A 57,671-nucleotide genomic window follows, 5' to 3' on the forward strand; every position below is an offset into this window, starting at 1 on the left:
AAAATATTGAAAATGAACTTAATGATCTTTTACTTTTAGATGAACCTGTAGAGGAAGCACAGAGTGATAACTCACAGGGATTATTAAGTGAAAACGAGCAAAAATTATCGAAGGAAAGCTTACAACTGCCATTAATTGAGCAAGTAGTATATTCGGACAATAATATTAGTTCAGATATAGAAGCTCAACAGCTCGCTCCTGAGCAGGAAATAAATGAGATTGATAATACAATCACTAGTGAAGATTATTTGTTAGAAACAGCAAGTTCTGACTTTGAAAGTAGTGATATTAATATCCAAGAAATCCAAGGTTCAAGCTTACAACAAGAGCAATTATTATCAAGTATTCAAGCAGCACAACAAATTAATACGAATGTAAAAAATACCAGTGATAACGCAGAAGAGAATGACGCTATAAACGCTAAAGCTACAGTAACGCAACAATTTGTTAAGAGTAATGAAACAAATAAAGTTAACTCGTTGGCTTTAGCAGACAAAGCTGATCAAGTATTAACAAATAAAGCTAACCAAAATAATTCAATTGAAAAGAATAACATTTTAGAAAACGATAATGCGAACAATAATTTGGCTTTAGCAGACAAAGCTGAACAAATATTAACAGATAAAGCTAACCAAAATAATTCAATTGAAAAGAATAATATTTTAGAAAACGATAATACGAACAATAATACTGACGACCTTAAGTTGTTAACTGCAGATGAAAACGACAATAACGTGATACAAATGTTGAAGTCTGAAAAAAGTGAAGGATTACCTAACACCTTAAAAGTCGATACTTCTATTACTCAAGCTGTAGTTGATGTTAATGGTGCAAAACCGATTCAAACGAACTTTATGCAAACAGATAAATTAGTCGCTGTAAATCAACAAGCACAAGCAAATAATAATTTATTAGACCAACCTTTAGATATCCAATCGAAACAGGCTGCATCAGCAATGGGTGAACGAGTCATGATGATGATTTCACAGGGTAAGCAAGAGGTTCAAATTCGCTTAGACCCGGCTGAATTAGGCTCTATGTTTGTTAAAGTACAAATTCAACAAGATCAAGTACAACTTAATATTCAAACTCAAGCGGCAATGAGTAAAGATATTATTGAACAAAATATGCCTCGTTTACGTGAACAACTAGCTCAACAGGGGATTCAACTTGGCGAAGCAAATGTAGAGCAACAACCTCAGCAATCTCAACAACATCAACAACATCAACAAAATAGTAACGGTAAAATAAATACTATGTCAGGGCTAGGCCCTAATAATTTAGAGACCGTTGAAGACAATCAAACTGCAATGTGGATGCCTTCACAAATAGCTTCTAAAGATCAAGGAATTGATTATTATGCGTAAATTTTTAATAGTTACTGGCTAACGGCAAAATAACAATTAAAATCAGTGTATTATTCAAATAAATACGCCGCGAGTTAATCATAAGGTAATGAAGGAGGTAAATTTAAATGCCTGAAGAAAATGAATCATTAGACGGAACCAACCCCAAACCAGCGGGTAAAAAGAAGTTGATTATTATAATTGTGGCTGCAGTACTTATTCTTTCCATTATTGGTGCCGCTGTTTTCTTTATTTTTTTTAGTGGTGACGATGCAAGTGCAGATGAAAATGCGATGCAAACAAATGAAGAGATTGTGGCAGATGCTCCGGCTATGTCAGCGAACTACGTTCCTATGCCAAGACCTTTAGTTTTTAATGTGTTAGAAGGTAATCGTGATAGAACTGCTCAAATTAAAGTGCAGTTAATGGTCATTGATAAAAGTAGTGAAGCCTTAGTCCGAAAACATATTCCTTTATTAGAAAGTACGCTCGTTAGCATTTTTGGAGAGGCTTCTGCCGAACAATTACGTAGTCCACAGGGTAAAAATGAATTACGAGAAACGGCACTTGAAGCACTTAATAAAGCAACAACTATGGTTGAAAATCGTGCACTTATCCATACGGTATTATTCACCGGTTTTGTATTACAGTAATCGATAAGGGTTAAGCATGGATTTATTATCTCAAGATGAAATTGACGCGCTATTGCATGGTGTTGATGACGTTGATGAGGAGATGATTGAAAATAATGAAATGAGTTCGGGCGATTCTCATGCGCATTTCGATTTTTCATCACAAGACCGTATTGTACGTGGACGTATGCCAACTTTAGAGTTGGTGAATGAACGTTTCGCTCGTCATTTACGGATTAGTTTATTTAATATGTTACGTCATACTGCTGAGGTTTCGATCAATGGCGTTCAAATGCTTAAATTTGGAGAGTACGTCCATACTTTGTTTGTTCCCACTAGTCTTAACATGGTACGTTTCCGCCCATTAAAAGGCACTGCGCTGATTACCATGGAAGCACGCTTAGTTTTTATTCTTGTTGAGAATTTCTTTGGTGGGGATGGCCGCTATCACTCTAAAATCGAAGGTAGAGAATTCACGCCTACAGAGCGACGTATTATTCAAATGTTATTAAAAATAGTCTTTGAAGATTACCATAATGCTTGGGCTCCAGTAATGGATGCTGAATTTGAGTATTTAGATTCTGAAGTAAATCCTGCAATGGCTAACATTGTCAGTCCAACAGAAGTTATTGTAGTTAATTCTTTTCATATTGAACTTGATGGTGGTGGTGGCGATTTCCATATCGCAATGCCGTATTCAATGCTAGAACCTATTCGAGAGTTATTAGATGCGGGTGTTCAAAGCGATAAAGAAGATACAGATCAACGTTGGTCTCAAGCGCTTGAAGACGAAATTATGGATGTAGAAGTTGAAATTGAAGCTCGCTTAGTTGAAAAACAAATGAAGCTACGAGATATGATGGACTTTAAAGCGGGCGATATCATCCCTATTGATCTACCTGATAGTTTATTAGTTTCAGTAGAGGGCTTACCTTCGTTTAGAGCAACACTAGGTAAAACCAGTGATAACTATGCATTAAAAATAACTGAAAAAATTAAACGCCCTGAAATGCAAAAAACACAAATTCATTTAGAAGATTTAAAAGAAACAACCAAGTAGTTGCTATTATTAAATGACTAGTTATTCAAATGACTCGTTATCTAAATTATTAGTTATCCAAATAGATAGGAATTAAAGTATGAGCACAGAACAAGATATGGCGGATGATTGGGCCGCAGCATTAGAAGAATCAGGAGATGCAGATTCAAGTGCTAAAACAATTGATCTTGATGAATTAAAAGATACTGCAAAACCAATGAGTGAAGAAGAGTTATCTCGCTTAGACAGCATCTTAGATATCCCCGTTACCATTTCTATGGAAGTGGGGCGTAGTAAAATTAATATTCGTAACTTATTGCAGCTTAACCAAGGCTCTGTTGTTGAATTAGAGCGAATTGCTGGCGAGCCTTTAGATGTATTAGTTAATGGCACGTTGATTGCTCACGGTGAAGTCGTGGTTGTAAATGATAAATTTGGTATTCGTTTAACTGATGTTATTAGTCAAACTGAACGTATTAAAAAATTAAAATGAGTCAAATAATAGCTAAGTTAATGAAGCTGCTGTTTATCAGCACACTAAGCCTACCTGTGATGGCGCTAGAAGAAACAAGCAAACGGCCTGAGCTAGAAATTGGTACCATGCTTGGCTCTTTAATATTGGTACTTGCTTGTATTTTCTTATTTGCATTTTTAATGAAAAAAAGTAATTTATTGCGTCATGCTGGTCATAAAAATCCAATAAAGATCATTGCAACGCAGCCACTAACCAATAAAAGTAGAGTTCAAATTATTGAAGTGCATGGTAAACAGTATTTATTAGGTGTAAGTGAGCAGTCGGTTAATTTACTCGATCGATTAGAAACGCCTATCATCGATAACGAATCTGCCATGGAAGTTCAAAGTGCACCTTCATTCACAGCTGCTTTTGCTAGTGTATTATCGAAAGCAGGGAAGAAAAAATGATGAATAAACTGCTCCTTTTATTATGTACAGGCTTATTCCTTTTTGCCTCTAATGCGATTGCAGAACCTAGCGCTTTATCAGCAGTTACTGTTACAACCAATGCTTCTGGTGATCAAGAATACAGTGTGACGCTACAAGTACTTGCGTTTATGACTGCGCTGAGTTTCTTGCCTGCGATGTTGATTTTAATGACTTCTTTCACACGTATTGTGATTGTTATGTCAATTTTACGACAAGCACTTGGCCTACAAAGTTCTCCTTCAAATCAAGTGATTAATGGTATCGCTTTATTTCTTACTTTTTTTATTATGGCCCCCGTATTTGACCGTGTTAATGAAACGGCATTACAGCCGTATTTGAATGAAGAGATGACCATCGTTCAAGCACTTGAGCAGGGCAAAAAGCCGATGATGAAATTTATGTTGTCGCAAACACGTTTAAAAGACTTAGAAACCTTCATGGAAATTGCTGATATCCAAGTGGATACGCCTGAAGAAGTGCCTATTACTGTGTTAATACCTGCTTTTGTAACGAGTGAATTAAAAACTGCTTTTCAAATTGGTTTCATGCTATTTATCCCTTTCCTTATTATTGATTTAGTTGTCGCAAGTATTTTAATGGCGATGGGTATGATGATGTTATCGCCAATGATTATTTCATTACCTTTTAAACTCATGTTATTTGTATTAGTCGATGGCTGGAACTTAGTAATGGGCAGTTTAGCTAATAGTTTCGGGTTATAAGGGGACTTATGGAACCGGAAGTTTTTGTAAATATTTTTAGACAAGCTTTATGGCTAGTGATGATTCTAGTCTCAGCGGTTATTATTCCTAGTTTATTAATTGGACTAGTCGTCGCTGTATTTCAAGCGGCAACTTCTATTAATGAACAAACATTGAGCTTTTTACCGCGTTTAATCATGACTTTATTTGCATTAGCTTTCGGAGCCCATTGGGGATTTGGTAAGTTAATGGAATTTTTTATAGCCATGATTAGTCAAATCCCACAAGTGGTGGGGTGATGTTTTTTTCGGCTGATCTTATATTAGATTTTATTGCCAGTTATTTATGGGCATTCAGTCGTATTGCGGCGATGTTAATGGTTATGGTCGCGGTTGGTTCCAATACAGTACCTACTCGCATCCGTTTATTTTATGCGTTAAGTGTCACCCTTCTTGCTTTACCTTCGTTACCGCCAGCCCCTGATAATATAGAGCTGTTTTCACTCGGAAGCTTCATCGTAGTGATGCAGCAAATATTGATTGGTGTCGCGATTGGTACTATTTCAGTTTTTGTGGTGCAAACATTTGTAATCGCAGGTCAAATCATTGCAATGCAAACCAGTTTAGGCTTTGCTTCTATGGCAGATCCTATGAGTGGTCAAACATCACCTGTTGTAGGTCAATTCTATGTATTGTTAGTGACTTTATTGTTTTTAGGTGTAGATGGGCATTTATTAATGATAGAAATGATTATTAATAGCTTTGAAACGTTACCGATTTCTGAAAGTGGTTTACTTGCTTTAGATTATTATAAAGTGGCTGGTTGGTTTTCAATTATGTTTCATGCTGCTCTGGCATTTTCTATCGCTTCAATGGTCGCTATGTTATTGGTTAATTTATCTTTTGGAATCATGACCAAAGCAGCTCCTCAGTTGAATATTTTCAGCTTAGGTTTTTCAATTAGCATGGTATTTGGTTTATTTGTTCTATGGATTACGTTATTAAATGTGCCATTCCATTTTGAAAACCAGTGGATTAAAGGAATTACTACTATGTGTGAAGTACTCAACAACCCTTGTGTAAAACCATAATAGCGATGATTTCTGCTAACGCGACATTAAAAGGTTAATCGATGGCTGAAAATGAAAACGGTAGTGAAAAGACTGAGGAAGCCACACCCGACAAGCTACGTAAATCTAAAGATAAGGGGCAGGTTGCAAGATCTAAAGAATTAGCAACCGCTTCAGTTTTAATTGCAGCTGCACTTTCTATTTTTATATTTGGTGATAGGTTAGCTTACGAATTATCTATCATGATGAAACGTGCCTTTACATTTGAGCGTGCTGATATATTTTCCCCTGAACAGATGTGGCACGCCTTAGTGGATGGCTTTAGTGGATTAGGCATGCCAATGTTCTTCATTCTATTGATGTTGTTTATTATTTCAATACTAGGGAGTTCATTATTAGGAGGCATGATTTTTAGTACTAAAGCAATGATGCCTAAGTTCAGTCGCATGAGCCCTAAAGCCGGTTTTAAGCGAATGTTTGGGATGCAAGCCTGGGTTGAGTTATTAAAGTCTATTTTAAAAGTTGCAGTTGTTATTTGTGGTGCTTGGGCCATTTTAGCGGCGACTTTTGAACACATATTACATTTATCTGTTAGTCAATTGCCAGGGAGTGCATTTGAGGCATTAGATATGTTGAGATGGATGTTTCTTTTATTGTGTTTATCATTATTAATTATTGTGGCCGTGGATGTGCCTTACCAGATCTATAAGCATAGTGATGAATTGAAAATGACAAAACAAGAAGTTAAAGATGAATATCGTAACTCTGAAGGGAAACCCGAAGTTAAGCAGCGTATCCGTCAATTACAATATGAGATGTCACAACGAACTATGATGCAGGATGTTCCAGATGCTGATGTTATCGTGACAAATCCAACTCATTATTCGGTTGCATTAAAATATGATAAAGAAGGCGATAGGCCTCCATATGTTGTTGCTAAAGGTGTCGATTTTATGGCGCTTAAAATTCGTGAAGTTGGCCGTGAGAATGAAATCCCTGTGATGCAGTCACCACAACTGTGCCGTGCGGTTTATCACACTACTGAAATAGGCGAAGATGTTCCTGAAGAACTATTTATCGCAATTGCAAAAATATTAGCTTACATCTATCAATTAGAACAATTTAGGAAAGGTAAGTCAGGGCGGCCTAAAGCCTTACCAACAGAAATACCTGTCCCTGAAGGGTTTATTTATCCTAACTAAGGTATTTTCATTTACTGTGTAGTATTGTTGATGTTTAAACACTAAAATATAAGTAGAAAATTCAACTAATATGTTTGATTAATAAGGATTAATTGAATAAGTATCAAAAGTATTAACGGATAATTTTATTTTTTACTATTATTTAGCTTTTATTACTTTGTGGTTAGTAATTGATTGCAATTATCTTTATATTAATAAGTTAAACTAATTAGATATGGATTAGAAAAATATAATTATCGCTAAATAAACGTTATCACATTCATTTTTAGGTGACTCTATCAACAGTATTTTAACATCGCTATGGTCTAAACGCTCCGTTGTACTCGGTGGTTTAGGCACCCCAATTATAGTGTTAGCTGCATTAGGTATGGTTATTTTACCTATGCCGACCCTGCTACTGGATATTTTATTCACATTTAATATTGCACTTGCATTAGTTGTGTTACTTGTCTCTATTTATACTAAGCGTCCATTAGACTTTGCCGCTTTCCCTACCGTTCTTTTAATTGCTACATTATTACGTCTTGCTTTAAACGTAGCATCAACTCGAGTGGTTCTATTGGAAGGCCATGAGGGCGGTGATGCTGCTGGTAACGTTATCGAAGCATTTGGTTCGGTGGTGATTGGTGGTAACTTAGCTGTTGGTTTAATTGTATTTATCATCTTAATGATTATTAACTTTGTAGTTATCACAAAAGGTGCTGGACGTATTTCAGAAGTGAGTGCGCGTTTTACCTTAGATGCAATGCCAGGTAAACAAATGGCGATTGATGCCGATTTGAATGCAGGCTTAATTAATCAAGAAGAAGCCCGCTTACGTCGACAAGAAGTGACCATGGAAGCCGATTTTTACGGGTCAATGGATGGTGCGAGTAAATTTGTTAAAGGTGATGCGATTGCTGGAATCATGATCCTATTCATTAATATCATCGGTGGTTTTGTTATTGGTATGGTGCAATACGATTTACCTTTTTCACAGGCTGCTGAAATTTATACCTTATTAACGATTGGTGATGGTTTAGTTGCACAAATTCCTTCGTTATTATTATCTATTGCTGCTGCAATCACTGTGACGCGTGAAAATACCTCAGCAGATATGGGTAGTCGCATGCTTGGACAAATGTTCTATGACCCTAAAGCATTAATGATCACCGCAGGTATTTTATTAGTCATGGGGATTGTTCCTGGCATGCCACATCTTGCCTTTTTAACGTTAGGTGGAATCGCTGCTGGTGGTGCTTATTGGCAGTTATATCGTTTAAAAAACAAAGAAGAAACGGCATTAGCGATTAAAGAAAATGGCGGTATTACAAATGAAGGTCCTGCTGAAGTCAAAGAATTAGGTTGGGACGATGTTCGTAGTGTTGACACTATTGGATTAGAAGTGGGATATCGATTAATTCCGCTAGTGGATAAAGCGCAGGGGGGGCAATTATTAGATCGCATTAAAGGGGTGCGTAAAAAGCTCTCTCAACAAATGGGTTTTTTAATTCCGCCTGTTCATATTCGTGACAATTTAGATCTGGCACCGAATAATTATTCTATCTCTTTGATGGGGGTTACCTGTGGTCATGCTGATATCTATCATGATAAAGACATGGCTATCAATCCAGGACAAGTTTTTGGTCCTATTGATGGTGTTACGGGTATCGATCCTGCGTTTGGGCTAGAAGCGGTATGGATCGAAGAAGCTCAACGAGAGCAAGCACAAGCATTAGGTTACACCGTTGTTGATACAGCAACAGTGGTTGCAACACATCTCAGCCAAATACTAAGTAATCATGCTGCGCAGTTATTAGGGCATGAAGAAGCTCAAAATCTATTAGATATGTTGGCTAAAAAACATCCAAAGCTGGTCGAAGGTTTAATTCCCGAAATCTTGTCGCTGAGTACCGTAGTGAAAGTACTGCAAAGCTTATTAAATGAAAATGTTGCTATTAGAGATATTCGTTCAATTGTACAAACACTAGTCGATTACGGTCCGCGTAGTCAAGATGCCGAAGTTTTGACGGCAGCATGCCGAATTTCATTAAAACGTATGATCGTTCAAGAAATTATTGGTAATGAGCCTGAGATACCTGTTATTACGCTATCTTCAGAGTTGGAGCAGATATTGCATAAGTCTATACAGGCTGGTGGAGCAGACGGTGCAGGTATCGAACCTGGACTAGCTGAGCGAATTCAGAACTCATTGATCGAAGCATCACAACAACAAGAGTTGTTAGGTCAGCCAGCAGTCTTATTAACATCAGGTGTATTACGCGGTACCTTAGCTCGATTTGTTAAAAATACAATACCGAGTTTACACATACTGTCTTATCAAGAAATACCAGATGATAAACAGATTAAAATAATTAGCTCAATAGGGCAATAACGGTTGTAATGAATGAAAATTAAGCGATTTTTTGCAAAAGACATGCGTACAGCAATGGTTGAAGTTAAAGAGGTGTTAGGCCCAGATGCTGTGATCATGTCTAATAAAAAAGTAGTGGGTGGCATTGAGATTGTTGCGGCAGTTGATTATCAATCAAAACCAACGACTGAACCAAAATCAGATAAATCAGATGCACTGTCTCAGCTTAAGGAAGACAGTGTGCAGTTGTCTTCAAAAAGTACTGAAAAAACACCAAAAATAAAATTGCCCAATAGTATTCGCAGTAATCGTAAAGAAAGTGGTGAAGATTTCGCTAAATCATTGAATTCATTTTTTGGTAAAGTTAATGCCCACCAAAATAAAAAACCTGTTTTAAAAAAACGTGAAGAGTTGCCTGCTTTTTCATTTCAAGAGCAAGCTGAAAAGGGGCCAAAACCTTTTGCATCTTCACAACCAGCGACATTAGCTGAGCAGCAAAGTTGGAATAATGGTCCAGATCGTCGTACTTCAACATTAAAAAGTGCTTCACAAGCAAATCGTAGTAGTGAAAATAAAGATATTGCTAAAATCAGTGAGGAAGTTGCCTCTTTACGTAAGTTATTAGAACATCAAGTTTCAGGCTTAATGTGGCAAGAAATGGAGCGTAAAGAACCCGTTCGAGCAATGATTATTAAATGGTTAAACAGTGCTGGATTTTCAGATGAAATTGCCGATAACTTAGCAAGTTATGTTCCTGAAGATGCTTCATCAAGCGAGGTGCAGCAATACATACAAGCTTTATTGCAAGATAAAATATCCATTGGTAATAATGAAATCCTGCTAAAAGGTGGAGCAATAGCATTATTAGGACCAACCGGAGTAGGCAAAACAACCACAATTGCTAAATTGGCTGCACAATTTGCTATTAAATATGGCCCCGAGCAAGTTGCTTTAATTACTACTGATACTTACCGTATAGGCGCGCATGAGCAATTAGCAACTTATGGAAAAATAATGGGTTGTGCTGTACGAGTTGCTAAGGATGCTGACGAATTATCACAAATCCTATATCAGTTCAGAGAAAAGCGATTAGTCTTAATTGATACCGCTGGTATGGGACAACGAGATGTTCGTCTGTCTGAGCAGTTAGAGACATTAATGAGTAGTAGTGGAGTCAATATTAGAAGTTATTTAGTAGTTCCTTCTACTGCGCAGCGTAGGGTGGTTGAAGAAGCATTACAGCATTTTAAACGTATTCGGTTATCGGGTTGTATTTTAACTAAAATTGATGAAAGTATCGGTTTAGGCGAAGTATTAAGTGTCACCATGAAACATGCATTACCGATTAGTTATATTACGACAGGGCAACGTGTACCTGAAGATATTGAAATTGCTAAAGTAGAAAACTTAATCAGTAGTACTTTAGCAATGATGGATAGCCAAGAACAAGAAGATAAACATCAATGGTATAGCAGTACTGACGATTAATATCGATGTTATAGTATACATACTATAGTAGTAGTTTAATTAATTCAAAAAATGAGTAAGTAAGATGATGGCAGATCAAGCAAGTGGTTTAAGAAAAATGACCAATCACCAAGTTAAAGTGATTGCAGTCACTGGCGGTAAAGGCGGTGTTGGTAAAACTAATGTTACCCTTAATATGGCTGTCTCACTTGCTAAAATGGGTAAACGAGTGATGGTGCTTGATGCTGATTTAGGGCTTGCTAATGTAGATGTGTTATTAGGCATTCGTGTTATTAAAAATTTATCACATGTTTTATCTGGTGAATGTACTTTGGATGAGGTTATCGTTCATGGCCCAGAGGGCGTTATGATCATTCCTGCAACATCAGGTACTCAATCAATGGTTGAATTAACCGATGTTGAACATGCAGGTTTAATTCAAGCTTTTAGCTCATTACAAACACCCATTGATATTTTATTAATTGATACCGCTGCTGGTATTTCAAATATGGTAGTCAGCTTCGCTCAAGCGGCACAGGATGTATTAATGGTGGTGTGTGATGAGCCTACATCAATTACTGATGCTTATGCTTTAATCAAAATACTTAGTAAACAAAATGGCGTTTATCGCTTTAAAATCGTCGCTAATATGGTGCGTAGTTTACGTGAAGGGCAAGATCTATTTACAAAGTTAACACGTGTAACGGATCGTTTTTTAGACGTTTCTTTAGAGCTTGTCGCCTGTATTCCTTTTGATGGTAATGTTCGCCAAGCAGTGAGAAAACAAAAAACAGTAGTGGATGCGTTCCCAAAAACACCTGCTTCACTTGCCTTTAAAGCATTAGCTAACCGTGCTTGTGATTGGCCTATTCCACATCAACCTGGTGGCCATCTAGAGTTCTTTATTGAAAAGCTATTACTCAATGATAATGACGAAAATATTAAAGAGCTTTTATAAGTGTTGATAAAGAGGGGAACTCTATAAGTGATTAAAGCGCAGGGATATCAAACTGATACATCAGAGCTGATAACACGGCACTTAGAACTAGTACATAAAATAGCTTATCATTTGATGGCTAGGTTACCTGCTAGTGTATTAGCAGATGATTTAGTGCAATCAGGCATGATTGGTTTATTAGAAGCAGCTCGTAATTTTGATGCTTCTAAAGGCGCTAGCTTTGAAACGTTTGCAGGTATTCGAATACGTGGTGCAATGTTAGATGAAATGCGCAAAGGTGATTGGGTTCCACGTTCGGTACATAAAAATAGTAGAACGATTGCTAGTGCAATTGATGCAGTCGAAAAACAAAGTGGAGAGGATGCAAAGGAGATTGATGTTGCTAATTATCTTCAAATTTCACTTACTGAATATCAAAAAATGCTTCAAGACGTTAATTGCGGCAAACTTATCGCCTATGAAGACCTACCAAATCCAGATGATATGTTTGCGCAATCAAGTAAAACATTTGATAGTACTTTTGATGATGTTGCAGATAATCAGTTTACCCAACAATTAGCACGAATGATTGAACAGTTACCACAAAGAGAAGCTTTAGTTTTATCACTTTATTACGACGAAGAGATGAACTTAAAGGAGATTGGTCTAATTTTAGAAGTAAGTGAATCACGTGTTAGCCAAATTCTCAGTCAAGCTATTCACAAGCTGAAATCTAAAATTAATTCTGATAGAATATAACCAATAAGAGGTAATAATTTGTGGTAGCTCACAATATTGTTAATAATCTAAAGAATAATGTAAAAGAATAATGCGTTTTTGCAGTTTTTACCTATATATAACATAGATATAAAATAGGCCGACTTTTTTGCCTTAAGGGAATGTTTTGAATAAAAATATGAAAATATTAATTGTTGATGATTTCTCAACAATGAGAAGAATAATTAAGAACTTATTAAGGGATTTAGGCTTCACTAATACATTTGAAGCTGATGATGGCCATACTGCATTGCCGTTGTTACAAAACGGTGACTTTGAGTTCGTGGTTACCGACTGGAATATGCCGATAATGGAAGGGATTGATCTATTAAAAGAGATTAGAAAAGATCCTAAATTAAAGCATTTACCAGTATTAATGGTAACAGCCGAAGCAAAACGAGAACAGATCGTTGAAGCAGCTCAATGTGGTGTTAATGGTTATATTATTAAACCTTTTACAGCAGGGACATTGAAAGAAAAATTAGACAAAATATTTGAGCGTTTAGCTTAATTTAAGGAGTACAGTATGGCTAATAAAGTTACGCCACACCTCTCACTTTCTCAAGCTAAAGCGCTAGTGGCTCATTTAGAAGCCGAGCAAATTAATGAAGCTAATAAGATTGTAGAGAGCGTTGATTTTTCTGTATCAAAGGAACATCTTCTCTTTGGCCAAGTCGGTGAATTAACACGTGAATTGCATGAGGCTTTATTAAGCTTTAATAATGATACCCGTTTAATGGACCTCGCTGGGCATGATTTACCCGATGCTAAAAATCGCTTAAATTATGTTATTGAAATGACAGATAAAGCCGCTAATACCACGATGGATGCTGTAGATCATTGCTTACCTATTGCTGATAAGTTAATTCATGATTTAGACGAAGTTATGCCGAGCTGGGAAAGCTTGATGACTCGCAACTTAGAACTTGGTGAATTTAAAGTATTGTGTCACTCCATTGATGAGTTTTTTACTTACTCTAAAGGCAGTTCGGTGCAGTTACGCGACAAATTAACTGAAATATTAATGGCTCAAGAGTTTCAAGACATAACTGGGCAAATTATCAATAGAGTTATTGCCTTAGTGCAAGAAATTGAATCTAAACTAGTTGTTATATTGACTGTTTGCAGTAAGCAAACAGAGTTAGATGCTTCTGTTGTAAAAGAAGAGAAAAAAGAACAAAAAAGTACTGTTGCAGAAGGTCCAATCATAGATGCGGAATCCCGTTTAGATGTAGTTAATGGACAAGATGAAGTGGATGATTTGCTTTCGAGCTTAGGATTTTAAAGGGAACCTGGAATGACATTTGAAATAGATGATGAAATCTTGCAGGACTTTTTAGTCGAAGCGGGAGAAATTTTAGAATTATTATCTGAACAACTTGTAGAGTTAGAAAATAATCCTAATGATTCCGAATTACTAAATGCAATTTTTAGAGGCTTTCATACCGTTAAAGGCGGTGGAGGTTTTTTATCCCTAAATGAACTTGTTGAAACATGTCATGGTGCTGAGAATGTCTTTGATGGTTTACGTCAAGGAGCTCGGCTCGTTGACTCTGAACTCATGGATACTATTTTAGCGACATTAGATATTATTAATGAACAATTTTCAGCTGTTCAAAATGGTGAGCAAGGTGTCAAAGCACCTGATCATATTTTAGATGCATTACATCGTTTGAGTAAACCTGCGGTCACAGATGAACCTGTTATCGAACAACTTCCTGAACCTGTCATTGAACAACCTCCGGAGTCTGTTGTTCAACCACAAGCTAAAACTATTGATGATATAGATGCACTTGAATTTGATGCGTTATTAGATGAGTTACATGCAAATTCAGATTCTCCAAGCAAACTTCCCGTTACTGAGGACGCTTCTATGGAAGCAGAAAGTGATGAAATCAGTGAAGATGAATTTGAATCGTTATTAGATGGCTTGCACGGTGTTGGTAAACATTCCTTATCTACTACTGAGATCGATTCTGTTACTGATAATGCAGTTGCTAGTGATGAAATTAGTGAAGATGAATTTGAATCGCTATTAGATGACTTACATGGTGCTGGAAAGCATTCTTTATCTCCTGTGGCCGTAACGACTGCTAGCAATGAAGTTGCTAGTGATGAAATAACTGATGACGAATTTGAAAGTTTGTTGGATGATCTTCATGGTAAAGGTATACATAAGAATGACCTTTCTGCAGATAAAAAACCTTCAGATGATATTACAGATGACGAATTTGAATCATTACTAGATGAATTACATGGCGTAGGAAAAGTTAGTACAAAAGCTGCTACAGACAAAGTCGTGAATTCAATTTCCTCTGTTAGTACTCCAGAAGTGAAAAGTGATCAACCTATAAAAGCTCCGTCATCTCAAGCTGAGCCTGTTAAACAGCATGCGAATCCAGTACAAAAGGCTGCTACCACTGCACCAGCAAAAACGACACCTAATAAAGTAAATCAAGCGGAGCAAAGTGTCAGAGTTGACACGAGTACACTTGATGAAATTATGAACATGGTCGGAGAGTTAGTTTTAGTACGTAATCGTTTAGTCAGTTTAGAGTCAACTTCAGAAAATGAAGAAATTTCTCGTGCAGTTGCTAATTTGGCGATTGTAACAAGCGACTTGCAAGGCTCTGTTATGAAAACTCGGATGCAGCCTATTAAGAAAGTCTTTGGCAAATTTCCTCGTGTAGTCAGGGATTTAGCTCGTCAGCTTGGTAAAGATATTCGTTTAGAATTGGTCGGTGAAGAAACTGATTTAGATAAAAACCTAGTGGAAGCCTTAGCTGACCCATTAGTCCATTTAGTCCGTAATTCGGTAGATCATGGTATTGAAATGCCTGATATTCGAATGCAAGCTGGGAAAGAAACACAAGGGCGTGTTTTATTATCTGCTGCTCAAGAGGGAGACCATATTTTGTTAGTCATTGAAGATGATGGCGCAGGTATGGATGCAGAAAAATTAAAACAAATAGCGATGAATAAAGGCATCTTAGATCAAGATGGTGCAGATCGCATGACAGATACTGAAGCCTACTCATTAATTTTTGCTCCTGGTTTCTCAACTAAAGTTGAAATTTCTGATATCTCTGGTCGTGGCGTTGGTATGGATGTTGTTAAAACTAGTATTACTAAACTAAATGGCACCATCTCCATCGATTCTGCAATTGGTAAAGGGACTCGTTTAGAAATTAAGGTACCGTTAACGTTAGCTATTTTACCAACCTTAATGATAGTTGTTGCTAAGCAAACATTTGCATTGCCGCTAACCAATGTTAATGAGATATTCCATTTTGACTTAGCTAAAACCAATATTGTTAATGGACAATTAACGGTGGTTATTCGTGACCATGCTATCCCATTATTTTATCTACGGGAGTGGTTAGCACCTAAATCGCCTTTATCTGATAAAGGTAAGGGGAAAGGGCACGTTGTTATTGTTCAGCTTGGTACGCAACAAGTCGGCTTTGTTGTTGATGGTTTACTTGGCCAAGAAGAAGTTGTTATTAAAGCATTAGATAAATTACTTTCTGGTACACCTGGAATGGCAGGTGCGACCATCACAAGTGATGGTGGCATTGCTTTAATTTTAGATTTACCAAGCTTATTAAAACATTACGCATAAAGGAAAGTAGATGACGATTAAAGTATTAGTGGTTGATGATTCGAATTTTTTTCGTCGTCGAGTTAGTGAAATAATCAATGCATCGCCATACTTAGAGGTAATTGCTACAGCAAATAATGGTAAAGAAGCCATTGATATGGTGGTCAAACATAAACCTGATGTGATTACTATGGATGTTGAAATGCCAGTAATGGATGGCATTACAGCAGTTCAAAAGATAATGGATCTCGTGCCAACACCTATTTTAATGTTTTCATCATTAACTCATCAAGGTGCTAGTGCAACGTTAGATGCATTAGATGCTGGAGCATGTGACTTTTTACCTAAGAAGTTTGAAGATATTGCTCGTGACAAACAAGAAGCAATCACTTTATTACAACAACGTATTCAAATGATCGCTAGACGACGCGTACAGAGAGTACCAGAAAAAAAATCTGGACTAGTTAAACCTGTCGCTAATGTAGCAACAACAATAAATCCTACTTTATCGAGATTACAGCCAAAAAATGACGGTCATGAAGTGGCGATTAAATCTACGGCAACTCATCGCAATAAAGCTTCTGGAAAGTCTTATAATGTACTGGCAATTGGGACTTCAACAGGTGGCCCCGTTGCATTGCAAAAAATATTAACTGCATTACCTCAAAACTTTAAATTACCAATCGTATTAGTGCAGCATATGCCTGGTACTTTCACTAAAGCTTTCTCTGAACGTCTAAACAGCAATTGTAAGATCACTGTTAAAGAAGCAGAAACAGGCGATATATTAAAACCTGGTTGTGCTTATTTAGCACCTGGTGGTAAACAAATGTTAATTGCTGCGAATGGTCAAATAAAAATACATGAAGGCAATGAAGCCTTGAACTATAAACCAAGCGTTGATATTACTTTTGCATCACTTGCTAAATCTTATACCAATAAAGTATTGGCTATCATATTAACGGGAATGGGCGCAGATGGTCGTGATGGCGCTCGTTTATTAAAAAGTAAAGGCTCTGAAATATGGGCTCAAGATGAAGCAAGTTGTGTCGTTTATGGTATGCCGCAAGCAGTGACCAAAGCTGGAATTGCGACAGAATCAATCGCTCTTGATCAAGTTGCTAAACGCATCTTGGTGGAATTAAAGCATGAGTAAAATTGGGCTGATTGGCTTTGTTATTATTGCTGTAAGTATTATTTCTGCACAGCTTTATCATAATGCGCCTCTCAGCGGTTTATTAGATTTTTCTGCTTTTTTAATTGTTTTTGGTGGGACTGTTGGTACGATTTTAATTCAGTCTTCAAGTAAACAACTTGGCCATGCATGTAAGCAATTAGTCTGTTTATTTGCTAAGCCTCGGTATCAATTAGAAGAACAAATATCATTGATTAAACGATGGTCTGTCATCTCTCGTCAAGATGGTTTACTAAGCTTAGAAAAAGAAAATGTAGAAAATTTAGATAGTTTTACCGAAAAGTCATTATCTATGCTCGTAGATGGATGCGATCCAGTTACTTTACAAGACATTTTACAGCAGGAAATTGAATTAGAAATAGATAAAAATGAACGCGGTGCACAAGTTTTTGATGCCATGGGGGGTTATAGCCCTACGATCGGGATTATTGGTGCTGTATTAGGTTTAATACAAGCGATGGCATTTTTAGATCAACCAGAGTTATTAGGGCAAGGTATTGCTATTGCTTTTGTGGCTACGATATATGGTGTCGCTTTTGCTAATTTTATTTTTTTACCTATCGCCAACAAAATTCGTTTAAATTATCAACATCAAGCGTTGTTTGAAGAGATGTCCATGGTAGGTATTATTGCCATTGCACATGGTGAAAACAGTTTATTATTAGAGCGACGTCTAAATGGGTATTTATCTAGAGCTGCTTTTTAATGCCAATTTATAATCGTCGTCATACTCATAATCCACATAATAACCATGTTCATCGTTGGACAGTGTCTTATGCTGATTATATGACTTTGATGTTTGCGTTGTTTGTGGTGCTTTATGCTGTGTCACTAAATAATGAAGAAAAATACCAAGAAGTGATTGAAGTAATTCAAAGCGCTAGCCAGTTTGTACGAGCCAATAATAGTGGTTCAGATGCAAAAGGTATATTAACTAAGCGTAGCAATGATATTAAAGACCAGACAGGGCCTGCATTAATAAGTGATGGAGAGAGCCATAACTTGGGGTATGTTAGTGAATTAGAAAGTGAAAAACTATCTGATCCAGATCAAAGCTACACCGGAAAGTCATTAGAAGAGATACAATTATCTTTACAATCTGCATTGCAGCCCGAATTAGAAACAGGCGCTTTTAGTGTTGATTTAGATGGTGATTGGTTAACGATTAAAATGAGTGGGCCTTTATTATTTGCTGGTGAGAGCCATACTTTATTAAATGGCGCCAAACATCAAATAGAGCAAATCGCTGCTGTTTTAAAACCAGTCAACAACATGCTCCGATTACGTGGTTATACTGATGTAGATACTGTTGCTAATGAAATATACAAGTCAAATTGGGAACTCTCTGCATTACGGGCTATTAGTGTATTACATGCTTTTAATAAGCTTGGCATTGCTGGTGAGCGCATGGTTATAGAAGGTTATGGAAAGTTTCAACCTATACTAAATAGTGATGGCAAAGGAGATAAATTAAAAAGTCGACGAGTTGTTATTGCTATCTCTAAATTTGCGGTGTTCGAAGCTCAACAATCTAATGAGAATTCAAGTAGCATAAAACCAATAAAAAAAGAAACAACGGACGTACCGCGTACGCCAAAACCTGATAGTGATGAAATACGCGAAATATATCACCCAGATGGGCGAGTCATCATTACAACAAGGCAGGAGTGACGGTGAAAATTTGGACTATTTCAAATCAGAAGGGGGGTGTTGGAAAAACCACAACTGTAATTTCAATGGCGGGTCTTTTAGTCGATCGAGGCTTTCGTGTCTTATTAATTGATACAGATCCACATGCGTCTTTAACGAGTTACTTACAGTACGATTCAGACCATTTGCCTGTTAGTCTATACGATTTGTTTCAAGATCCTGCAACAACTAAAGCGGAACTAGATCAAGTTATACTACCTACAGAAATTGCTAATTTATCGTTGATCCCTGCTTCTATGTCTTTAGCAACATTAGATAGAGTATTAGGAAATCAAGAAGGCATGGGGCTTTTTTTACATAAGCAGCTAAAATTAGTAAAAGATGATTATGATTTTGTACTTATTGACTGTCCACCGGTATTAGGTGTAATGATGGTGAATGCATTAGCAGCTTGCGAACGAATTTTAATTCCAGTACAAACAGAGTTCTTAGCTTCTAAAGGCTTACAAAGAATGGTGCAAACGCTTGGCATTATGCAGCACTCTAGAGGTGATGATTTTAATTATTGTATTATCCCTACTATGTTTGACAAAAGGACAAGAGCTTCAATTAACACTTTAGAAGAGTTAAAAAATACTTATAAAGGTAAAGTTTGGAATGGCGTTATTCCTATCGATACTAAATTTAGGGATGCAAGCTTGGCGCATTTACCTATCTCTCTTTATATTAAGAGTTCTAGAGGTTCCTTTGCTTATGAAACATTGTTAAATTATTTGCTACAAACTGAGCACAATTAAATGAAAAACAATAACAACGACGCAATGAAAAACTATTTTGACTCAATGCTGCGTAATGATGATAAACCGAATGAAGAGTCACCTGAATTTGCAGAGCCTAGTGAATTAAATGAACAGTTAGTATTTTCTAGCCCGACAATTAATATTCAAAAAGAGCTTGAAATAGAGCCAGTTGAAAAAGATGATGAATGGGAAAATTTGGTTGTTGCAGATCAGTTTCAAGTATTGTTCTTTGAACTCAACCATATTACCTTTGCCATACCATTAACTGATCTGGGCGGTATTTATCATTTAACAGATTCACTTAACTTTTTAATGGGTAAACCAGAATGGTTTCGTGGTGTAATGAGCTATAATGAGCGGTTATATAATATTGTAGATACTTCATCATGGTTACAACTGGGTCGTAATGCTACCGATCTTAATTATACTCATTTTATTTTATTAGGTGATACTGCTTGGGGATTGTCTTGTGAAAAGTTATTAGGCACTGAAAACCTCAACAGAGATCAAATTAGATGGCGTGATAAAAAAGGATCTCGCCCATGGCTGGCGGGTATGGTTAAGCAAAAGATGTGTGCTTTGATCCATGCAAAAGAACTCGTGAAGCTATTAGATCAAGGAATGGATATTCGCGGCTAATTAGGCTGAATTTAAAATAACCAATAATTTAAGTAGGGATAAAATGAATAGAGAAACTAATTCTTCAAAGAAAGCGTCTAATGATGAAATATTACAACGTGTTACTTTTTTATTAGACAATGAAACTTACGGTATTAACGTAATGCAAGTACAAGAAATTTTGCGATATAGTGAAATTGCTGCTGTGCCTGGTGCACCGGAATATGTATTAGGCATTATCAATTTACGTGGCAATGTTGTTACAGTGATAGATACGCGTACTCGTTTTGGTTTAATGCCCGCTGATATAACAGATAATAGTCGTATCGTGATCATTGAGTCTGAAAAACAAGTTATTGGTATTTTAGTCGACAGTGTTGCTGAAGTCGTTTATTTGAAAAAATCAGAAATCGAGCCTGCACCACATGTTGGTACAGAAGAAAGTTCGCAGTTCATCCAAGGAGTGTGTAATCGTGATGATGGCTTATTAATTTTAGTGGATTTAAACAAGTTATTAAGTGACGACGAATGGGATGAACTAAATCTACTGTAATTTATTCTCATTATTAGTATCGAGTCGAACATGTTTACAGAATATATCGCTTGGTTAGCCTTAGTGTTAACCATTGGTTTTTTTATCACTACGCTTGTTTTCTTAAAGAGAGTGAATAAAAAAAATCATAGTCTTGAAGTATTGATTAAATCATTATTGGTACAGCAAGAAACAACGAAAAAACAATTTACAGAAGTTCATTCTGGTGCTGTAGGCTTAGGTAAAAAGTTACAGAAATTAGATGCTGAAGTGAAAAAAACGCAAGAAAACCAAGTTAATTTAGTGGCATCTGCACCTGAAAATAGACTTTATACACGTGCGACAAAAATGGTCGAATTAGGTGCAAGTATTGAGGAGCTTATGTCTGAGTGTGAGTTACCTCGTGCTGAAGCAGAGCTTTTACTGAATTTACATCGTAAATAATATTCGTTATTTACAGATAAATAAGACAACAGAACTTGAGTTTAAACAAAGTATTTTGACTTTTGTATTTGATTTTCACCTGTTGTCTCTTCCTGATAGTTACTCATAAGCTTTTTCTATGTTAGGATCCGCTCACATTTTATGACATTAAATGGCATAATATGACGATTCTACTTTGTTGTGTGTTATTTATTAGTAAAGGTAAGTCTGAATGCTTGAGTGCAAAAACTTAACTTGTGTGCGTGAAGAGCGAGTTTTGTTCAATAATCTAAACTTTGTACTTTCCCCAGGTGAAATTTTGCATGTCGAAGGTCCTAATGGCATCGGAAAAACCAGTTTATTTCGCTTACTTGTTGGTTTGTCTTCCCCTTATTCCGGCGATATTTATTGGCAACAACAAAATATAATGTCAGAGCGTGAATATTATTATCAAAATATGCTTTACCTTGGTCACAAATCAGGTGTAAAACCAGAGCTGACAGCACTTGAAAATCTACAATTTTTTCATCAATTATATAATCCTAGTGTTGAATTAGATCTGTTGGATATCCTTACCTTAGTTGGGCTTGTTGGTTATGAAAATATACCAACGGCACAACTTTCTGCAGGTCAACAGAGACGAGTTGCATTAGCAAGAATGTGGTTTAGTGATTGTCCTTTATGGATTTTGGATGAACCTTTTACTGCTATCGATAAACACGGCGTTAAAGTCATCGAGAATTTATTAATTAAACATGCTCAAAATGGTGGAATGGTAATTTTAACCACTCATCAAGATTTATCACTTCCTATTGAACTCTATAAAAAACTTGTACTACAAAAGCCTGCTGTTGGAGAACAATATGTTTGATGCTTTTGGGCAAATTGTACGTAAAGATTTATTAGGCGCATTTCGTCAACAAAGTGATATTTTAAATCCGATTTGGTTTTTTGTTATTGTGGTGACTTTATTTCCTTTAGGGATAGGAACTGACCCTGCTTTATTAGCGCGTATTGCCCCTGGCATTATTTGGGTAGCAGCATTGCTAGCGGCATTGTTATCTTTTGAGCGCTTATTTAAAGATGATTATATCGATGGCTCGTTAGAACAAATGATGCTTGCACCTCATTCTTTAACCTGGTTAGTTTGTGCCAAAGTGTTCACTCATTGGTTACTAACAGGCTTACCTATTTTATTAGTGTCTCCTTTATTAGCTGTTTTTTTATCACTTGAAGAAAATACGTTTTGGGCATTATTTTTAACGCTTTTAATTGGTACCCCAATCTTAAGCTTGTTAGGTGCTATTGGCGTCGCACTGACAATTGGTTTACGTAAGGGCGGTGTCTTATTAAGTTTAATTATGCTGCCTCTGAGTATTCCGATTTTAATTTTTTCAACCATGGCGATTGATGCTGCTTCATTTGGGCAACCTTACCTTGGTTTATTGGCGTTATTGGGTGCTATGTTAGTCGGCGCGATTACGTTAGCGCCTTTTGCAATTGCTGCTTCTTTACGAGTTAGTGTCAGTTAATTCGTTTAAGCTATTCTTACTTATTGAAAATAAAGATATAAATAGAGATACAATTATGTGGAAATGGTTACACCCCTATGCAAAGGCAGAGAAAAGCTATGCGCTATCTGGGAAATTAATGCCTTGGTTTTTAGTCATTGCAATACCAACATTCCTTGTCGGTATTGTATGGGGCCTCGCTTTCGCACCTGCTGATTACCAGCAAGGTGATAGTTTTCGTATTATCTATATACATGTCCCCGCTGCAATGATGGCGATGGGAGCATACTCAACAATGGCGGTTGCTGCTTTTATTGGTTTAGTTTGGCAAATTCGTTTAGCTGAAATGACGGTAGCAGCGACTGCTCCGATTGGTGCTGTTTATACTTTTATTGCTTTATTTACTGGCGCTGCATGGGGAAAACCAATGTGGGGAGCTTGGTGGGTTTGGGATGCTCGGCTAACCTCTGAATTGATTTTATTATTTGTTTATTTAGGGATTATCGCTTTATATAATGCTTTCTCGGATAAAATATTAGCAGGTCGTGCGGCTTCTATTTTGACGTTAGTTGGAGTGATTAATTTACCTATTATTCACTTTTCGGTTGTATGGTGGAATACCCTACATCAAGGTGCAACGATCACTAAGTTTGATCAACCTTCAATGGCGATGGAAATGCTTATTCCTTTGTTGATTATGATTGTGAGTTTTGCGAGTTTCTTAGGTTTTATGATTTTATATCGTTTTCGTAATGAAATATTACAACGGGAAAGTCATCGTCCATGGGTGATTACATTAGTGAAGCAATCCTTGAAAACGAATAAGAGAGGTTAATATGGCATTTACATCACTGTCAGATTTTATCGCCATGGGCGGTTATAGTTTTTATGTTTGGTTAGCTTATGGTGTGTCGTCTTTGAGTGTGATTTTACTCATCACTAATAGCATCGTTAAACGTAAAAAAATATTCCATCAAGTTGAACAACGTATACAACGTGAACAACGTATTAAAGCCGCTGAAAATAGAGAAGATATTTTATGAATCCAAGACGTAAAAAACGTTTATTAATCACTTCTTCATTAATTGCAGGATTGTCATTAGCAATTGGTTTAACGCTATATGCTTTACAGCAAAATATTGATTTGTTTTACACTCCTAATGAGATTCTTAATGGTAAAAATGAAACAGGTGCTAAGCCTGAAATCGGTCAACGTTTGCGTATTGGTGGCATGGTGTTAAATGGCTCTGTTCAACGTGATCCTGAAAGTCTTAAAGTAAGTTTTGATTTAATAGACAATAAAGCAGGGCAAGTCACGGTCTACTTTGATGGTATTTTGCCAGATTTATTTCGTGAAGGTCAGGGGATCGTTGCGCAAGGTGTTTTAAAATCAGAAAACGCCATTGATGCATTTGAAGTGCTTGCTAAACACGATGAAGAATATATGCCACCAGAAGTTGCTGATGCACTGAAAGGTATGGAACATTTAAAAACAGAAAGTGAATTAGCAAAATAAAGCTAATACCACTTAATTCATAAAAAAGGGTTAAATTAATGCTTCCTGAAATTGGTCAATTTACGTTGATTTTGGCGTGTATTCTGTCATTTTTACAAATGGTTTATCCATTATATGGAGTACAAACTGGTCACCAAGGTGCTATTCGTAGTGCTAGAATTCTTACGATTTTACAATTCATAGCGGTTGCTTCGTCTTTTGCAATTTTAGCTTATTCCTTTCTAATTAATGATTTTACGGTTGGTTATATTGCGACTAACTCAAACTCTGCAATGCCTTGGTATTTTCGATTGTCTGCGGTATGGGGGGCGCATGAAGGGTCATTACTACTGTGGGTTTTTCTTTTAGCTGGGTGGAGTATTGCCGTTGCCTTAATGAGTAAGCGTTTGCCTATTGAATCAGTGGCTCGGGTACTTGCTGTATTAGGTTTATTATCTTTTGGGTTTTATTTGTTTGTTATTTTAACGTCTAATCCTTTCGAACGTACTTTGCCGTATTTCCCTATCGATGGTCGTGACTTAAATCCGTTATTGCAAGATTTTGGCTTGGTTATTCATCCTCCTATGCTTTACATGGGATACGTAGGTTTTTCTGTTGCATTTGCATTTGCCATTGCTGCATTGCTTGAAGGTCGTTTAGATAGTGCTTGGGCTAAATGGTCACGTCCTTGGACAATGGCGGCATGGATGTTCTTAACTGTTGGTATTGCTCTTGGCAGTTGGTGGGCTTATTACGAATTAGGTTGGGGTGGATGGTGGTTCTGGGATCCTGTTGAAAATGCTTCATTTATGCCTTGGTTAGCAGGAACGGCTTTAATTCACTCATTAGCGGTGAGTGAGAAGCGTGGCGTCTTTAAATCTTGGACTGTATTACTAGCGCTTAGTGCTTTTTCATTAAGTTTATTAGGTACTTTCCTCGTTCGTTCTGGTGTATTGGTTTCAGTACATGCGTTTGCTAGTGATCCAACACGTGGTCTATTTATTTTAGGTTTCTTAGTGCTGGTTATTGGCGGTTCATTATTATTGTACGCAATACAAGCTTCAAAAGTGAAAAGCCGTGGACGTTATGAATTAGCATCAAGAGAAAGCATGTTGTTGATCAATAACATCTTGTTAATTGCCGCGTTGATCGTGGTGCTACTTGGCACTTTATTACCGCTTGTACATAAAGAAATTGGCTTAGGCAGTATCTCTATCGGTGAACCGTTTTTTAATCGTATGTTTACCATTTTAATTGTGCCATTTGCATTATTTCTAGGTGTCGGTTCATTGTTCCGTTGGAAGCGTCAACAATTAAATGATTTAAAAAAGCCTTTAACACTTATTTTGATTTTAAGTGTGTTATCGACGGTACTTTTCTTATTTATATTTGCACCATTCCTTACTTGGTTAGCGGTATTAGGTACCTTCTTAGGTTTTTGGATCATCGTAGCAGTTGCTTACGAAATTTATTTACGCTCAACGCATCGCCATGCATTTAGTAAGGGAGTGATGAAATTAGGTAATAGTCATTGGGCAATGAGCTTCGGTCACCTTGGTTTGGCGGTAATGATCATTGGGATCACCATGACACAAAATTTTTCTATCGAAAAAGATATTAAGTTAGCGGTAGGAGACCATATTACCTTCGAGCACTATGACTTCCATTTCGATCAAGTTAAACCACTTAATGGTCCAAACTATACGGGATCAGTAGGTATCTTTACGGTTAAGCAAGATCAAAAACAAATTGCTGTAATGCATGCTGAAAAACGAATTTATACAGTACAGCGTATGCCAATGACAGAAGCGGCGATTGATGCCGGTATCACTCGTGATTTATATATTGCAATGGGTGAACAATTACCCGACGGCGCATGGGCGGTACGAATTTATTATAAACCCTTTATTCGTTGGATTTGGTTAGGTCCATTAATTATGGCCTTTGGTGGTTTATTGATGATTTGCGATAGACGTTACCGTAGTAAAAAAGAAAATGGTAATGAAAGTGTCCCTACGACTGAAAAAGAAGGAGCGCAGAATGCTTAACAAACGTCGAGTATTAACACTGTTAGTTCCTTTTATTATTTTTATCATTGGTGCTGTGTTATTGGCAACACCACTATTAAAAGGCAGTGACCCAAGTAAATTGGATTCTGCATTAGTGGGGCAAGCGGTTCCAGCTTTTACTTTGCAAGATATTTACGACGAAAATAAACAATATGACGCAAGTATTTTTAAAGGTCAAAAAATGTTGTTGAACGTCTGGGCTACATGGTGCCCTACTTGTTATGCAGAGCACACGTATCTTAATAAATTGGCTAAACAAGGTTTGTATATTGTTGGTATGAATTATAAAGATGATCGTAAAAAAGCCATTCGTTGGCTAAATGATCTGAATGACCCTTATCAAATCAGCTTATTTGATCAAAATGGTATGTTAGGTATGGATCTAGGCGTTTACGGTGCTCCCGAGACGTTTTTAATTGATAGTAAAGGTATTATTCAATATCGTCATGTAGGTGATTTGAATGACAAAGTTTGGAATAACAAATTACTTGCGATTTATGAGGGGATGGAATGATAACCTTTAATAAAAGCAATCTATTAATCGCGCTAATGATTGCTACCAGCCTAATGTTATTTAGCCATAACAGCCAAGCAGCAATAGAGACCTTCGAATTTGATAATGCTCAGCAAGAGCAGACCTTTCATGAGTTGACCAAGCTATTACGTTGCCCTAAATGTCAAAACAATAATATCGCTGACTCTAATGCCGAATTAGCAAAAGACTTACGTAATAAAACCTACGAGTTAGTGACTCAGGGACAGACCAAAGAACAAGTTATTGATTATATGGTTGCGCGCTTTGGTAATTTTGTTCGTTATGATCCCCCTGTGACGCCTCTAACCATTTTTTTATGGCTAGGTCCTTTATTGTTTATTGTGTTTGGCTTATTAGTATTATTGAGACAAATTAAAAAACAACCAGCTAAAGGCTCTCAGTTAGATGCGCAAGAGCAGGAAAAATTACAGAAATTATTAAAGCAGCATGTTAAGGATACAAAATCATGATTTTACAGTTTGTTATTGCCGCTTTGTTATTGTTGGTTATTTTCAGTGTCGTGGTAGCCATTCATTTTATTCGTGATAAAGCGAATAAAAATACGACTCAAGAACGCCGTAATCAGCTTAATCACGAGCTTTATGATATTCGAGTTAAAGAAGTTGAGGATGATATTCAACAAGGTGTGGTGCTTGATAAAGAAACCATGATTGCGGAGCTTCAATATAACTTACTTGATGACATTGACGATGTTGAAGATAAGAATTCAAGTACAGAAACTAAGCAAAATAATTCACCACGAATTTGGATACCTGGTGTTATCTTTTTAATACTAGCAACCATTGCTTTATATTGGTCAGTAGGTGCATTTAAAGAAGTAAATGACTGGCAGGGAACATTGCAACGTTATCCTGAAATCCATAAAAAATTATTTGAAGACAATGATGCCACGCCTAATGAAAAAGAATTGGAAGATTTGATGTTAGGTTTACGTACTCATTTAGCAAGTGAACCTGGTGATGCTCAAGGCTGGGTTTTATACAGTCGGTTAGGACGAGTATTTAAAGATAAAGAGTTAGCGTTAGGTGCGATTAAAAAAGCGATTGAAGCCGCTCCTAATAATGCTGAAATTGAACTCGAATATATCGAACTAAAAATGAAAATCGGTGATGAACATTCGCAAGCAACAGCTGAATTGATGTTAAATCGATTTTTACAGAGATACCCTGACAATTATGAAGGTTGGTCAATGTATGGTTTTATGGCATTGCAACAAGAGAACTTTTTAGGGGCAATTGAACGTTGGCAAAAAATGTTAGCATTAGTTGGTCAAAATAGTGAAAAAGCAAGCATGTTAAAAAACAGTATTGCTTATGCTCAAGAACAATTAGCACTGCAAAAACAACCTGAAACAAAAACAGCAATGGTTGAACAAAGTTCGCCTGATCAAAACACTGATAAACCTGCTATTGTAGGGCCAGCGTACGAAGTGAATATTACTTTATCTGATCAGGTCAATTATACACAAAACAGTACTTTGTTTGTCTATGCACAACCTGTCAGTGGGTCTTCCATGCCGATTGCAGCCATTAAATTACCTATTAGCACATTTCCCGTTAAGGTGATTTTATCAGATGCCAATGAGATGGTTAAAGGCATTAAATTAAGTGATCATTCTCAATTTATCATTAAAGCGCGTATCTCTGCAGATGGCTCAGTAAATAAAGAGGCTAGCCAATGGATTGGTACAAGTACCGTTATTAACGCCGGAGAAAAGAGCGCTATTAATATTGAAATTGATCAGCAATCTTAAATTCTATTTAGATTTGTTAATGGATAATTAACAAATCTCGTTAATAAATAGCCAACAGCATTTCTGTTAAATAGGTACTGTTGGCTTAAACTTTTATTATTCTACGTTAGCTTTGTTTATAGTTTTAATATTAGTTAAAAATAAATTAATAATGACATTAAACAATATTGACAATTAATTATTAAAAACACTATTTGGATACTTGATATGCTTACACGACATTTATTCTCTATTTTTTTACTGTTTGCTAGCTTGAGTGTTTCTGCCCAAACCATTCAGGGTAATGATTCAACTTATATGAGCGACCCAATAGAACCTGTGAATCGTTTAGTTTGGGACTTTAACTATTATGTGTTAGATGGTTATATCTATAAACCCGTCACAGAAACCTATGTTGATTGGGTGCCTAAAGCAGGGCGAGTTGCTATTAATAACATGGTGTTAAATCTAGACGAACCTTCCACTATTGTGAATAACCTATTACAACTAGAGTTCGGACGAGCAACAGATGCTTTCTTCCGTTTTACATTTAATTCAACCTTTGGTTTGTTAGGTTTGTTTGATGTTGCAAAGTATGGTGGTGTAGAGCGACGTAGAGAAAGTTTTAGTAACGTATTAGGTCGTTGGTCTGTTCCACATGGACCTTATTTAATGGTGCCTTTTATAGGGCCTCGTAGTACGCGTATTTTAGTCGGTAGTGTTGTTGATAGTTTATATTTCCCTTACAGTTATTTTGAACTGTGGCAAACAGGCGTTGTCATGGGACTTAATGGTTTAGATGTTCGTGAAGGTTTATTAGGCCAAGAAATATTACTTGAGCAATCATTAGACCCTTATACTTTTGTAAAAGAAGCTTATATGCAGTTTGAAGCATTTAAGTTTAATGCTAATGGGCAAGGCACCGATGAGTTTATTTTGTTAAAACAACAAGAGTCTCAGAAAAAAACCGACGAAAACCTTAGTGATTTCTTAGATGAAATTGATTAAGACACTAGCCTTATGATACAACAATAAAATATTTAATCTCAGATTCGGAGTGACCATGTCAGTTTCAAATTTAATAACTATCGATGGCCCAAGTGGTTCAGGCAAAGGCACAGTATGCCATATCTTAGCTAAAAAGTTACAATGGCATCTGTTAGATAGTGGTGCGCTTTATCGTATTCTGGCTTACGCTGCATTACAAAAAAATATACTGTTAAATGACTCAAAAAAGTTAGCTGATTTAGCCTTAACGCTTGACGTCTCTTTTGTCTCTAACGGCACTGGCGTCGATACCTTATTAGCGGGGAAGAATATCGGTGATAAATTACGTACTGAAATCGTTGGCACCGCAGCATCTGAAGTCGCTTCGATTGAGCTGGTACGATCTGCATTACTGGCAAGACAAAAAGCATTCTTGCAAAAACCGGGTTTAATTGCCGATGGCAGAGATATGGGAACCGTTGTGTTTCCTGAGGCTAAAGTTAAAATTTTCCTAGATGCGAGCGCCGAAGAGCGCGCCCAGCGCCGTTTTAATCAGTTGCAAGATAAGGGCTTTAATGTTAGCATCGCGCAAATTTTAAGCGAGATTAAAGAACGTGATTATCGAGACCGTAATCGAGCAATTGCTCCATTACAGCCTGCAGATGATGCATTTGTTATCGATTCTACTGAATTAACCATTAATGAAGTGGTCGAACAAATCCTGACTTTAACTGAACTTAAATTAAAAATTTCAACTGAATAATCAGTTGTGAATAAAGCTGCTTCAAGGATGAAGTGGTAATCTTTCTTGCCTCCCGTACGAATGGATTGTATGTGGTTGTATAAAATAAGTGTGAATAAATAGATGATGGAATCTTTTGCTGAACTATTTGAAGAATCTCTTCAACAAGTAGAAACTCGCCCAGGAACAATTGTTAAAGGTACAATCGTACGTATTAGCAATAATTTAGTATTCGTTGATGCTGGTCTTAAATCTGAAGCTGCTATCCCAGTTGAAGAATTCAAGAACGCTGCTGGCGAAATTGAAGTTGAAGTTGGCGATGTTTGTGATGTAGCTCTAGACGCTGTAGAAGATGGTTTCGGTGAAACTAAACTTTCTCGCGAAAAAGCTAAACGTCACGAAGCTTGGATCCAGTTAGAAAAAGCGTACGAAGACCAAGAAACTGTTATCGGTGTTATCAACGGTAAAGTTAAAGGTGGTTTTACTGTTGAATTAAACGGTATCCGTGCTTTCCTACCTGGCTCATTAGTTGACGTACGTCCGGTACGTGACACTGCTCACCTTGAAAACAAAGATATTGAATTCAAAGTGATCAAGCTAGACCAAAAACGCAACAACGTTGTTGTATCTCGTCGTGCTGTTATCGAAACTGAAAACAGTGTTGAACGTGATGAGCTTCTTGAAAATCTTCAAGAAGGTCAAGAAGTTAAAGGTATCGTTAAAAACCTAACTGACTACGGTGCATTCGTAGACTTAGGCGGCGTAGACGGCCTATTACATATCACTGATATGGCTTGGAAGCGTGTTAAACACCCAAGTGAAATCGTAACTGTTGGTGAAGAAATCAACGTTAAAATCCTTAAGTTTGACCGTGAGCGCACTCGTGTATCTCTAGGTCTTAAGCAATTAGGTGAAGATCCATGGGTTGCAATCGCTAAGCGTTACCCAGAATCAACTCGTCTAACTGGTAAAGTGACAAACTTAACTGATTACGGTTGTTTCGTAGAAATTGAAGAAGGCGTAGAAGGTCTTGTTCACGTTTCTGAAATGGATTGGACTAACAAAAACATCCACCCATCTAAAGTTGTTAACTTAGGTGATATGGCTGAAGTTATGGTTCTAGACATCGACGAAGAACGTCGTCGTATCTCTCTAGGTCTTAAACAGTGTAAAGCTAACCCGTGGGAAGAGTTCTCTTCAACACACGATAAAGGTCAAAAAGTTTCTGGTAAGATTAAATCTATCACTGACTTCGGTATCTTCATCGGTCTTGATGGCAACATCGACGGTCTAGTTCACCTTTCTGACATTAGCTGGGAAGTTGAAGGCGAAAAAGCAGTACTTGATTACAAAAAAGGCGACGAAATCGAAGCTGTTGTATTACAAGTTGACCCAGAGCGCGAACGTATCTCTCTAGGTATCAAGCAAATTGCTGCTGACCCATTCAACAACTACCTAGCAGAATTCAAGAAAGGTACTATTGTTAATGGTACTATTTCTGAAGTTGATGCTAAGGGTGCAACTGTTACTCTTACTGAAGGCGTTGAAGGTTACATCCGTGTTGCTGATATTTCACGTGATCGTATCGAAGATGCATCTACAGTATTAAAAGCTGGTGAGCCTGTTGAAGCTAAATACGTTGGTGTTGATCGTAAAAACCGCGTAATTAGCCTGTCTATCAAAGCTAAAGATGAAGCAGATGAGAAAGATGCTATCGATAGCTTGAAGCAACAAGACGAAGCAAGCATGGGTAATGCAATGCTTGACGCGTTTAACGCTGCTAAAGGCAAATAATTAAATGTGGCTGGTCGCAGCCACATTTAAAGCATTAACTGGAGTCTTTTTAATTTGTATTCACATAATACGAGGTAAGTTATGACTAAGTCTGATTTGATCGAAAGACTAACCAGCAAACACTTTCAATTGTCGGTTAAAGAAGTTGAAGATAGCGTGAAAGAAACGTTAACGCTGATGACTAATTCACTCGCTTCTGGCGAAAGAATCGAAGTTAGAGGTTTTGGTAGTTTTTCACTACATTATCGTGCCCCACGCGTTGGCCGTAACCCTAAAACAGGGGACAAGGTTGAACTGGGCGGGAAATATGTTCCTCACTTCAAACCGGGTAAAGCATTGAGAGAACGTGTTAATGCGTTAAATGTCTAAATACAAATGGTGCTGAAAAGCACCATTTTTTTAATTTTAATTTCTATCTACTCTTTTCTGAGTATTTATCTGTTAACTATATTAATTTGATCACTATCTGAGTCGATAATGTTAAACGATTCATATCAATGATTTATTCCCTGATTGATTTATAATACACTCATCACTTCTTATTCTTGTGTAGGTATCAGTATGAAACGTTTTCTAGCTATATTAATCACAGTGGTATTTTTTATTATCGTGATTGTATTGGGATTACAAAACCAACAACTCGTAACAATAAATTATCTCATTGCGCAAAATGAATTACGTCTATCTACTTTGATGGCGATTATATTTTCCGTGGGATTTGCTATTGCATTATGCTTCGCTAGCTATTTTTACCTAGCGCAGAAAATGAAAATTCGTCAATTAACAAAATTGAATGTAAAGCAACGTAGAGAGCTTAATGATCTGCGTGATAGCATCGAAAAAGATTAATTCTTAGTGCAAGAGATTTTTTTCCTATTACTGCCCGTTGCAGCCTTTTATGGTTGGTATATGGGTGTGCGCAGTGTTTATCAAAAAAAGCAAAAAAAAGGCAATCAATTAAGCCGAGATTATGTCCAAGGTTTAAACTTTTTATTAAATGAGCAACCCGATAAAGCGGTGGATCATTTTATTGCATTGTTAGATGTAGATGATGAAACTATTGAAACGCACCTTGCATTAGGTAACCTATTTCGTCAAAGCGGTGAAGTAGACCGTGCCATTCGTATTCATCAAAATCTTATTGCTCGTCCTTCTCTAACATTGGAGCAGCGTGATTTAGCAATGTTTCAATTGGGTAAAGACTTTTATCAATCGGGATTGTTTGATCGCAGTGAAGAAATTTTCATTCAACTTAAAGAGTCTCCTGAATATAAACAAGCGGCATTAGAGAATTTATTGCTTATTTACCAACAGTTAAAAGATTGGCAAGAAGCAATTAATTGCACTGAATTAATGAATAAGATCGATAAATCAAAAGCGAAACCTAGAACGCTATCTTATTTGTACTGCAGTTTGGCTTGTGAAATGAAAAAGCCAGAGCAACAAAAACAAGCCATTAAGTTATATCAAAAAGCATTAGTGACTTTCCCTAAATGTATTCGAGCCTGTTTAGCGATGGCTGAATATTATGAACAAAACCAGCAACCAGAAAAAGCACTTAGTATCCTGGAACAAGTACCTGAGTTAGATATTGACTTTACAGAAGTCATTTTAGAAAACTTATATGCGCTACATAAACAACTGAAGACAGAACAAGAATTAATTACCTATTTACAACGTATTGTTAATTTAGGGGCTGGAGCCAGCGCAGTTATCCTATTGGCAAAATTAATTGCTGAGTTTAATAGTGTCGAAAAAGCACAAAACTTTATGTTACAAGAATTACGTCGTAATCCGACCATGAAAGGCTTTAATCATTTAATGACCTATCATTTGCAACTAGCACAGTCTGATAATGAAAAAGAAAGTTTAGTATTTTTACATAAGTTAGTAAGTGAACAAATTACATTGAGGCCACAATATCGTTGTCAAAAATGCGGTTATTCAACTAAAAAATTATTTTGGCAATGCCCATCCTGTAAAAGCTGGGGAAGAATTAAGCCGATCAGGGGCTTAGACGGCGAATAAAATACTTTAACGTGATATCGATTGTAAAACGTAACATTTATTATAAAGCGCAACATCTACTATAAAACGTAATATTTATTATAAAAAGCAACATTACTTACAAAACCTAACATCGCTTACAAACTGTTTAGATAGGAAAAAAAATGAATCAGCTAACTGATCCTAAAGTTGTTATTGCATTAGATTATGATGATAAACAACAAGCATTGGCTTTTATAGAGCAATTAGATCCTGCTACATGTCGCCTAAAAATCGGTAAAGAAATGTTTACACATTTTGGACCTGAATTTGTACAGCAGGTTGTCGCAAAAGGATTTGACGTATTTTTAGATTTAAAATTTCATGATATTCCAAATACAGTGGCTAAAGCGGTTAAAGCGGCTGCTGATCTTGGTGTGTGGATGGTTAACGTACATGCCAGTGGTGGGCGCCGCATGATGGAAGCCGCTAAAGCAATTTTAGAACCCTATGGTGATAAAGCACCTTTATTAATCGCGGTAACCGTTTTAACGAGCATGGATCAAAGTGACTTAACGGAATTAGGTATCAATCTGACTCCTGCAGAGCAAGTCAAGCGTCTTGCTACATTAACTAAGTCATCAGGCTTAGATGGTGTTGTTTGTTCTTCACATGAAGCTGAAGAACTTAAAGTGTTATTAGGTGCCTCATTTAAATTAATTACACCTGGTATTCGACCTGCAGGATCAGATGCAGGTGACCAACGTCGTATTAAAACACCAAAACAAGCAATTGATAGTGGTTCTGATTATTTAGTGATTGGTCGCCCTATAACACAAGCAGCAGATCCTGTTGCAGTATTAAACGACATTAACGCATCACTCAGTTAATGCTAGTGAGTTAAGGAAAGATTTTTTTTTATGAAAAAACTAGATATAACTAAATACAAAGCGGACTTTATGCAAAAGTTTGCTTTTGATTTTAAGCAGTGGATGTCTCCTGCTATTCGTGATTATTACTCTCTTTTTCTTAAAAATGCGCATTATAAACGTGCTCATTTATTGTCATGGGTAAAAGAATATTCAGTTTTAGAAAATGGTCGTTCAGTTAAAGTTGCTCAAAAACCCATTCAAGTTTCATCGGAAGCACGTGAACTCTATTTATGTCTTCAATCAAGAATTGGTGATGAAGTACACGTGGGTGAGTGGTTAACGATCAGCCAGAATTGTGTTGACCAGTTTGCAAATGTCACTCGAGATCACCAATGGTTACATAATGATGTTGAACGCGCTGAAAAAGAATCGCCTTTTAAAACCACTATTGCGCATGGATTTTTAACGTTGTCTTTATTGCCTTACTTAACCGACAGTGTTGATGCAAGCCGTCCCGCTTATGCGAATGCTAAAATGACCGTTAACTATGGCCTTAACCAAGTACGTTTCCCATACCCAGTTAAAACAGGTAGTGTGATACGTGCGCACAGTCGTTTAATTAAAGTTTCACCTATCAAACGTGGTTTAGAGATTGAAAAAGAGATCTCTGTAGAAATCCAAGGAACCCGTCGCCCTGGTTGTGTTGCTGTTTCCGTTGTTCGAGTTTATTTTTAAATTCAATAAGTTAGGGTTTGTTTCTTATAAGCCACTGAACTTGAAAAAAGGCGTTAGATCTAAAAAGATCTAACGCCTTTTTTATTTCTTTTAAAAAATACCACTTTATTTCCAAAAAGCCCTAAAGCTATTTTTTTAGCGGTCGATATAGTTATTAAGTCTGAACATCGACTGTTTTAAAAATGAACCGTTACTTTACTTCATTAATATCAACAACAGAAAGTAAGCCAAATAAAAACATAATTTAAAAAATAGTTAAAAACATTAAAGTTATTTTTTAAGCGGTCGATAAATATTATAAGACACTAATAAACACTTAATACTAACTTCACTCAGCGAAGTTAGGTAACAAATAAACCAAGGAGCTCATCATGGCATCAGTAGTAAACACAAATGTAATGTCGCTTAATGCACAACGTCAATTAGGCAAAACACAAATGGCGTCTAACGAAGCAATGGAACGTCTATCTTCTGGTTTGCGTATTAACAGCGCAAAAGATGATGCAGCCGGCCTTGCGATTTCAACCAGCATGAACTCTCAAATCACAGGTTTGAATCAAGCAGTACGTAACTCAAATGATGGTATTTCAATGGCACAAACTGCCGAGGGTGCGATGGATGAAATGACCAATATCCTACAACGTATGCGTGAACTATCGGTTCAATCTGCCAATGATACAAACTCTGCAGAAAACCGTGGTGCAATTCAAGAAGAGGTCGATCAACTACACCAAGAACTTGACCGTATTGCAGATACAACAGAGTTTAATGGCAAGAAATTACTAGATGGTACTATGGGGTCAACTACCTTACAAATCGGTGCCAACGAAGGACAAACATTAAGCTTTTCAATTGATTCAGTAACAACGAATGATCTTGGTTTAAATGGTGGTTTAAACAAAGATGAATTAAATGGTGGTCGAGTTACATTAGCCACTACTGGAACAGCAGGTGAAGCGTTAATTAATGGTGTTGATATAGCAGCATCTGACAGTGCGTCTGCAACTGATATTGCTAAAGCTATAAATTTAGGAACAGCTGAAAGTGGTGTTAGTGCGACTGCATATAATGTCATACAAGGTGATGATGAAAGTACTACCGTTGACGGTGTAACAAGTGGTATGACAATTGCTGTAGGTACTGGGGCTGCTGTCACATTAGGTGCAACTTCTTCAATGGACAACTTAGTAGAAACGATTAACCGTGATGTTGATGGTGTAACTGCTTCTTTAGGTGACAAAGGAGAGTTAATCATGACTAATGATACAGGAGAAGATATTACTGTTGGAGGAACTCAAGCAGGATCGGGTGTTGCTGATGGTACATATAGTGGGTACATAGCGTTAGATAGTGCAGATGATACTCCCATTGCAGTAACTGGTACAGCAACTGCAAATGCTGGTTTCACTGTTGCTAATGGTGCTGATTCAGTTACTGGTGGTGTAGCTACTATTGCTAGTATTACAGAAGCTGACCAGTTACAAATTAATGGGGTCGATATTGATGCTGCAACGTTAACTTCAGATGCAGAAGTAATCGCGCATATTAATTCATTTTCTGATGAAACGGGTGTCACTATTTCAGGCACAGCTGCTGCTGGATACCAGTTCTCTGCTGAAGAAGGGGTTGGTGTTCAAATTTCTTCTAGTGCAGATACTCAAGCTGGGCGAACTGCCGCTTTAACAGCATTAGGTATGCAAAGTGAAATGGGTGGTAAAGTTATCGATTCATTAGGCACAAACGTATCAACGATGGACGGCGCTTCAAGTACTATTACTAAAGTAGATGATGCATTAGCTAAAATTAGTGCGTCACGTGCGGGCTTAGGTGCGATACAAAACCGTTTAGACTCAACAATTTCTAACTTAGAAAACGTGTCTCAAAACTTATCGGCATCTAATTCACGTATTCAAGATGCCGATTTTGCTGCTGAAACTTCTAACATGAGTAAAGCACAAATCTTACAACAAGCGGGTACGTCAATTCTTTCACAAGCTAACTCATCAGCTCAAAGTGTACTTTCACTACTTGGTTAAACCACTAGGGGTGCTAAGTAATTGATTTAAAGCTCCCTAGTGATAGGGGGCTTTTTTTGCTTAATAGAGATACTGAAAGAGGTTGATTATGTCAGAGCTCAATATCACTAATCCAGTCATGGGAAATCAAGCGGTAAACACAGAAAAGCCAATAGACGTAGCAATACAACCCATAACATCTTTGACAAAAGAATCTGCTGCATCTTCCGTTTTAACAATAGGTAATGATGTAGATAAAATAGAAAAAGCGGCTGCTGCTTCTGAGCAGAGTGAAAATAATGAAGAAACCAAGGCGCTCACTGCAGATGAAATATCTGAAACAGTAGAAGAGATGAATAGTTTTTTGCAGGAAATGAAACGAAATTTATCTTTTTCGGTGGATGAGGATTTAGGTAAAAATGTTATTACGGTTAAAGACACTGAAAATGATGAAGTTATTCGCCAGATTCCATCAGAAGATTTAATGGTATTACGTAAAAAAATGGATGATGTTGCCGGTATTTTATTTGATACTAAAGTATGACTTCTATCTTTACGTTTTAGCTTTCATTTCTCTTAGTTATTTTATGCGATAGATTTTAGTTTTTACCTTGGTTTGATATTACAGCGCTATATTAAGTAGCTATATTAACTACCTATATTAAGCGTTCATATTAATTCGTTAATTCGTTAATTCGTTAATTCGTTAATTCGTTAATTAGGTTACTGAACTAAGTTAAATTGACTTTACAGTTAGTAAGGTGGCTTGTTTTTTGCATTTCATATCAAGTTAATAACTTAACTGCTTTATAAGCATAAACAATAAAGAGTTAATAACATCAATAACGCACAAAGAAATAATACATTAGATTCAGTGAATGATTAAGGAACAACAATGACTTCAATTACATCAACAGGTTTAGGCTCTGGACTTGATATCAATAGTATTGTCACAGCCATTGTTGCCGCCGAGCAAGATCCCGCTGCCGCTTCTTTATTAGCGGATGCCACTGAAGCGACCGAAATGATTTCAGCTTTTGGTACTATTAACAGCGCGTTGTCTGATTTTCAAGATTCCTATTCAGACCTGTCTCGAGCGTCCACTTTTTCTGCTACTAGTTCAACGAGTAGTGATGAGTCTATTATAAGTGCAACACTCGGTATCGGTGCTGCAACGGGTAGCTGGAGTTTTGAGGTTGAACAACAAGCTCAAGCACAAAGTATTGTTTCCTCGTCTGCCAATTCTTATTCTGAAGCAACGTCTGAAATTGGTACGGGCACCATTAGCTTTAGCTATGGCACTTATGAAAATGATGGTTCTTTCTCAATTAATCCAGATAAAGCGGTTGAAACCTTAACGATTGATCCTGCTAATAACTCGCTTGATAAAATGCGAGATGCGATTAACGAGGGGGACTATAGTGTGTCAGCTTCTATTATTAATGATGGTACTAATTACCGTTTAATATTAACAAATAAAGAAACCGGCGCAGAGAACGCTTTGCAAATAACCGTTGCTGATGATGATGGTGATAATGTAGATGCCTCAGGTCTTTCTTCGTTGACTTACTCTAGTAGTGTCAAGCATATGGACGAAACCACTGTCGCTCAAGATGCTAAAATCATGATGAATGGCATTGAAATTACTCGACCAACCAATGATATAGCAAACGTGATCGAAGGGGTGACCCTCAATGTTGGCGGTAAAACTGAAGTGGGAAGCACTGTTTCTTTAACTATTAGCCCAGATAACAGTACCGTTGAAGAGCAAATTAATGCATTTGTTGAAAACTATAATAGCACGATCGCACAAATGAATACCTTGAGCGCCTATGGTGCGGACTCAGAAAGCAATGGCATACTAAGTGGCGATTCAACGGTACGTAATATTAAAAATCAAATGCGTGGTATTTTAAATACTTCTATATCTCACCTTGATGGTGCGGTGCGTAGTTTTGCCGATATCGGTATGCTAACCAATCGAGATGGAACGTTATCAATCGATTCGGAAACATTAAGTAATGTGATGGCTTCTGATATGGAAAGCCTTGCCGAATTCTTTACTGCGTCAGGTGGCGCATCAGATTCATTTATTGATTATGAAAGTAAAAGTAGCTTTACGATACCAGGCGCCTACGATATCGAGGTTACTAAATTAGCGACTCAAGGTGCATTAACGGGGTCATCTTCTTTCTCTGTGCCATTAACGATAGATTCAAGTAATGATACTTTTAAAATGCGTTTAGATGGCTTTTTATCTGATGATATTACGTTAACGTCGAAGACGTATAACACTATTGAAGAGTTTACTACTGAGCTTCAATCTAAAATTAATTCAGATACTAATTTTGTAGAGAATGGGCTCAATGCAAGCATTCTTGAAAGTGCAGGTATGTTGTCAATGACCTCCAATAGTTACGGCTCCTCTTCAACAGTTGCAATAACCGAAATTGAAGATGCTAGCTTTTTTGCTTCAGCATTAGGTTTATCCGTTACTGGAGGCATTAATGGTGAGGATGTAGAAGGGTTAATTGATGGAAATGTTGCATTAGGTGATGGCCAGTCGCTGTTATCTGATATAGGGGATTCAAAAGGTCTTAAAGCTGTTATTACTGGTGGCGGCTTAGGTGATAGAGGGACTGTCTCTTATTCTCAAGGAATAAGTTCATTATTAGACAATACGTTAGATGGCATTATTGACTCTAATGTCAGTGCAACCGATGGTGATATCAGTAATAGTGGGTCGACTATTGATAGTAAGTTAGATTCGTTATACAAAGAAATTACCTCATTGGAAGAGCAAGAGGTCACCTTAAATTATAGAATGGATAACTTAGAAGAACGTTTATATACGCAGTTTAATGCCATGGATATTGCGGTGTCTAATTTAAACTCGTTGATGGATTACTTAGATTCTGCCTTAGACTCATTACCTGGCTATACAAATAATAACTAATCGTCTTTTTGGCGAATTAGATAAAACGAGTAAAGACAATTATTTATAGGGGCAATAAATATTGATTCATTCCCTTTACTCGTATTGAATGTTAAAACTAACATTGGATTTTGAAGATTTTTAATATATTAAAAACACAGTAAAACAATGCTATTTATAAGCCTTTATCTTCTTTTTGTTGCGTTGCAACGTTAATGATTTTTCTTTAAGTTGCTTGGTACATTGGTCTGCTCTATTTTGTAACTCTTTTACCATTACTTTTAAACGTTTTAATGACTCAATGACGGTTAACAAGTCTTCTTCTGAGTAGCTATTTAAACAGTCTTTAACTTGATCTCCAAAAAGATTTTGCTGTTGTAAAAAAAGTTCATGCTCTTCATCATCAAGTAGTTGATTTAGCTTTTTATCAAACTCGAATAAGATTTCAATTTTGGCTTGGATATTCGTCATTGTTACCTCTACTAACGCGCTTTGTTAGCGATGATTCTTTTTAACGATGTTACTGTTAACGACTATATTGTTGACGTATATCCAGAGGAATACCATCCCAACCCGACTTTATTTCTGTGATTAGTTTAAGGACCTCGGTTAAAGGATCTGCACTATTTTGTCGTGTTGCTTGGTTAACTTGTCGTATCATATAAGCGTATAGATCATAAAGATTAGTAGATATATCGCCACCTTTTTTCATGTCTAAACTGTTTTGTAGTTCACCAATTAAGCCGATAACTCTCGTTAACATCTTATTTCTACTTTCTATATCTTTACGCTCAATAGCACCTTTAGCACCTGCTAAATTTCCTTGTATATGCTGCATTATTAAGGAAATTAAAGTATGTGGATCTGCTTGTTCGATATTATTTAAGTTTGAGTTTTGGTATTTTTGGACCGAGCCGCGCATAGTACTTTCCTTGCAAAAATTGAATCTATTGTTATCAGCATGCTTTTACAGTTTGTAAATGCACTTTTATTTGTTATTGCTTTTTGTCTTATTGAGATTCTTTGTCTCTAGCTTATTTAATAACTCAACATCGTCATTTTTATGGCTATATAAATAGCAATATTAATAACTAAGCAATATTTGAGCCTACTATTTTTTATCGGTTATTTCTCCTATTACTTTAGAAGTATTTTGTTAAATGCTAAAATTAAAGCGCCATTTTATAGTCATTGTCATATTTTTGACGATTTTAAATGCAAATATAAAAAAACACTCTACACTCAAGTTAGTTTAATTTTTATGGATATTGATTATGCAGCAAAGACCACCGATTTATTTAGTTGATATGACAGCACAACAAACAGAAATATTACAAACGGTTTTACACTTTGTTGGTGAATCTTATCTAACTGTTAATATTGATGATCTAAGCACACATGTAAATCAATCATTGCCTTTGGCTGTTATTTTCAGTAATCAAGATAATAATCTCTCTGCAATTGCAAACGATTTTCCGAAGGTGCCATTTATTAGCTTATCAGGAGAAGTTGATAATATTCATAGTAACCATATAGGTATGCTTAATTTACCTATTGTTTATTCAGAATTAACGCAATTATTGCATTACTGTCAAACCTTTCAGAACCCTCAACATCAGTTGAATAAAGCAAATAAATACCTCATTTCTTCTTTAGTTGGTAAAGGATTGCGCATTCAAGAAATTCGTTACTTAGTAGAACAAGTTGCTGAAAGTAATGCCAATGTGTTGGTTTTAGGTGAATCGGGAACGGGTAAAGAAGTTGTCGCACGTGCTATCCATGAAGTTTCTAACCGTAGTAAAGGACCTTTTGTACCCGTTAACTGCGGTGCTATACCAGCTGAACTTTTAGAGAGTGAATTATTTGGACATGAAAAAGGGGCCTTTACCGGTGCTTTTTCTGCTAGAAAAGGTCGCTTTGAGCTAGCCGAAGGCGGTACTCTGTTTCTGGATGAAATTGGTGATATGCCAATGCCAATGCAAGTTAAATTATTACGAGTGTTACAAGAAAGAACCTTCGAACGCGTTGGTGGAACTAAATCATTACAAGCTGATGTCCGTATTATTGCGGCTACACATCGTCACTTAGAAGATATGATCATCGCTGGGACATTCCGCGAGGATTTATTCTATCGCTTAAATGTATTCCCAATAGAAAAGCCTGCATTACGCGATCGCCAAGAAGATATTCCACTTCTTTTACAAGAGTTGCTATCTCGCTTAGAAGTTGAGCACAAAGCAACACTGCGTTTTACTCAGCGTGCGTTAGAGTCATTAATGCAGCATAGCTGGCCTGGTAATATACGTGAATTATCTAACTTATTAGAGCGTCTGTTGATATTACATAGTAATAAAATTATTGATATTAATGAGTTACCTGTTAAATATCGTTACCTTGATGAACAAGGCGAAATGGTTGAGCATATTCAATATAACCCAGAAGAAGAAGCACTACTGGAACGTGATGCTTTATCGGGTATGTTTGGAGATACGCCTATTTTATCTGACGAAAGTGATGAAGAGTCACAAGGTTTTTTAGGGAACTTACCTGCTGAAGGGATGAATTTAAAAAATAAATTGGTTGAGTTTGAAATGGAAATGATTCGCCAAGCAATTGATTCACAAGATGGCGTGGTATCTCATGCCGCTGAGTTGTTATCTATGCGCCGCACGACATTAGTTGAAAAGATGAAAAAATATGGATTAAACAAGGAGGGGTAGTTCGTTTTTCTTGAACTCTAAAAAGCCGTGTAATGTTAATAGATTACACGGCTTTTTACTGTCATTTTTATGGCGGATTACTTTTATTTTTCTGTTATCTTACTGTTAAGTAATAGTATTTTTTGATTGGCATAATAAGTGCTTAGTAGTGATATCTATACTCATTTTTAGGTGTTGCTATGACAGTTCATCAATCAACAAACAATCCATCATTAGAAACAGAGAGCTATGTCGGTGAGCTTCAACAGTTACGTGCTCAAGCCAATTACATGGGACAATTGTATAATGAGCTACCTTCTGGGCTTATTGTCATAGATGGTAACGGTATTGTTGGTCAAGCAAATCGAGTTGCTGTGCAATTATTAGGTGAACCATTAGAAAATATGCGCTGGAGTGATGTCATTAAACGCTCATTTAGCCCTAAAAATGATGATGGTCATGAAATATCGTTAAAAAATGGCCGCCGTATTCAATTATCAATTTCTTCTTTAGAGGGCCAACCTGGCCAGCTTATTTTATTAACGGATTTAACACATACCCGTCAATTACAAGAGCATGTTGCAACCTTAAAGCGTTTATCTTCTTTAGGGAAAATGGTGGCTTCATTAGCACATCAAATCCGCACACCACTATCTGCAGCTATGTTGTATGGTGCAAATTTAGCCAATAAAACACTTAATGAAAGCTCTCGTTTACGATTTCAGGGTAAGTTAATGAATCGTTTGCAAGATTTAGAAACGCAGGTGAACGACATGTTGTTATTTGCTCGAAGTGGTGAGCAAAAAATAGTTGAGGAAGTCTCTGTCGCAACATTGTTAGAACAAGTGCAAGAGGCAAGTGATGCGATGATCTCTAATGTTGAAGGTAATTTACAATGCAAGTTACCTGATCCTGATTTATTCATTCTAGCGAATAAAAATGCCTTAACTAGTGCGATGACTAATTTAATATCCAATGCCGTTGAAGCAACGGGTAAAGGCGCTCAACTTTACATTAGTGCCGTTCAGAGAGGGCACGATAAATTAGAAATATCTGTTATGGATAATGGTCCAGGAATTGAAAAACAACGTCTAGCCAAAGTGATGGAAGCTTTTTATACCACCAAGTCACAGGGCACTGGATTAGGTTTAGCTGTTGTACAAGGGGTTATTCAGTCACATAAAGGTAGCGTAGAGGTGAAATCTGAAGTGGGCAAAGGTAGCTGTTTCACACTCGTTTTACCATTACACCGTATTGGTAGTGAAACTAATCAATTTAATGCTCAAATGAATAAAGTGATAGGAGCTTAATATGTTGAATGCTAAATCTCAGGGTAAATTGTTAGTGGTTGAAGATGATGCTGGTTTACGTGAGGCTTTAATTGATACTTTATTATTAGCGGGTTATGACTGTCAAGAAGTTGATAGCGCCGAGTCTGCACTAGTTGAGCTTAATAATGCGATGGTCAATAACGCTTGCTACGATTTAGTAATTAGTGATATTCAAATGGGTGGCATGAGTGGTTTAACGCTATTAAAAAATATTAAGAATAAGTATCCTGAAATACCTGTCTTATTAATGACGGCTTATGCAACTATTGATGACGCTGTTAAAGCAATTCGTGATGGGGCTATTGATTACCTCGCGAAACCCTTTTCACCGGAAGTATTATTAAATCAAGTTAGTCGTTATGCACCTGTTTATAAGGTGTCGTCATGCACGCCTGTTTTCGGTGATTCGAGTACGGCGGCTTTATTTAAAGTGGCTGATAAAGTCGCTGCGACTGATGCATCGGTTATGATAACTGGTCCAAGTGGGTCAGGGAAAGAAGTGTTGTCGCGCTATTTACATGATAAATCATCGCGAAAAGACGAAGCTTTTGTTGCCATAAACTGTGGTGCAATTCCAGATACTATGCTCGAATCTACTTTATTTGGTTATGAAAAAGGTGCTTTTACCGGTGCTATTCAAGCGTGCCCTGGTAAATTTGAACAAGCACAAAATGGGACCATTTTATTAGATGAAATCACTGAAATGCCACTAGAGCTTCAGGTGAAGTTATTACGTGTTTTACAAGAAAAAGAAGTCGAGCGTTTAGGATCTCGTAAAACCATTAAATTAAATGTACGAGTTTTAGCGACAAGTAACCGAGACCTAAAAAAAGCAGTCGAGGCAGGCACTTTTCGTGAGGATTTATATTATCGTCTTAATGTATTCCCATTACAGTGGTTACCATTACAACAACGTAAAGGTGATATTCTTCCACTTGCAGAGCATTTATTAGCGCATCATGCAATGGAGCAATCATCGGCTATTCCTGTGTTATCTGAACAAGCGAAGCAACGTTTATCCACTTATGCTTGGCCTGGTAATGTACGTGAACTTGATAATGTCATGCAGCGCGCATTGATTTTATCGAGCAGTCAAACCATTGGTTGTGATGCATTGATTTTAGAAGATCAGCAATTTGAACATATTTTACAGTCAGTGAGTGATGATACTTCTTTTGATGAGAAGGGGGGAGCTGATAGTTCTGCGTTTACTACTGACGTTATTAAGTATGCAACTGAAAGTACGACAGTAGTGGATGGCGTAATAAAAAATACCCCTATAGATCCCACTCCGACAACTCAACCCATTATTGAGGAAGCATTAGGACAAGGCTTAAAACAACAAGAGCAAAAAATAATTTTAGATGCATTGCAAACTTGCCGAGGTAAACGCAAAGATGTCGCTGAATTATTAGGAATTAGCCCTCGTACTTTACGTTATAAAATTGCACGTATGAAAGAACAAGGTATCGCATTACCTGTTTAGTTTTTTATTGTTAATTAAAGATTGTAAATCCTGAAGGGGAATTATAAACATTGACATCAAAGCTGTTGATTTTCAGTCTTTTGAATTTCCTGTTGATTTATTTTATTTTTTATCGTAAATAGTTATAAAAATTAAACTTGTAAATAGTAATTGCTATCATTAAAATGCCAATTCTTAATAATTATGCTATTTAAAGGAATAATTGATGTCTATTCAAAAAGGTTTAACGATCTTACTTGCAGGTGCATCTGTGCTAACAAGTTCAATGTCTTTTGCTGCTGAAGAAGTGAATGTTTACTCTTACCGCCAACCGTTTTTAATTCAGCCAATGATGAAAGAGTTCACTGCTGAAACAGGCGTCAAAGTAAATATTTTATTCGCTAAAAAAGGCTTAATTGAACGCATTAAACGTGAAGGAGAGTTATCTAAAGCTGATCTTATGTTGACGTCAGATTTTAGCCGTTTAGCTTTATTTACTGAAGATGGCTTAGCACAACCAGTTGAGAGCCATGTATTAGATAAAAATATTCCAAGTAAATTCCATGGTGCGACAAAAGAATGGTTTGCATTAACTAGCCGAGCTCGTGCTATTTACTCTTCAGTTGAGCGTGTTGGCCCTACACCTAATATTACTTACCAAGATTTAGCAACACCTGCTTTTAAAGGCAAGGTATGTATGCGTTCTGGTAAACATCCTTACAATATTTCTCTATTAGCATCAATTATCGCTCATGAAGGCGAAGCTAAAGCAAAAACATGGCTAGAAGGTTTAAAAGCTAACTTAGCACGTAAACCACAAGGTAATGATCGTGCTCAAGTGAAAGCAGTTAAAGAAGGTTTATGCGATTACGCATTAACTAACAGCTACTACTTAGGTAAAATGTTAAACGATCCTAAACAAGTTTCTTGGGCTGAAGCCGTTCACATTAACTTCCCTAATCAAGCAACTACAGGTACACACGTAAATGTAAGTGGTATTTCTTTAGCTAAGTATGCTCCTAATAAAGAAAATGCAATTAAGCTGATAGAATTTTTATCGGGTGATGTAGCACAAGGCATGTATGCTGAAATTAACTACGAATACCCTGTTAAAGAAGACGTAAAACCTTCTAAATTAGTTGCATCTTGGGGCGAGTTTAAGCAAGACGATATCAAATTATCTGATATAGCTGCACAACATAAAACGGCTATTAAGTTAATGGATGAAGTGAAATTTGATCTCTAAGTCTTCATATTTATACAAGTTACTGCCTTGGGCTGTAACTTGTATTTTGTTATGTCCAATCATTGCTATTTTTTTAAGTGCTTTTGTCATCGATGAAAGTGGTAGTTTTTCACATCTTATTGATACCGTTTTACTCACCTACATTAGCAATTCCATTCTCGTTATTTTATTCGTTGTTTTACTGAGTATTTTATTTGCGATGCCTTGTGCATGGTTTGTTGCTTGTTGTGATTTCCCTTCTCGTGAAAAACTCCAATGGGCGTTAATGCTGCCTCTGGCGATGCCACCTTATATTATTGCTATCGTTTATACCGATTTATTAGACTTCACCGGACCAGTACAACTTGCTTTACGGGAGTTGTTTAGCTGGCAGTCTATTGATGATTATTACTTTCCTGATATTCGCACCATTTTTGGTGCTTCTGTCATTCTAGCGTTATCACTTTTCCCATATTTATATTTGTTATTACGTAGTGCTTTTTTAACGCAATCTGCGGGATTGTTTCAAGCGGCTAGAACACTGGGTTTATCTCCAATTAAAGCATTTTGGCGAGTCAGTATTCCTCTCTCTCGTTCTGCTATGGCGGTCGGTGTTTCATTAATTGCGATGGAAACTTTAGGTGATTTTGCGACGGTGAATTATTTTGCTGTGCATACTCTAACCACTGCAATATACGACACTTGGTTGGAACTCGGAAGTTTAACTACGGCTGCCAAAATATCTTCAATGATGTTATTAGCTATTGTGGTTCTTATCTCTTTAGAAAACTATAGTCGCCGTAAACAACAAGTTTATCAACGTAATAGTAATGGCAGTGTAGACCTTCGTTTTACTCTAACCGGTTGGAAGAAGTGGGGCGTATTGGGTTTTACTTGGTCTTTAGTCAGTTTTTCGCTGTTTATTCCTATTGCTACTTTAGTATATTATGCCGTTCACTATTTTACAGAGTCGTTAAATGATGACTTAATTAATTATACGATGAACAGTTTATGGCTCGCTTTTCTCGTCGCTATCTTAGCGTTAGCGGTTGCACTCATTGTTAATTTTTATCAACGTTTAAGCCCCGGGTTTGCTGCTAAATCAGCGATACGCTTATCTTCTCTTGGTTATGCCGTACCTGGCACGGTTGTTGCGATTGGTGTTTTGATACCGTTAACCAGTTTTGATTTATTGTTAAACGATTTCTTATTAAGTTGGGATTTACCTCCCGTAGGCTTAATACTATCAGGTTCATTAGTTATTTTAGTACTTGGTTATTTAGTACGCTTCAGCGCAATTGCGGTAGGCAGTGTGGATAGTAGTTTAGTGCAGGTTTCACCTTCTCTGGAACTGGCTTCTAGAACATTAGGTAATGGGCCTATTAAAACATTGTGGCGAGTTAATATTCCTTTAATTAAAAAAGGTATGTTAACCGCATTTATTTTGGTATTTATCGAAGCAATGAAAGAGTTACCTGCAGCGTTACTCTTACGCCCATTTAATTTTGAAACATTAGCAACTTATGTTTATCAATTTGTTTCTGACGAAATGATAGAATACGCAGCATTGCCTGCTTTGATGATAATCGCATTAGGCTTAATTCCATTTATTGTTGTGAATCGTTTGCTGGAGAAAAAGCGTTAATGAGTGCGTTAAAAATTGAAAACCTCAGTTGTTCATATCAAAAAACAGCTGTTTTAGAAGCCTTAGATTTAACTTTAAATGATAATGAAATAGTGTGTTTACTGGGTGAGAGTGGCTGCGGGAAAACAACATTGCTAAGAGCTGTTGCCGGCTTACAAACAGAACTAACAGGCAAAATTAGTATTCGACAAAAAGTGTTAAACGATGAAAAAACTTATACACCATCAGAGCAAAGAAAAATAGGGCTGATCTTTCAAGATTATGCACTTTTCCCTCATTTGAATGTATTTGATAATGTGGCTTTCTCACTGACTAATAAGCTCTCTAAGACAGAGAAACAGCAGCGTGTTGACAGTGTTTTATCATTAGTACAGTTGAGTGATATGTCGAAGCGTTTTCCGCATCAGTTATCGGGCGGCCAACAGCAACGTATTGCTATTGCACGGGCTCTCGCTTATCAACCTGAATTAATGTTATTAGACGAACCCTTTTCTAACCTAGATCAACATGTTCGTTTTCAACTTATCAATGAAATTCGCCAGCTATTCAAACAACATCAAATGAGTGCATTATTTGTCACTCACTCGAAAGAAGAAGGTTTTGCTTTTGCGGATCGTATTGCATTAATGCAAGCGGGAAAAATTGTACAAATAGACACGGCACAAAAATTATATCGCCAACCTAATTCAGCTTACGTTGCGGACTTTATGGGGCAATCAAATTATATAGGTGTCACTGTCGTTGATAAATTCAGTTATCAGGGCTGTTTTGGTTTATTAGGCAGTAATAGTGTCATTGAGCATAGTATTGGTAAGCAACTGCGTTTATTGCTTCGTCCTGAGCATATTAATATTGTGCCTGACTTAAATGGTTTAGCGATGGTTAAACAAGTCGATTTTCAAGGGGCATTGCAACAAATTACTGTTCAATTTAATCAACAGATTTTCATTGTTAAGCATAGTAATCACTGTAATGATTGTTTACAGTTTGAGGTTGATGATAAAGTCACTTTAACTGTCTTAAACCATGACTTTGTAACCTTTGAATCTGAAACTAATACTGAATAATATTAATGAAATGATTCATCATTAAAAAGCCCGTTATGTGAAAAACATAATGGGCTTTTTTGTGATTTGAACTAAACGCTTTCATTTAAATAAGCTATTTAGAAAATTAAGTGCTTGGACTCAATTCATACATCAAACTCGCTTTTAAACTTTCTTCTTGCTCTTTAGTTAATGAATCGCCATCAGCTGTAGATACAATAAATAAATCCTCTGCTCGCTCCCCTATAGTCGATATTTTCGCGGTATCAAGCATTAAACCATGATCTACAAAAACCGTTCCAATATTGGCTAAAATACCTGGTGCATCAAATGCGACAACTTCGATTTGTGTACGTTTACGACGCGTTGGTAAGAAGGTGATTTTAGGTTCAAATTTAAAGGGACGTTTAACGCGCTCTAATCTAATTAAGTTTGAGTTAATAACATCGGGTTTTAATAACGTATCAATAATGGCTTCACGTAAACGTTGGATTTTATCATCATCAATATGTTCGCCATCTTCTTCCAATACTGTAAAAGTGCTTAGCGCATAGTTATCTCGACTAGATAGAATTTTTGCATCATGAACGCTGAGCTTTTTATTATCGATTTCAGTCACAACAGAAGAGAACAAGATCGGCATATCTTTATGGTAAACAAAGATTTCACTACCGCCTCGTGCATTTTTAGTGCTGATCAATACCAAAGGTTTATTATGGTCTTTGTGCTCTAATAAATGTTGCGTGTGCCAACAAATTTGTGCCGATGTGTAACGGAAAAAGTAGTTTAATCTAAAACGTTTCCACAATGGTTTAACTTTATCTTCACTAATACCTAGCCCTGCTAAAATACCAAGCGCTTTAAGTTGACGGTCACGAATACGGTCGCGAATATCTGGCGGATTTTCTAAACCACGGCGCAACATAGTCAGTGTTTTATAATATAAATCACGTAGTAGAGAGGCTTTCCAACTATTCCAAGTATCTTCATTAGTTGCACAAATGTCGGCCACGGTTAAGCAGTATAATAAATTAAGATGCTTATCGTCTCGCACTACTTTTGCAAACTCAATGATCACATTAGGATCACTAATATCTCGACGCTGTGCAGTAACAGACATGGTTAAATGATGTTCAACTAACCAAGCAACGACTTTACTTTCATAACGGCTAAGGCCATGCAACCCACAAAAGGCGAGTGCATCGACGGCACCTAAAGTTGAATGATCGCCTTGTTGTCCTTTGGCAATATCATGAAATATAGCCGCTAAAAACAATAACTCAGGTTTTTCTAACGATCGAAATATTTCATGTGCTAAAGGATGATCACTTTTAGTTTTTGGATAGTTATAGATAAATTTAGCAAGTTTATGGGTATGTGCATCAACAGTATAAGCATGGAATAAGTCAAACTGCATTTGCCCAACGATACGGCTCCACTGTGGAATGTAAGCGGCTAATACACCATATTCATACATTAATGTAAAAGGAATGCCCATGCCTCTAGGATGCTTAATAATTTCCATAAAAATAGTGCGACACTCTGGAATATTTTGTAGCCAGTGTGTTAAACAACGTCTTGCTTCTCGAAGCTCACGTAAAGTGCTCGAGTAAATTCCTTTAATGCGTTTATCATCGGCAATGTGTACAAATAATTGTAAAATAGACTCTGGATTATCTTGGAAATGACCTGAAGAGGTTAATTCTATTTTATTGCCACGAATTCTAAAGTGTTCATCTATATCGTGAAACTCTGTTGCGACATTACCTAAAATAGCTTCATCAAAATATTGTAATAACATTTCATTGAGCTCTTTCACGCGACGAATCGTTTGATAGAACATTTTCATCATTTGTTCTACGGCTTCGTTTCGCTGACCGGTATAACCTAATAATTTTGCTACATCACTTTGAAAATCAAAAAGTAAGCGGTTATCTGGGCGATTTGTCACTGTGTGAAGGGCAAATCGAATTGTCCATAATTGCGACTGACAATCACTTATTTCATGGTATTCACCCTGAGTAATGTAGCCGTATGACGTTAACTCTAAAAGGCTATGTGCATCAAAATGACGTTTTGAAACCCACGCAATAGTTTGTATATCACGTAGTCCACCACAGCCATTTTTAATATCAGGTTCTAGATTGTAACCATCGCCTCGGCAGTTTTTATGACGTCCAAACTGTTCTTCTTTTTTTACGGTAAAAAATTGTGCTGATGGCCAGAAGTCACTTTCACCAATGACGTTTTGTAATTTTTCAAAGGTTTTTTCATTACCTTTAATTAAGCGTGATTCGATCATGCTGGTTGCGATGGTAATGTCTGCTTTACCTTGTTCTATGCAATCATTTATTGTGCGAACACTATTACCAACATCAAGTTTTAAATCCCATAGTAGGGTGATCAGTTGTCCTATTTTTTCTTCAGACTCTTTACTAAAACCATGATCAGATAAAATTAATAAGTCGATATCAGACTTTGGATGTAATTCACCTCGACCATATCCGCCAACCGCAAGTAGACTTAAATCAAAGCTTTCATTTAACCCAACTAGATCCCATAAACGGCTTAATAATTCGTCCACATACAGTGCACGCATTGATACGATATCATTAATGTGCTTTTTAGCTTTGAATTGTTCAAGTTGCCAGTCTGAAAATTGTTGTAGGTGTTGTTTGATAAAAGAAATGGTGAGATCTTGCTGCTGAATATGTAGCGGGGAATACTGTTCAAAGTCCATTTAAAGCCTCAATGTTGAAGCCTGCATTACTTACGTTAAGAAAGCAGGCTTAATTCATATTTATTCTGGGTTAATGATACGCTCAATTGTTTCTTCTGGGCGCAGTGTCAAAATCTCAACACCTGTTTCAGTCACTAATAATGTATGCTCCCATTGCATAGATAATTTTTTATCTTTGGTTACAACAGTCCATTCATCTTTTAATACTTTACAATCACGTTTACCAGCATTAAGCATTGGTTCAATAGTAAAACATTGACCTGCTTTTAATACTTCGCCAGTGCCTTTCTTACCGTAGTGCAATACTTGCGGTTCTTCATGGAATCCAGCGCCAATACCGTGTCCACAATATTCACGTACGATTGAATAGTTGTGATTTTCTGCGTGTTTTTGGATAGCCGCACCGATATCGCCTAAACGAGCACCAGGCTTAACCATTTTAATACCGATGTACAAACATTCTTGTGTTACACGCGCTAAACGATCAGCTAAGATAGATGGTTTTCCAACCATAAACATTTTAGACGTGTCACCGTGATAACCATCTTTAATAACAGTGATATCAATATTTAATACATCACCTTCTTTTAAAGGTTTATCGTTGGGAATGCCATGGCATACGACATAGTTTAATGAAGTACAAATAGATTTAGGAAAACCGTGGTAATTCAATGGAGCTGGAATCCCTCCTTGCTCATTAACAATAAAATCATGGCATAGTTGATTTAGTTCGTTAGTGGTAACCCCTTTTTTAACATAAGGTTCAATCATGGTTAATACATCTGCAGCTTGTTGGCCAGCAATACGCATTTTTTCTATTTCTTGAGCAGTTTTAATTAGTCCAGACATGTCATATCTCTATACTTTGAATAAAATGTTTATACCGTAACTATAAAGAGTTTTAGTCTTAGGTGCTAGATAAAATAATACTAACAAACCCTCACCACGGACGTGGATTTTATCTCAGGAAAGGATGTTTAAAAATATGGTAATTAATACACTATTTATTGAGATATTTGGTTCGCTGTGGTATAAAGCGCTCCGAGATTGATAGATTAATTTTTTAGTCGCTTTCTTAAATAATCAGAATAATCCATTCATCATATTTAATATGTTGAATTTAAAGGATTATTACTTAAATAACACACACGCATCGACACGTCACTCGGGGTGCCTTTTTCTGTTTAAGAAATTAATGGTCGAGTGTATGGGATGTGTGGAGGCCTAACCCCCTAAAAGGAAATTCAAATGGCAACAGTATCAATGCGCGATATGCTACAAGCAGGCGTTCACTTCGGTCACCAAACTCGTTACTGGAACCCAAAAATGAAACCATTCATTTTTGGTGCTCGTAATAAAGTTCATATCATCAACCTTGAAAAAACAGTTCCTATGTTTAACCAAGCGCTTAACTTCCTAGAAGCTAAAGCATCTAAAAAAGGTAAAATCCTTTTTGTTGGTACTAAACGTGCAGCTTCAGAAGCTGTTAAAGAAGCTGCAATCGCATGTGACCAATTTTACGTTGATCACCGCTGGTTAGGTGGTATGTTGACTAACTGGAAAACAGTTCGTCAATCAATCAAGCGTTTGAAAGATCTTGAAGTTCAAAGCCAAGACGGTACTTTTGACAAGTTAACTAAGAAAGAAGCGCTTATGCGTACTCGTGAATTAGAGAAACTTGAAAAAACACTTGGTGGTATCAAAAACATGGGCGGTATCCCAGATGTAATCTTCGTAATCGATGCAGATCACGAGCACATTGCAATTAAAGAAGCGAATAACCTAGGAATTCCTGTTATCGCTGTTGTAGATACTAACTCTTGTCCTGATAACATCGATTACATCGTACCTGGTAATGATGATGCTATCCGTGCAGTTAAGCTTTACTTAAATGCAGCTGCTGAAGCTGTTAAAGAAGGCCGTACTGCAGAAGTAGTAGTAGCTGAAGGCTTCGTTGAAGAAGAAACAGCTGAAAAATAAGTTCTTCTAATAATAGAAGCTCTTATTAACCAATCATTGGTTGGTTATCAGGGGTCTATATGGCCCCTTTTTTATAGAATTAAAATAGGAAATCAAACAATGGCTATTACAGCTCAGCAAGTTAAAGAACTTCGTGACCGCACAGCTGCGGGTATGATGGATTGTAAAAAAGCATTAGTTGAAGCAGATGGCGACATCGAGCTTGCAATTGAAAACATGCGTAAATCAGGTGCAATTAAAGCCGCTAAAAAAGCAGGCCGTATTGCTGCTGAAGGTGCAATTTTTGCAAAAACTAATGGTACTACAGCATTAATCATCGAAGTAAACTGTGAAACAGACTTCGTTGCTATGGATAAAAGCTTCTTAGCATTTGCTGAAAAAGTAGCTGATATCGCACTTGCAAACAAAATTGATACTGTTGAAGCACTTAGCTCACAAGCTTACGACGAAACAACTGTTGAAGAAGCGCGTGAACTTTTAGTTGCTAAAATTGGCGAAAACATTTCTGTACGTCGTTTACAAATCGTTGAAGGTGAAAACCTAGGCGCTTACGTACATGGCCGTAAAATCGGTGTTGTTTCTGTGCTAACTGGTGGCGACGCTGACCTAGCTAAAGATATCGCAATGCACGTTGCTGCTGCATCTCCTCAGTTTGTTAAACCTGAAGATGTACCTGCAGACGTAGTTGCTAAAGAAAAAGAAATTCAATTACAAATTGCAATCGAAAGCGGTAAACCTGCTGAGATCGCAGAGAAGATGGTTAATGGTCGTATGGCTAAATTTACTGGTGAAGTAAGTTTAACTGGTCAATCTTTCATTAAAGACCCATCAATCTCTGTTGCTAAACTTCTTAAAGGTGCGAGTGCAGACGTTGTCTCTTTCATCCGTTTAGAAGTTGGTGAAGGTATTGAAAAGAAAACTGAAGATTTTGCTGCTGAAGTTGCTGCAACAATGGCTGCTGCTAAGTAATTTTATTCAGGCGCAATAGGTGATGTTTTAGCATTACTCCATTGTAAAAAGAACCGCGGCATAGCTGCGGTTCTTTTATATTAAAAAGTAAGATAATTAGTCTGTTAAATGGCCAATTTAAGACCTATTTTTTAAATTTATTTTTATAATTTTTTTAAAAAATCGGTATTATTTCAACTTAAGGAATGAAATTATGAGCACTAACCCTAAATCTGCTTATCGTCGTATTTTATTAAAATTGAGTGGCGAAGCACTCGTTGGTGAAGAGGGGTTCGGTATTGATCCTAAAGTATTGGATCGTATGGCATTAGAGATTAAATCTCTGATCGAATCTGGTGTACAAGTTGGTTTAGTAATTGGTGGTGGTAATATTTTCCGTGGAGCAGGGCTAGCACAAGCTGGTATGAACCGCGTTGTTGGCGATCATATGGGAATGCTAGCAACCGTAATGAATGGGTTAGCAATGCGTGATGCATTACACCGTTCACATGTGAATTCTCGTTTAATGTCTGCAATACCGTTAAATGGTGTGTGTGATGATTACAACTGGGCTGAAGCGATTAAGTATTTGAAGTTAGGTACGGTAGTTATTTTTGCTGCAGGTACAGGTAACCCATTTTTTACTACTGACTCAGCAGCTTGTTTACGTGGTATTGAGATAGAGGCTGATGCCGTACTGAAAGGTACAAAAGTAGATGGTGTTTATGACGCAGATCCTGTTAAAAATCCAGATGCTAAATTATACAGTGTTTTAGATTACCAAACAGTTTTAGAAAAAGAATTACAAGTAATGGATTTAGCTGCCTTTACATTAGCAAGAGACCATAGTTTACCTATTCGAGTATTTAACATGAATAAGCCAGGCGCATTAAGTCGTGTGGTATTAGGTGGTGATGAAGGTACAACTATCACTCATGCTGAAGAAAATATTTAATTAAATATATTCTTATTCGAGTAACTAATAATTAAGATATGTAACTATTAATAATTCTTGTTGCCATATTGAGTAACAAAGTTTGATAATGAACCAATAAGTTAGGAAAGTAGATATGATTAATGAAATCAAAGATGATGCACAAACACGAATGAATAAAAGCATCGAGTCATTTAAAAGCCAATTAGCGAAAGTACGTACTGGTCGAGCTCACCCGAGTTTACTTGATGGTATTATGGTGCCATATTACGGTTCAAATACACCATTACGTCAAGTAGGTAATGTATCTACTGAAGATGCACGTACATTAACAATCACAGTATTTGATGCAACATTAATTGCAGCTGTAGAAAAAGCGATCATGGGCTCTAACTTAGGTTTGAATCCGATGTCTGCTGGTACAGTTATTCGTATTCCTTTACCACCGTTAACTGAAGAACGTCGTAAAGACCTTATTAAAGTTGTTCGTGGTGAAGCAGAAAGTACTCGTGTAGCTATTCGCAATATTCGTCGTGATGCAAATGGCGATTTTAAAGATCTAGAAAAAGAAAAAGAAATCAGTGAAGATCAGCAGCGTCAAGGTGAAGAATTAGTACAAAAAGTCACTAATGAAAGCATCAAGAAAGTAGATGAAGTATTAGCGGTTAAAGAAGCTGAATTGTTAGAAGTTTAATTTTAACTCATATTCAATTAATGCACCTCCTACTAAGTATTTGGTGCATTTTATTTTTTGTAAAGGATTACTGTGACGTTTGAAAATAATTTCCCTAAGCATGTTGCGATCATTATGGATGGCAATGGCCGTTGGTCTGAAAGACAAGGAAAACACCGTATTTTTGGTCACAAACACGGTGTAAAAGCGCTGCGTAAAACAATTACTTTCGCAAGAGATAATAAACTTGAAGCATTGACTATTTTTGC

At 36.8% G+C, this 57,671-nt stretch carries 58 protein-coding genes (2 of these 58 cut by a window edge); 54 read left to right on the top strand and 4 right to left on the bottom strand.

The window, feature by feature from the left end; translation table 11 throughout:
- The 43 genes from V6255_RS02245 to fliD all read left to right on the top strand — a co-directional run.
- Window positions 1–1,367 carry the 3' portion of a flagellar hook-length control protein FliK gene (locus tag V6255_RS02245; protein ID WP_341626684.1) on the top strand. Its footprint begins 259 nt before the window's first position, so the window shows 1,367 of its 1,626 coding nt (coding positions 260–1,626); the start codon falls outside the window, past its left edge; its stop codon occupies window positions 1,365–1,367.
- 107 nt (window positions 1,368–1,474) lie between these two features.
- Window positions 1,475–1,999 (top strand): flagellar basal body-associated FliL family protein, encoded by a 525-nt coding sequence (locus tag V6255_RS02250; RefSeq protein WP_341626685.1) that lies wholly within the window; start codon window positions 1,475–1,477, stop codon window positions 1,997–1,999.
- A 16-nt stretch (window positions 2,000–2,015) separates the two neighbouring features.
- Complete coding sequence (fliM, locus tag V6255_RS02255) at window positions 2,016–3,038, top strand: flagellar motor switch protein FliM (RefSeq protein WP_341626686.1); 1,023 nt, start codon at window positions 2,016–2,018, stop codon at window positions 3,036–3,038.
- Between the two features lie 79 nt (window positions 3,039–3,117).
- Window positions 3,118–3,510, top strand: coding sequence for a flagellar motor switch protein FliN (gene fliN / locus V6255_RS02260; RefSeq protein WP_160060427.1), 393 nt, complete (start codon window positions 3,118–3,120; stop codon window positions 3,508–3,510).
- Entirely contained in the window at window positions 3,507–3,941 is a 435-nt protein-coding gene (fliO, locus tag V6255_RS02265) for a flagellar biosynthetic protein FliO (protein ID WP_341626687.1), read from the top strand. The genes fliN and fliO overlap by 4 nt, the downstream gene beginning before the upstream one ends.
- The gene (gene fliP, locus V6255_RS02270; protein WP_341626768.1) at window positions 3,941–4,684 is read left to right on the top strand and encodes a flagellar type III secretion system pore protein FliP; all 744 of its coding nucleotides are present in this window, start codon (window positions 3,941–3,943) and stop codon (window positions 4,682–4,684) included. Before fliO ends, fliP begins: the two co-directional genes overlap by 1 nt.
- An 8-nt stretch (window positions 4,685–4,692) precedes the next feature.
- The gene (fliQ, locus tag V6255_RS02275) at window positions 4,693–4,962 is read left to right on the top strand and encodes a flagellar biosynthesis protein FliQ (protein WP_341626688.1); all 270 of its coding nucleotides are present in this window, start codon (window positions 4,693–4,695) and stop codon (window positions 4,960–4,962) included.
- Window positions 4,962–5,753 carry a flagellar biosynthetic protein FliR gene (gene fliR / locus V6255_RS02280; RefSeq protein WP_201287997.1) on the top strand — a complete coding sequence of 264 codons (792 nt, stop codon included), beginning with the start codon at window positions 4,962–4,964 and terminating at the stop codon, window positions 5,751–5,753. The genes fliQ and fliR overlap by 1 nt, the downstream gene beginning before the upstream one ends.
- A 41-nt stretch (window positions 5,754–5,794) precedes the next feature.
- Entirely contained in the window at window positions 5,795–6,934 is a 1,140-nt protein-coding gene (gene flhB / locus V6255_RS02285; RefSeq protein ID WP_341626689.1) for a flagellar biosynthesis protein FlhB, read from the top strand.
- A gap of 277 nt (window positions 6,935–7,211) precedes the next feature.
- Entirely contained in the window at window positions 7,212–9,308 is a 2,097-nt protein-coding gene (flhA, locus tag V6255_RS02290; protein WP_341626769.1) for a flagellar biosynthesis protein FlhA, read from the top strand.
- A gap of 12 nt (window positions 9,309–9,320) precedes the next feature.
- Complete coding sequence (gene flhF / locus V6255_RS02295) at window positions 9,321–10,775, top strand: flagellar biosynthesis protein FlhF (RefSeq protein ID WP_341626690.1); 1,455 nt, start codon at window positions 9,321–9,323, stop codon at window positions 10,773–10,775.
- 64 nt (window positions 10,776–10,839) lie between these two features.
- Window positions 10,840–11,712 (top strand): MinD/ParA family protein, encoded by an 873-nt coding sequence (locus V6255_RS02300; RefSeq protein WP_341626691.1) that lies wholly within the window; start codon window positions 10,840–10,842, stop codon window positions 11,710–11,712.
- A 27-nt stretch (window positions 11,713–11,739) separates the two neighbouring features.
- Window positions 11,740–12,450, top strand: a complete 711-nt coding sequence (locus V6255_RS02305) for an RNA polymerase sigma factor FliA (RefSeq protein ID WP_341626692.1) — start codon at window positions 11,740–11,742, stop codon at window positions 12,448–12,450.
- Window positions 12,451–12,595: 145 nt separating this feature from the next.
- Window positions 12,596–12,979 carry a chemotaxis response regulator CheY gene (gene cheY / locus V6255_RS02310; RefSeq protein ID WP_341626693.1) on the top strand — a complete coding sequence of 128 codons (384 nt, stop codon included), beginning with the start codon at window positions 12,596–12,598 and terminating at the stop codon, window positions 12,977–12,979.
- A gap of 15 nt (window positions 12,980–12,994) precedes the next feature.
- A complete protein-coding gene (locus tag V6255_RS02315) occupies window positions 12,995–13,753 on the top strand; it encodes a protein phosphatase CheZ (protein WP_341626694.1) in 759 nt (252 codons plus the stop codon).
- A gap of 12 nt (window positions 13,754–13,765) precedes the next feature.
- Window positions 13,766–16,090 (top strand): chemotaxis protein CheA, encoded by a 2,325-nt coding sequence (locus tag V6255_RS02320; protein WP_341626695.1) that lies wholly within the window; start codon window positions 13,766–13,768, stop codon window positions 16,088–16,090.
- 10 nt (window positions 16,091–16,100) lie between these two features.
- Entirely contained in the window at window positions 16,101–17,225 is a 1,125-nt protein-coding gene (locus V6255_RS02325; RefSeq protein ID WP_341626696.1) for a chemotaxis response regulator protein-glutamate methylesterase, read from the top strand.
- A complete protein-coding gene (locus V6255_RS02330; RefSeq protein ID WP_341626697.1) occupies window positions 17,218–17,970 on the top strand; it encodes a flagellar motor protein in 753 nt (250 codons plus the stop codon). The genes V6255_RS02325 and V6255_RS02330 overlap by 8 nt, the downstream gene beginning before the upstream one ends.
- Entirely contained in the window at window positions 17,970–18,935 is a 966-nt protein-coding gene (locus V6255_RS02335) for a flagellar motor protein MotB (protein WP_341626698.1), read from the top strand. Before V6255_RS02330 ends, V6255_RS02335 begins: the two co-directional genes overlap by 1 nt.
- Window positions 18,936–18,937: 2 nt before the next feature.
- Window positions 18,938–19,711 (top strand): ParA family protein, encoded by a 774-nt coding sequence (locus V6255_RS02340; RefSeq protein ID WP_341626699.1) that lies wholly within the window; start codon window positions 18,938–18,940, stop codon window positions 19,709–19,711.
- Window positions 19,712–20,353, top strand: a complete 642-nt coding sequence (locus V6255_RS02345) for a chemotaxis protein CheW (RefSeq protein WP_341626700.1) — start codon at window positions 19,712–19,714, stop codon at window positions 20,351–20,353.
- Window positions 20,354–20,396: 43 nt separating this feature from the next.
- Window positions 20,397–20,885, top strand: a complete 489-nt coding sequence (locus V6255_RS02350) for a chemotaxis protein CheW (protein WP_341626701.1) — start codon at window positions 20,397–20,399, stop codon at window positions 20,883–20,885.
- A gap of 30 nt (window positions 20,886–20,915) precedes the next feature.
- Window positions 20,916–21,308, top strand: coding sequence for a DUF2802 domain-containing protein (locus tag V6255_RS02355; protein WP_341626702.1), 393 nt, complete (start codon window positions 20,916–20,918; stop codon window positions 21,306–21,308).
- A 211-nt stretch (window positions 21,309–21,519) separates the two neighbouring features.
- A complete protein-coding gene (gene ccmA / locus V6255_RS02360) occupies window positions 21,520–22,158 on the top strand; it encodes a cytochrome c biogenesis heme-transporting ATPase CcmA (RefSeq protein WP_341626703.1) in 639 nt (212 codons plus the stop codon).
- Window positions 22,151–22,819, top strand: coding sequence for a heme exporter protein CcmB (gene ccmB / locus V6255_RS02365; RefSeq protein ID WP_160060447.1), 669 nt, complete (start codon window positions 22,151–22,153; stop codon window positions 22,817–22,819). The genes ccmA and ccmB overlap by 8 nt, the downstream gene beginning before the upstream one ends.
- 55 nt (window positions 22,820–22,874) lie before the next feature.
- Window positions 22,875–23,633: a heme ABC transporter permease gene (locus V6255_RS02370; RefSeq protein WP_341626704.1), complete on the top strand. Its 759-nt coding sequence runs from the start codon at window positions 22,875–22,877 to the stop codon at window positions 23,631–23,633.
- Window position 23,634: 1 nt separating this feature from the next.
- A complete protein-coding gene (ccmD, locus tag V6255_RS02375; RefSeq protein WP_341626705.1) occupies window positions 23,635–23,841 on the top strand; it encodes a heme exporter protein CcmD in 207 nt (68 codons plus the stop codon).
- Window positions 23,838–24,314: a cytochrome c maturation protein CcmE gene (gene ccmE / locus V6255_RS02380; RefSeq protein WP_341626706.1), complete on the top strand. Its 477-nt coding sequence runs from the start codon at window positions 23,838–23,840 to the stop codon at window positions 24,312–24,314. Before ccmD ends, ccmE begins: the two co-directional genes overlap by 4 nt.
- 38 nt (window positions 24,315–24,352) lie before the next feature.
- On the top strand, window positions 24,353–26,341 hold the full coding sequence (locus V6255_RS02385) for a heme lyase CcmF/NrfE family subunit (RefSeq protein ID WP_341626707.1): 1,989 nt from the start codon (window positions 24,353–24,355) through the stop codon (window positions 26,339–26,341).
- The gene (locus V6255_RS02390; protein ID WP_160060452.1) at window positions 26,334–26,876 is read left to right on the top strand and encodes a DsbE family thiol:disulfide interchange protein; all 543 of its coding nucleotides are present in this window, start codon (window positions 26,334–26,336) and stop codon (window positions 26,874–26,876) included. The genes V6255_RS02385 and V6255_RS02390 overlap by 8 nt, the downstream gene beginning before the upstream one ends.
- Window positions 26,873–27,367: a cytochrome c-type biogenesis protein gene (locus V6255_RS02395; RefSeq protein WP_160060453.1), complete on the top strand. Its 495-nt coding sequence runs from the start codon at window positions 26,873–26,875 to the stop codon at window positions 27,365–27,367. Before V6255_RS02390 ends, V6255_RS02395 begins: the two co-directional genes overlap by 4 nt.
- Window positions 27,364–28,671 (top strand): c-type cytochrome biogenesis protein CcmI, encoded by a 1,308-nt coding sequence (ccmI, locus tag V6255_RS02400; RefSeq protein ID WP_341626708.1) that lies wholly within the window; start codon window positions 27,364–27,366, stop codon window positions 28,669–28,671. Before V6255_RS02395 ends, ccmI begins: the two co-directional genes overlap by 4 nt.
- Window positions 28,672–28,878: 207 nt before the next feature.
- Window positions 28,879–29,658, top strand: coding sequence for an MlaA family lipoprotein (locus tag V6255_RS02405; protein WP_160060455.1), 780 nt, complete (start codon window positions 28,879–28,881; stop codon window positions 29,656–29,658).
- Window positions 29,659–29,713: 55 nt separating this feature from the next.
- Complete coding sequence (cmk, locus tag V6255_RS02410) at window positions 29,714–30,400, top strand: (d)CMP kinase (RefSeq protein WP_341626709.1); 687 nt, start codon at window positions 29,714–29,716, stop codon at window positions 30,398–30,400.
- 102 nt (window positions 30,401–30,502) lie between these two features.
- Window positions 30,503–32,173, top strand: coding sequence for a 30S ribosomal protein S1 (gene rpsA / locus V6255_RS02415; protein WP_025564958.1), 1,671 nt, complete (start codon window positions 30,503–30,505; stop codon window positions 32,171–32,173).
- Between the two features lie 81 nt (window positions 32,174–32,254).
- Window positions 32,255–32,542 (top strand): integration host factor subunit beta, encoded by a 288-nt coding sequence (ihfB, locus tag V6255_RS02420; RefSeq protein WP_025564957.1) that lies wholly within the window; start codon window positions 32,255–32,257, stop codon window positions 32,540–32,542.
- Between the two features lie 192 nt (window positions 32,543–32,734).
- Complete coding sequence (locus V6255_RS02425; RefSeq protein ID WP_341626710.1) at window positions 32,735–33,022, top strand: LapA family protein; 288 nt, start codon at window positions 32,735–32,737, stop codon at window positions 33,020–33,022.
- Between the two features lie 6 nt (window positions 33,023–33,028).
- Window positions 33,029–34,201 carry a lipopolysaccharide assembly protein LapB gene (gene lapB / locus V6255_RS02430; protein WP_341626711.1) on the top strand — a complete coding sequence of 391 codons (1,173 nt, stop codon included), beginning with the start codon at window positions 33,029–33,031 and terminating at the stop codon, window positions 34,199–34,201.
- Window positions 34,202–34,344: 143 nt separating this feature from the next.
- Window positions 34,345–35,049 carry an orotidine-5'-phosphate decarboxylase gene (gene pyrF / locus V6255_RS02435; protein ID WP_341626712.1) on the top strand — a complete coding sequence of 235 codons (705 nt, stop codon included), beginning with the start codon at window positions 34,345–34,347 and terminating at the stop codon, window positions 35,047–35,049.
- 30 nt (window positions 35,050–35,079) lie between these two features.
- Window positions 35,080–35,766, top strand: a complete 687-nt coding sequence (locus tag V6255_RS02440) for a MaoC family dehydratase (RefSeq protein WP_160060460.1) — start codon at window positions 35,080–35,082, stop codon at window positions 35,764–35,766.
- A gap of 371 nt (window positions 35,767–36,137) precedes the next feature.
- Complete coding sequence (locus V6255_RS02445) at window positions 36,138–37,802, top strand: flagellin (protein WP_341626713.1); 1,665 nt, start codon at window positions 36,138–36,140, stop codon at window positions 37,800–37,802.
- Window positions 37,803–37,890: 88 nt separating this feature from the next.
- Window positions 37,891–38,325 carry a flagellar protein FlaG gene (locus V6255_RS02450; protein WP_341626714.1) on the top strand — a complete coding sequence of 145 codons (435 nt, stop codon included), beginning with the start codon at window positions 37,891–37,893 and terminating at the stop codon, window positions 38,323–38,325.
- 351 nt (window positions 38,326–38,676) lie between these two features.
- Window positions 38,677–40,737, top strand: a complete 2,061-nt coding sequence (gene fliD, locus V6255_RS02455) for a flagellar filament capping protein FliD (RefSeq protein ID WP_341626715.1) — start codon at window positions 38,677–38,679, stop codon at window positions 40,735–40,737.
- Between the two features lie 150 nt (window positions 40,738–40,887).
- Here fliD and V6255_RS02460 read toward each other — a convergent pair whose 3' ends face one another.
- Window positions 40,888–41,187 carry a hypothetical protein gene (locus V6255_RS02460; protein ID WP_341626716.1) on the bottom strand — a complete coding sequence of 100 codons (300 nt, stop codon included), beginning with the start codon at window positions 41,185–41,187 and terminating at the stop codon, window positions 40,888–40,890.
- A 55-nt stretch (window positions 41,188–41,242) separates the two neighbouring features.
- Complete coding sequence (gene fliS / locus V6255_RS02465; RefSeq protein WP_341626717.1) at window positions 41,243–41,638, bottom strand: flagellar export chaperone FliS; 396 nt, start codon at window positions 41,636–41,638, stop codon at window positions 41,243–41,245.
- A gap of 352 nt (window positions 41,639–41,990) precedes the next feature.
- Here fliS and V6255_RS02470 point away from each other — a divergent pair, with 352 nt between their 5' ends.
- The 6 genes from V6255_RS02470 to V6255_RS02495 all read left to right on the top strand — a co-directional run bounded on the left by V6255_RS02470 (window position 41,991) and on the right by V6255_RS02495 (window position 50,148).
- Window positions 41,991–43,436, top strand: coding sequence for a sigma-54-dependent Fis family transcriptional regulator (locus V6255_RS02470; protein ID WP_341626718.1), 1,446 nt, complete (start codon window positions 41,991–41,993; stop codon window positions 43,434–43,436).
- Between the two features lie 179 nt (window positions 43,437–43,615).
- On the top strand, window positions 43,616–44,725 hold the full coding sequence (locus V6255_RS02475; protein ID WP_341626719.1) for a sensor histidine kinase: 1,110 nt from the start codon (window positions 43,616–43,618) through the stop codon (window positions 44,723–44,725).
- A 1-nt stretch (window position 44,726) separates the two neighbouring features.
- Window positions 44,727–46,232 (top strand): sigma-54 dependent transcriptional regulator, encoded by a 1,506-nt coding sequence (locus V6255_RS02480; protein ID WP_341626720.1) that lies wholly within the window; start codon window positions 44,727–44,729, stop codon window positions 46,230–46,232.
- Window positions 46,233–46,437: 205 nt separating this feature from the next.
- Window positions 46,438–47,457: a Fe(3+) ABC transporter substrate-binding protein gene (locus V6255_RS02485; RefSeq protein ID WP_341626721.1), complete on the top strand. Its 1,020-nt coding sequence runs from the start codon at window positions 46,438–46,440 to the stop codon at window positions 47,455–47,457.
- Entirely contained in the window at window positions 47,447–49,081 is a 1,635-nt protein-coding gene (locus V6255_RS02490; protein ID WP_341626722.1) for an iron ABC transporter permease, read from the top strand. Before V6255_RS02485 ends, V6255_RS02490 begins: the two co-directional genes overlap by 11 nt.
- On the top strand, window positions 49,081–50,148 hold the full coding sequence (locus tag V6255_RS02495; RefSeq protein WP_341626723.1) for an ABC transporter ATP-binding protein: 1,068 nt from the start codon (window positions 49,081–49,083) through the stop codon (window positions 50,146–50,148). The genes V6255_RS02490 and V6255_RS02495 overlap by 1 nt, the downstream gene beginning before the upstream one ends.
- Window positions 50,149–50,254: 106 nt before the next feature.
- On the opposite strand, the gene glnD is transcribed toward V6255_RS02495, so the two are convergent.
- Together glnD and map are read right to left on the bottom strand one after the other, a co-directional pair.
- Window positions 50,255–52,867 carry a [protein-PII] uridylyltransferase gene (glnD, locus tag V6255_RS02500; protein ID WP_341626724.1) on the bottom strand — a complete coding sequence of 871 codons (2,613 nt, stop codon included), beginning with the start codon at window positions 52,865–52,867 and terminating at the stop codon, window positions 50,255–50,257.
- 60 nt (window positions 52,868–52,927) lie between these two features.
- Window positions 52,928–53,716, bottom strand: coding sequence for a type I methionyl aminopeptidase (map, locus tag V6255_RS02505; protein WP_025563185.1), 789 nt, complete (start codon window positions 53,714–53,716; stop codon window positions 52,928–52,930).
- A gap of 399 nt (window positions 53,717–54,115) precedes the next feature.
- Here map and rpsB point away from each other — a divergent pair, with 399 nt between their 5' ends.
- The 5 genes from rpsB to uppS form a co-directional block, all read left to right on the top strand.
- The gene (gene rpsB / locus V6255_RS02510) at window positions 54,116–54,847 is read left to right on the top strand and encodes a 30S ribosomal protein S2 (RefSeq protein WP_341626725.1); all 732 of its coding nucleotides are present in this window, start codon (window positions 54,116–54,118) and stop codon (window positions 54,845–54,847) included.
- Window positions 54,848–54,946: 99 nt separating this feature from the next.
- Window positions 54,947–55,816, top strand: a complete 870-nt coding sequence (gene tsf, locus V6255_RS02515) for a translation elongation factor Ts (protein WP_341626726.1) — start codon at window positions 54,947–54,949, stop codon at window positions 55,814–55,816.
- 193 nt (window positions 55,817–56,009) lie between these two features.
- A complete protein-coding gene (pyrH, locus tag V6255_RS02520) occupies window positions 56,010–56,750 on the top strand; it encodes a UMP kinase (RefSeq protein WP_160060494.1) in 741 nt (246 codons plus the stop codon).
- Window positions 56,751–56,865: 115 nt separating this feature from the next.
- Window positions 56,866–57,423 carry a ribosome recycling factor gene (gene frr / locus V6255_RS02525; protein WP_160060495.1) on the top strand — a complete coding sequence of 186 codons (558 nt, stop codon included), beginning with the start codon at window positions 56,866–56,868 and terminating at the stop codon, window positions 57,421–57,423.
- Window positions 57,424–57,537: 114 nt separating this feature from the next.
- Window positions 57,538–57,671, top strand: the beginning of a protein-coding gene (gene uppS / locus V6255_RS02530) for a polyprenyl diphosphate synthase (RefSeq protein WP_425355897.1). 553 nt of this gene lie beyond the right edge of the window; 134 of the gene's 687 nt are visible here — the first part of the coding sequence; it begins with the start codon at window positions 57,538–57,540; its stop codon lies beyond the right edge, outside the window.

The organism is Psychromonas arctica, assembly GCF_038155225.1.
GTDB lineage: Bacteria > Pseudomonadota > Gammaproteobacteria > Enterobacterales > Psychromonadaceae > Psychromonas > Psychromonas arctica_B.

Coding starts and splice junctions, on each gene's coding strand:
- map (WP_025563185.1), bottom strand. CDS start 53,716: ATGTCTGGACTAATTAAAACTGCTCAAGAAATAGAAAAAATGCGTATT.
- fliN (WP_160060427.1), top strand. CDS start 3,118: ATGAGCACAGAACAAGATATGGCGGATGATTGGGCCGCAGCATTAGAA.
- fliM (WP_341626686.1), top strand. CDS start 2,016: ATGGATTTATTATCTCAAGATGAAATTGACGCGCTATTGCATGGTGTT.
- fliP (WP_341626768.1), top strand. CDS start 3,941: ATGAATAAACTGCTCCTTTTATTATGTACAGGCTTATTCCTTTTTGCC.
- V6255_RS02385 (WP_341626707.1), top strand. CDS start 24,353: ATGCTTCCTGAAATTGGTCAATTTACGTTGATTTTGGCGTGTATTCTG.
- V6255_RS02395 (WP_160060453.1), top strand. CDS start 26,873: ATGATAACCTTTAATAAAAGCAATCTATTAATCGCGCTAATGATTGCT.
- ccmB (WP_160060447.1), top strand. CDS start 22,151: ATGTTTGATGCTTTTGGGCAAATTGTACGTAAAGATTTATTAGGCGCA.
- V6255_RS02480 (WP_341626720.1), top strand. CDS start 44,727: ATGTTGAATGCTAAATCTCAGGGTAAATTGTTAGTGGTTGAAGATGAT.
- V6255_RS02425 (WP_341626710.1), top strand. CDS start 32,735: ATGAAACGTTTTCTAGCTATATTAATCACAGTGGTATTTTTTATTATC.
- V6255_RS02460 (WP_341626716.1), bottom strand. CDS start 41,187: ATGACGAATATCCAAGCCAAAATTGAAATCTTATTCGAGTTTGATAAA.
- tsf (WP_341626726.1), top strand. CDS start 54,947: ATGGCTATTACAGCTCAGCAAGTTAAAGAACTTCGTGACCGCACAGCT.
- flhB (WP_341626689.1), top strand. CDS start 5,795: ATGGCTGAAAATGAAAACGGTAGTGAAAAGACTGAGGAAGCCACACCC.
- V6255_RS02355 (WP_341626702.1), top strand. CDS start 20,916: ATGTTTACAGAATATATCGCTTGGTTAGCCTTAGTGTTAACCATTGGT.
- V6255_RS02300 (WP_341626691.1), top strand. CDS start 10,840: ATGATGGCAGATCAAGCAAGTGGTTTAAGAAAAATGACCAATCACCAA.
- fliS (WP_341626717.1), bottom strand. CDS start 41,638: ATGCGCGGCTCGGTCCAAAAATACCAAAACTCAAACTTAAATAATATC.
- V6255_RS02450 (WP_341626714.1), top strand. CDS start 37,891: ATGTCAGAGCTCAATATCACTAATCCAGTCATGGGAAATCAAGCGGTA.
- V6255_RS02485 (WP_341626721.1), top strand. CDS start 46,438: ATGTCTATTCAAAAAGGTTTAACGATCTTACTTGCAGGTGCATCTGTG.
- V6255_RS02315 (WP_341626694.1), top strand. CDS start 12,995: ATGGCTAATAAAGTTACGCCACACCTCTCACTTTCTCAAGCTAAAGCG.
- frr (WP_160060495.1), top strand. CDS start 56,866: ATGATTAATGAAATCAAAGATGATGCACAAACACGAATGAATAAAAGC.
- ccmI (WP_341626708.1), top strand. CDS start 27,364: ATGATTTTACAGTTTGTTATTGCCGCTTTGTTATTGTTGGTTATTTTC.
- V6255_RS02335 (WP_341626698.1), top strand. CDS start 17,970: ATGCCAATTTATAATCGTCGTCATACTCATAATCCACATAATAACCAT.
- rpsB (WP_341626725.1), top strand. CDS start 54,116: ATGGCAACAGTATCAATGCGCGATATGCTACAAGCAGGCGTTCACTTC.
- ccmA (WP_341626703.1), top strand. CDS start 21,520: ATGCTTGAGTGCAAAAACTTAACTTGTGTGCGTGAAGAGCGAGTTTTG.
- ccmE (WP_341626706.1), top strand. CDS start 23,838: ATGAATCCAAGACGTAAAAAACGTTTATTAATCACTTCTTCATTAATT.
- V6255_RS02495 (WP_341626723.1), top strand. CDS start 49,081: ATGAGTGCGTTAAAAATTGAAAACCTCAGTTGTTCATATCAAAAAACA.
- fliR (WP_201287997.1), top strand. CDS start 4,962: ATGTTTTTTTCGGCTGATCTTATATTAGATTTTATTGCCAGTTATTTA.
- pyrF (WP_341626712.1), top strand. CDS start 34,345: ATGAATCAGCTAACTGATCCTAAAGTTGTTATTGCATTAGATTATGAT.
- glnD (WP_341626724.1), bottom strand. CDS start 52,867: ATGGACTTTGAACAGTATTCCCCGCTACATATTCAGCAGCAAGATCTC.
- V6255_RS02370 (WP_341626704.1), top strand. CDS start 22,875: ATGTGGAAATGGTTACACCCCTATGCAAAGGCAGAGAAAAGCTATGCG.
- V6255_RS02350 (WP_341626701.1), top strand. CDS start 20,397: ATGAATAGAGAAACTAATTCTTCAAAGAAAGCGTCTAATGATGAAATA.
- V6255_RS02470 (WP_341626718.1), top strand. CDS start 41,991: ATGCAGCAAAGACCACCGATTTATTTAGTTGATATGACAGCACAACAA.
- V6255_RS02440 (WP_160060460.1), top strand. CDS start 35,080: ATGAAAAAACTAGATATAACTAAATACAAAGCGGACTTTATGCAAAAG.
- ihfB (WP_025564957.1), top strand. CDS start 32,255: ATGACTAAGTCTGATTTGATCGAAAGACTAACCAGCAAACACTTTCAA.
- V6255_RS02250 (WP_341626685.1), top strand. CDS start 1,475: ATGCCTGAAGAAAATGAATCATTAGACGGAACCAACCCCAAACCAGCG.
- V6255_RS02345 (WP_341626700.1), top strand. CDS start 19,712: ATGAAAAACAATAACAACGACGCAATGAAAAACTATTTTGACTCAATG.
- fliD (WP_341626715.1), top strand. CDS start 38,677: ATGACTTCAATTACATCAACAGGTTTAGGCTCTGGACTTGATATCAAT.
- fliQ (WP_341626688.1), top strand. CDS start 4,693: ATGGAACCGGAAGTTTTTGTAAATATTTTTAGACAAGCTTTATGGCTA.
- cmk (WP_341626709.1), top strand. CDS start 29,714: ATGTCAGTTTCAAATTTAATAACTATCGATGGCCCAAGTGGTTCAGGC.
- V6255_RS02390 (WP_160060452.1), top strand. CDS start 26,334: ATGCTTAACAAACGTCGAGTATTAACACTGTTAGTTCCTTTTATTATT.
- V6255_RS02475 (WP_341626719.1), top strand. CDS start 43,616: ATGACAGTTCATCAATCAACAAACAATCCATCATTAGAAACAGAGAGC.
- pyrH (WP_160060494.1), top strand. CDS start 56,010: ATGAGCACTAACCCTAAATCTGCTTATCGTCGTATTTTATTAAAATTG.
- V6255_RS02325 (WP_341626696.1), top strand. CDS start 16,101: ATGACGATTAAAGTATTAGTGGTTGATGATTCGAATTTTTTTCGTCGT.
- V6255_RS02405 (WP_160060455.1), top strand. CDS start 28,879: ATGCTTACACGACATTTATTCTCTATTTTTTTACTGTTTGCTAGCTTG.
- ccmD (WP_341626705.1), top strand. CDS start 23,635: ATGGCATTTACATCACTGTCAGATTTTATCGCCATGGGCGGTTATAGT.
- flhF (WP_341626690.1), top strand. CDS start 9,321: ATGAAAATTAAGCGATTTTTTGCAAAAGACATGCGTACAGCAATGGTT.
- fliO (WP_341626687.1), top strand. CDS start 3,507: ATGAGTCAAATAATAGCTAAGTTAATGAAGCTGCTGTTTATCAGCACA.
- V6255_RS02445 (WP_341626713.1), top strand. CDS start 36,138: ATGGCATCAGTAGTAAACACAAATGTAATGTCGCTTAATGCACAACGT.
- V6255_RS02330 (WP_341626697.1), top strand. CDS start 17,218: ATGAGTAAAATTGGGCTGATTGGCTTTGTTATTATTGCTGTAAGTATT.
- V6255_RS02320 (WP_341626695.1), top strand. CDS start 13,766: ATGACATTTGAAATAGATGATGAAATCTTGCAGGACTTTTTAGTCGAA.
- rpsA (WP_025564958.1), top strand. CDS start 30,503: ATGATGGAATCTTTTGCTGAACTATTTGAAGAATCTCTTCAACAAGTA.